Annotated in this window: 56 protein-coding genes, 3 tRNA genes and 1 rRNA gene; 32 read left to right on the forward strand and 28 right to left on the reverse strand. The window is 34.0% G+C overall.

Going from position 1 to position 54,970, the window contains the following annotated elements; translation table 11 throughout:
* The 4 genes from QXW15_RS05010 to purM all read right to left on the reverse strand — a co-directional run.
* Positions 1-2,608 (reverse strand): 23S ribosomal RNA (locus tag QXW15_RS05010); the annotation flags it as partial.
* 263 nt (positions 2,609-2,871) lie between these two features.
* Positions 2,872-3,657, reverse strand: a complete 786-nt coding sequence (locus QXW15_RS05015) for a hypothetical protein (protein WP_342790075.1) — start codon at positions 3,655-3,657, stop codon at positions 2,872-2,874.
* A 30-nt stretch (positions 3,658-3,687) separates the two neighbouring features.
* Positions 3,688-4,041 carry a hypothetical protein gene (locus QXW15_RS05020; RefSeq protein WP_048102078.1) on the reverse strand — a complete coding sequence of 118 codons (354 nt, stop codon included), beginning with the start codon at positions 4,039-4,041 and terminating at the stop codon, positions 3,688-3,690.
* Positions 4,042-4,099: 58 nt separating this feature from the next.
* Positions 4,100-5,107, reverse strand: a complete 1,008-nt coding sequence (gene purM, locus QXW15_RS05025) for a phosphoribosylformylglycinamidine cyclo-ligase (protein WP_048102077.1) — start codon at positions 5,105-5,107, stop codon at positions 4,100-4,102.
* A 141-nt stretch (positions 5,108-5,248) separates the two neighbouring features.
* Here purM and zfx point away from each other — a divergent pair, with 141 nt between their 5' ends.
* Entirely contained in the window at positions 5,249-5,686 is a 438-nt protein-coding gene (gene zfx / locus QXW15_RS05030) for a zinc-containing ferredoxin (protein ID WP_052656825.1), read from the forward strand.
* Positions 5,687-5,829: 143 nt separating this feature from the next.
* On the opposite strand, the gene QXW15_RS05035 is transcribed toward zfx, so the two are convergent.
* Positions 5,830-6,429: an ACT domain-containing protein gene (locus QXW15_RS05035; protein WP_048102076.1), complete on the reverse strand. Its 600-nt coding sequence runs from the start codon at positions 6,427-6,429 to the stop codon at positions 5,830-5,832.
* 122 nt (positions 6,430-6,551) lie between these two features.
* Here QXW15_RS05035 and QXW15_RS05040 point away from each other — a divergent pair, with 122 nt between their 5' ends.
* Positions 6,552-7,745, forward strand: a complete 1,194-nt coding sequence (locus QXW15_RS05040) for an argininosuccinate synthase (RefSeq protein ID WP_048102075.1) — start codon at positions 6,552-6,554, stop codon at positions 7,743-7,745.
* The gene (locus QXW15_RS05045; protein WP_048102074.1) at positions 7,742-9,055 is read left to right on the forward strand and encodes a lyase family protein; all 1,314 of its coding nucleotides are present in this window, start codon (positions 7,742-7,744) and stop codon (positions 9,053-9,055) included. The genes QXW15_RS05040 and QXW15_RS05045 overlap by 4 nt, the downstream gene beginning before the upstream one ends.
* A gap of 2 nt (positions 9,056-9,057) precedes the next feature.
* On the opposite strand, the gene QXW15_RS05050 is transcribed toward QXW15_RS05045, so the two are convergent.
* A complete protein-coding gene (locus tag QXW15_RS05050) occupies positions 9,058-9,381 on the reverse strand; it encodes a hypothetical protein (RefSeq protein WP_048102073.1) in 324 nt (107 codons plus the stop codon).
* A 147-nt stretch (positions 9,382-9,528) separates the two neighbouring features.
* Between QXW15_RS05050 and QXW15_RS05055 the strand changes: the two genes are divergently transcribed.
* Positions 9,529-11,847 (forward strand): valine--tRNA ligase, encoded by a 2,319-nt coding sequence (locus QXW15_RS05055; protein WP_048102072.1) that lies wholly within the window; start codon positions 9,529-9,531, stop codon positions 11,845-11,847.
* Here QXW15_RS05055 and glnA read toward each other — a convergent pair.
* Entirely contained in the window at positions 11,841-13,166 is a 1,326-nt protein-coding gene (glnA, locus tag QXW15_RS05060; protein ID WP_048102187.1) for a type I glutamate--ammonia ligase, read from the reverse strand. The genes QXW15_RS05055 and glnA overlap by 7 nt on opposite strands.
* 171 nt (positions 13,167-13,337) lie before the next feature.
* On the opposite strand from glnA, the gene QXW15_RS05065 reads away from it, so the two are divergent.
* Positions 13,338-13,673 carry a nascent polypeptide-associated complex protein gene (locus QXW15_RS05065; protein ID WP_048102071.1) on the forward strand — a complete coding sequence of 112 codons (336 nt, stop codon included), beginning with the start codon at positions 13,338-13,340 and terminating at the stop codon, positions 13,671-13,673.
* A gap of 2 nt (positions 13,674-13,675) precedes the next feature.
* Positions 13,676-14,974: a CCA tRNA nucleotidyltransferase gene (cca, locus tag QXW15_RS05070; protein ID WP_048102070.1), complete on the forward strand. Its 1,299-nt coding sequence runs from the start codon at positions 13,676-13,678 to the stop codon at positions 14,972-14,974.
* 1 nt (position 14,975) lies between these two features.
* Here cca and QXW15_RS05075 read toward each other — a convergent pair whose 3' ends face one another.
* From QXW15_RS05075 to QXW15_RS05110, 8 genes are all read right to left on the reverse strand, one after another.
* Positions 14,976-15,170, reverse strand: coding sequence for a MoaD/ThiS family protein (locus QXW15_RS05075; protein WP_055032412.1), 195 nt, complete (start codon positions 15,168-15,170; stop codon positions 14,976-14,978).
* A 3-nt stretch (positions 15,171-15,173) separates the two neighbouring features.
* Positions 15,174-15,246 (reverse strand) — tRNA-Gln (locus tag QXW15_RS05080).
* Positions 15,247-15,326: 80 nt separating this feature from the next.
* Positions 15,327-15,971, reverse strand: coding sequence for a DUF1641 domain-containing protein (locus tag QXW15_RS05085; protein WP_048102068.1), 645 nt, complete (start codon positions 15,969-15,971; stop codon positions 15,327-15,329).
* A 6-nt stretch (positions 15,972-15,977) separates the two neighbouring features.
* The gene (locus QXW15_RS05090) at positions 15,978-17,213 is read right to left on the reverse strand and encodes an NAD(P)/FAD-dependent oxidoreductase (protein WP_054963864.1); all 1,236 of its coding nucleotides are present in this window, start codon (positions 17,211-17,213) and stop codon (positions 15,978-15,980) included.
* Between the two features lie 254 nt (positions 17,214-17,467).
* Positions 17,468-18,535: an isocitrate/isopropylmalate family dehydrogenase gene (locus tag QXW15_RS05095; protein WP_048102066.1), complete on the reverse strand. Its 1,068-nt coding sequence runs from the start codon at positions 18,533-18,535 to the stop codon at positions 17,468-17,470.
* Entirely contained in the window at positions 18,529-19,011 is a 483-nt protein-coding gene (locus tag QXW15_RS05100; RefSeq protein WP_048102065.1) for a 3-isopropylmalate dehydratase small subunit, read from the reverse strand. The genes QXW15_RS05095 and QXW15_RS05100 overlap by 7 nt, the downstream gene beginning before the upstream one ends.
* Entirely contained in the window at positions 19,012-20,259 is a 1,248-nt protein-coding gene (locus QXW15_RS05105) for a 3-isopropylmalate dehydratase large subunit (RefSeq protein WP_048102064.1), read from the reverse strand.
* 2 nt (positions 20,260-20,261) lie between these two features.
* Complete coding sequence (locus tag QXW15_RS05110) at positions 20,262-21,467, reverse strand: homocitrate synthase family protein (RefSeq protein WP_236688980.1); 1,206 nt, start codon at positions 21,465-21,467, stop codon at positions 20,262-20,264.
* 217 nt (positions 21,468-21,684) lie between these two features.
* On the opposite strand from QXW15_RS05110, the gene QXW15_RS05115 reads away from it, so the two are divergent.
* Positions 21,685-21,757 (forward strand) — tRNA-Phe (locus tag QXW15_RS05115).
* A gap of 36 nt (positions 21,758-21,793) precedes the next feature.
* Here QXW15_RS05115 and QXW15_RS05120 read toward each other — a convergent pair.
* Genes QXW15_RS05120 through QXW15_RS05130 form a run of 3 tightly spaced genes read right to left on the reverse strand, consistent with a single transcriptional unit; the run spans position 21,794 to position 22,999 of the window.
* A complete protein-coding gene (locus QXW15_RS05120) occupies positions 21,794-22,057 on the reverse strand; it encodes a molybdopterin dinucleotide binding domain-containing protein (RefSeq protein ID WP_048102062.1) in 264 nt (87 codons plus the stop codon).
* Positions 22,027-22,464, reverse strand: a complete 438-nt coding sequence (locus QXW15_RS05125) for a hypothetical protein (protein WP_052656823.1) — start codon at positions 22,462-22,464, stop codon at positions 22,027-22,029. The genes QXW15_RS05120 and QXW15_RS05125 overlap by 31 nt, the downstream gene beginning before the upstream one ends.
* A 49-nt stretch (positions 22,465-22,513) precedes the next feature.
* Entirely contained in the window at positions 22,514-22,999 is a 486-nt protein-coding gene (locus QXW15_RS05130; protein WP_082180469.1) for a transposase, read from the reverse strand.
* A 240-nt stretch (positions 23,000-23,239) separates the two neighbouring features.
* On the opposite strand from QXW15_RS05130, the gene QXW15_RS05135 reads away from it, so the two are divergent.
* Positions 23,240-24,340 carry an ATP-binding protein gene (locus QXW15_RS05135; protein ID WP_054964244.1) on the forward strand — a complete coding sequence of 367 codons (1,101 nt, stop codon included), beginning with the start codon at positions 23,240-23,242 and terminating at the stop codon, positions 24,338-24,340.
* A 713-nt stretch (positions 24,341-25,053) separates the two neighbouring features.
* On the opposite strand, the gene QXW15_RS05140 is transcribed toward QXW15_RS05135, so the two are convergent.
* Entirely contained in the window at positions 25,054-26,253 is a 1,200-nt protein-coding gene (locus tag QXW15_RS05140; protein ID WP_048102060.1) for an MFS transporter, read from the reverse strand.
* Between the two features lie 174 nt (positions 26,254-26,427).
* Here QXW15_RS05140 and QXW15_RS05145 point away from each other — a divergent pair, with 174 nt between their 5' ends.
* From QXW15_RS05145 to QXW15_RS05155, 3 genes are all read left to right on the forward strand, one after another.
* Positions 26,428-26,652 (forward strand): hypothetical protein, encoded by a 225-nt coding sequence (locus QXW15_RS05145; RefSeq protein ID WP_048102186.1) that lies wholly within the window; start codon positions 26,428-26,430, stop codon positions 26,650-26,652.
* Between the two features lie 132 nt (positions 26,653-26,784).
* On the forward strand, positions 26,785-27,888 hold the full coding sequence (gcvT, locus tag QXW15_RS05150) for a glycine cleavage system aminomethyltransferase GcvT (protein WP_048102185.1): 1,104 nt from the start codon (positions 26,785-26,787) through the stop codon (positions 27,886-27,888).
* 268 nt (positions 27,889-28,156) lie between these two features.
* Positions 28,157-28,228, forward strand: a tRNA-Ala gene (locus QXW15_RS05155).
* A gap of 177 nt (positions 28,229-28,405) precedes the next feature.
* Here the strand turns inward: QXW15_RS05155 and QXW15_RS05160 are convergent.
* A complete protein-coding gene (locus tag QXW15_RS05160) occupies positions 28,406-28,840 on the reverse strand; it encodes a hypothetical protein (RefSeq protein WP_048102059.1) in 435 nt (144 codons plus the stop codon).
* Positions 28,841-29,793: 953 nt separating this feature from the next.
* On the opposite strand from QXW15_RS05160, the gene QXW15_RS05165 reads away from it, so the two are divergent.
* Together QXW15_RS05165 and QXW15_RS05170 are read left to right on the forward strand one after the other, a co-directional pair.
* Entirely contained in the window at positions 29,794-30,909 is a 1,116-nt protein-coding gene (locus tag QXW15_RS05165) for a radical SAM protein (protein ID WP_048102184.1), read from the forward strand.
* A 1-nt stretch (position 30,910) separates the two neighbouring features.
* Positions 30,911-31,636, forward strand: coding sequence for an MqnA/MqnD/SBP family protein (locus tag QXW15_RS05170; protein WP_054964153.1), 726 nt, complete (start codon positions 30,911-30,913; stop codon positions 31,634-31,636).
* Here QXW15_RS05170 and mqnC read toward each other — a convergent pair.
* Positions 31,630-32,721, reverse strand: a complete 1,092-nt coding sequence (gene mqnC / locus QXW15_RS05175) for a cyclic dehypoxanthinyl futalosine synthase (protein ID WP_055032542.1) — start codon at positions 32,719-32,721, stop codon at positions 31,630-31,632. The genes QXW15_RS05170 and mqnC overlap by 7 nt on opposite strands.
* Before the next feature lie 99 nt (positions 32,722-32,820).
* Between mqnC and QXW15_RS05180 the strand changes: the two genes are divergently transcribed.
* From QXW15_RS05180 to QXW15_RS05245, 14 genes are all read left to right on the forward strand, one after another.
* Positions 32,821-33,633 carry an MqnA/MqnD/SBP family protein gene (locus QXW15_RS05180; protein WP_054964151.1) on the forward strand — a complete coding sequence of 271 codons (813 nt, stop codon included), beginning with the start codon at positions 32,821-32,823 and terminating at the stop codon, positions 33,631-33,633.
* 68 nt (positions 33,634-33,701) lie between these two features.
* Positions 33,702-34,433 carry an isopentenyl phosphate kinase gene (locus QXW15_RS05185; RefSeq protein ID WP_054964150.1) on the forward strand — a complete coding sequence of 244 codons (732 nt, stop codon included), beginning with the start codon at positions 33,702-33,704 and terminating at the stop codon, positions 34,431-34,433.
* Positions 34,434-35,477 (forward strand): type 2 isopentenyl-diphosphate Delta-isomerase, encoded by a 1,044-nt coding sequence (gene fni, locus QXW15_RS05190; RefSeq protein WP_048102054.1) that lies wholly within the window; start codon positions 34,434-34,436, stop codon positions 35,475-35,477.
* 2 nt (positions 35,478-35,479) lie between these two features.
* Positions 35,480-35,983 (forward strand): ZPR1 zinc finger domain-containing protein, encoded by a 504-nt coding sequence (locus QXW15_RS05195; RefSeq protein ID WP_048102053.1) that lies wholly within the window; start codon positions 35,480-35,482, stop codon positions 35,981-35,983.
* 55 nt (positions 35,984-36,038) lie between these two features.
* Positions 36,039-36,266: an ATPase gene (locus QXW15_RS05200; protein WP_048102052.1), complete on the forward strand. Its 228-nt coding sequence runs from the start codon at positions 36,039-36,041 to the stop codon at positions 36,264-36,266.
* A 6-nt stretch (positions 36,267-36,272) separates the two neighbouring features.
* Positions 36,273-36,842 carry a hypothetical protein gene (locus QXW15_RS05205; RefSeq protein WP_048102051.1) on the forward strand — a complete coding sequence of 190 codons (570 nt, stop codon included), beginning with the start codon at positions 36,273-36,275 and terminating at the stop codon, positions 36,840-36,842.
* Between the two features lie 9 nt (positions 36,843-36,851).
* Positions 36,852-37,901, forward strand: coding sequence for a V-type ATPase subunit (locus QXW15_RS05210; protein ID WP_048102050.1), 1,050 nt, complete (start codon positions 36,852-36,854; stop codon positions 37,899-37,901).
* Positions 37,902-38,210 (forward strand): V-type ATP synthase subunit F, encoded by a 309-nt coding sequence (locus tag QXW15_RS05215; protein ID WP_048102049.1) that lies wholly within the window; start codon positions 37,902-37,904, stop codon positions 38,208-38,210.
* Positions 38,211-39,980: a V-type ATP synthase subunit A gene (locus QXW15_RS05220; RefSeq protein ID WP_055040856.1), complete on the forward strand. Its 1,770-nt coding sequence runs from the start codon at positions 38,211-38,213 to the stop codon at positions 39,978-39,980.
* Entirely contained in the window at positions 39,973-41,358 is a 1,386-nt protein-coding gene (locus QXW15_RS05225; RefSeq protein ID WP_054964146.1) for a V-type ATP synthase subunit B, read from the forward strand. Before QXW15_RS05220 ends, QXW15_RS05225 begins: the two co-directional genes overlap by 8 nt.
* A complete protein-coding gene (locus QXW15_RS05230; RefSeq protein WP_082180468.1) occupies positions 41,348-41,977 on the forward strand; it encodes a V-type ATP synthase subunit D in 630 nt (209 codons plus the stop codon). Before QXW15_RS05225 ends, QXW15_RS05230 begins: the two co-directional genes overlap by 11 nt.
* A 96-nt stretch (positions 41,978-42,073) precedes the next feature.
* The gene (locus QXW15_RS05235; RefSeq protein WP_055040855.1) at positions 42,074-42,394 is read left to right on the forward strand and encodes a hypothetical protein; all 321 of its coding nucleotides are present in this window, start codon (positions 42,074-42,076) and stop codon (positions 42,392-42,394) included.
* A 5-nt stretch (positions 42,395-42,399) separates the two neighbouring features.
* Positions 42,400-44,325: a V-type ATP synthase subunit I gene (locus QXW15_RS05240; RefSeq protein ID WP_048102044.1), complete on the forward strand. Its 1,926-nt coding sequence runs from the start codon at positions 42,400-42,402 to the stop codon at positions 44,323-44,325.
* A 36-nt stretch (positions 44,326-44,361) separates the two neighbouring features.
* Positions 44,362-45,540 (forward strand): mandelate racemase/muconate lactonizing enzyme family protein, encoded by a 1,179-nt coding sequence (locus tag QXW15_RS05245; protein ID WP_048102043.1) that lies wholly within the window; start codon positions 44,362-44,364, stop codon positions 45,538-45,540.
* Positions 45,541-45,600: 60 nt separating this feature from the next.
* Here QXW15_RS05245 and QXW15_RS05250 read toward each other — a convergent pair whose 3' ends face one another.
* Positions 45,601-46,155: an NADPH-dependent FMN reductase gene (locus tag QXW15_RS05250; RefSeq protein WP_048102183.1), complete on the reverse strand. Its 555-nt coding sequence runs from the start codon at positions 46,153-46,155 to the stop codon at positions 45,601-45,603.
* Positions 46,156-46,402: 247 nt separating this feature from the next.
* Here QXW15_RS05250 and QXW15_RS05255 point away from each other — a divergent pair, with 247 nt between their 5' ends.
* Entirely contained in the window at positions 46,403-47,821 is a 1,419-nt protein-coding gene (locus QXW15_RS05255) for a THUMP domain-containing protein (RefSeq protein ID WP_052656819.1), read from the forward strand.
* On the opposite strand, the gene QXW15_RS05260 is transcribed toward QXW15_RS05255, so the two are convergent.
* Genes QXW15_RS05260 through QXW15_RS05270 form a run of 3 tightly spaced genes read right to left on the reverse strand, consistent with a single transcriptional unit; the run spans position 47,818 to position 49,773 of the window.
* Positions 47,818-48,492 carry a hypothetical protein gene (locus QXW15_RS05260; RefSeq protein ID WP_048102042.1) on the reverse strand — a complete coding sequence of 225 codons (675 nt, stop codon included), beginning with the start codon at positions 48,490-48,492 and terminating at the stop codon, positions 47,818-47,820. The two genes, QXW15_RS05255 and QXW15_RS05260, sit on opposite strands and share 4 nt — an antisense overlap.
* A 13-nt stretch (positions 48,493-48,505) precedes the next feature.
* Positions 48,506-49,132 carry an N-glycosylase/DNA lyase gene (locus QXW15_RS05265; protein WP_342790084.1) on the reverse strand — a complete coding sequence of 209 codons (627 nt, stop codon included), beginning with the start codon at positions 49,130-49,132 and terminating at the stop codon, positions 48,506-48,508.
* A gap of 17 nt (positions 49,133-49,149) precedes the next feature.
* A complete protein-coding gene (locus tag QXW15_RS05270; RefSeq protein ID WP_048102040.1) occupies positions 49,150-49,773 on the reverse strand; it encodes a superoxide dismutase in 624 nt (207 codons plus the stop codon).
* Positions 49,774-50,005: 232 nt separating this feature from the next.
* Between QXW15_RS05270 and QXW15_RS05275 the strand changes: the two genes are divergently transcribed.
* Complete coding sequence (locus QXW15_RS05275; protein WP_048102039.1) at positions 50,006-50,602, forward strand: mevalonate-3-phosphate 5-kinase; 597 nt, start codon at positions 50,006-50,008, stop codon at positions 50,600-50,602.
* Here the strand turns inward: QXW15_RS05275 and QXW15_RS05280 are convergent.
* Positions 50,592-51,692, reverse strand: a complete 1,101-nt coding sequence (locus QXW15_RS05280; protein WP_048102038.1) for an aminotransferase class V-fold PLP-dependent enzyme — start codon at positions 51,690-51,692, stop codon at positions 50,592-50,594. The genes QXW15_RS05275 and QXW15_RS05280 overlap by 11 nt on opposite strands.
* Complete coding sequence (locus tag QXW15_RS05285) at positions 51,692-52,594, reverse strand: homoserine kinase (RefSeq protein ID WP_287950600.1); 903 nt, start codon at positions 52,592-52,594, stop codon at positions 51,692-51,694. The genes QXW15_RS05280 and QXW15_RS05285 overlap by 1 nt, the downstream gene beginning before the upstream one ends.
* A 127-nt stretch (positions 52,595-52,721) precedes the next feature.
* Here QXW15_RS05285 and QXW15_RS05290 point away from each other — a divergent pair, with 127 nt between their 5' ends.
* On the forward strand, positions 52,722-53,447 hold the full coding sequence (locus QXW15_RS05290; RefSeq protein ID WP_156150335.1) for a hypothetical protein: 726 nt from the start codon (positions 52,722-52,724) through the stop codon (positions 53,445-53,447).
* Here the strand turns inward: QXW15_RS05290 and QXW15_RS05295 are convergent.
* Positions 53,444-54,040, reverse strand: coding sequence for a thymidine kinase (locus QXW15_RS05295; RefSeq protein WP_287954975.1), 597 nt, complete (start codon positions 54,038-54,040; stop codon positions 53,444-53,446). The genes QXW15_RS05290 and QXW15_RS05295 overlap by 4 nt on opposite strands.
* A 283-nt stretch (positions 54,041-54,323) precedes the next feature.
* Between QXW15_RS05295 and QXW15_RS05300 the strand changes: the two genes are divergently transcribed.
* Together QXW15_RS05300 and QXW15_RS05305 are read left to right on the forward strand one after the other, a co-directional pair.
* Positions 54,324-54,623 (forward strand): Lrp/AsnC ligand binding domain-containing protein, encoded by a 300-nt coding sequence (locus tag QXW15_RS05300; RefSeq protein WP_048102034.1) that lies wholly within the window; start codon positions 54,324-54,326, stop codon positions 54,621-54,623.
* 4 nt (positions 54,624-54,627) lie between these two features.
* Entirely contained in the window at positions 54,628-54,885 is a 258-nt protein-coding gene (locus QXW15_RS05305) for a UPF0147 family protein (protein ID WP_082180466.1), read from the forward strand.
* The last annotated feature ends 85 nt before the right edge of the window (positions 54,886-54,970 follow it).

Below are 54,970 nucleotides of genomic sequence, written 5' to 3' on the forward strand. Positions count from 1 at the left end.
GACGTAGTGAACCCATCTCAGGATCCCTTTTAATGGGCGAACAGCCCCACCCTTGGTGTCTTATGCAGCACCAGGATAGGAACAGACGACATCGAAGTAGCAAACCCTCGGGTCGATGTGTACTCTTGCCGAGGACAACTCAGTTATCCCTGGGGTAACTTCTCTCTTATCACCTGCCCTCATAAAGAGGGGACAAGGTGGTTCGCTAAGCCCTGCTTTCGCATCTGCGTTCCCTATTGGCTGGAACACAGTCAAACTAGCTTTTGCCTTTATACTCTACGGAGGATTTCTGACCCTCCTGAGCTAATCTTTGGAGGCCTCTGTTATCTTGTTAGAGGCGTGGCGCCCCACCCAAACTGCCTACCAATAGTTGTCCCTTTTTTAAGGTTAGTGACGCAACTTTCAAAGGGAAGTGTTTCATCGTCGTCTCCATTCCGGCCACAACCGAAACTTCTAAGACTCCTTCCTACCCTACGCATTGAGAGTCGCGTCACAGCCACAGGCTGCAGTAAAGCTCCACGGGGACTTCGCTTTCATGTGGGAGAGACTGGATTGTGCACCAGTACATTAATTTCACGGGGCTGAATGTGGGGACAGTGGGACTCTCGTTGAACCTTCATGCGAGCCGCCAATTAAGCGGCTAGGTATTACGCTACCTTGAGAGGGTCATAGTTACCCCCGCCGTTTATTGGCCCTTCTTCTCCTTGAACGGAGCTTTCAGGTACCAACACTGGGCAGGTTTCGACCACTATACACATCCTTACGAACTAGCAGTGGTCTGTGTTTTTGGTAAACAGTCGGGGTCCCCTTGCCACTGCGACCTATCCTCTTTCTGGATAGGCATCCCTTCTACCTAAGATACGGGACTATTTGGCCGAGTTCCCTCACATCCATTATTCCCAAACGCCTTAGACTTCTCATCTAGGGGCACCTGTGTCGGTTCTTGGTACGAACTCAGGCTTGACCCATATAAGTTTTTCATGGACTCCGGGACTTGCAGAAATTCCCATAAGGGAACCGACATTTTTTCACGGACTTCTCGTCATTACAACTCTCCATCCGCTTATTAATGCCAATGTGTAGACAGGCACACTTCTGCTATCCCAAAGCTAACATATATGGCAAAACACCTGAGGCACTGGAATATTAACCAGTTTCCCTTTCGATCACTTCCTGTTAGGGGTGACCTTAGGATCGGCTAACCCTCGGCTGACGAACATTGCCAAGGAACCTTTGCCCTTTCGGCGGAGTGGATTTTCACCACTCTATTCTGCTACTTTTACCAGGATCCACGATACTGTACGGTCCATACCTCCTCTCGAAGATACTTCTATCCATACAGCACGCCCCCCTACCACATCACCTTTCGGTGGTCTAATGTATCGGTAATTGACTTTAGCCTCGTCCATCTTGGAGGCATATAACCTCGGTGAGTGAGCTGTTACGCACTCTTTAAAGGATAGCTGCTTCTAAGCTAACCTCCCCACTGTCTTGGGTCATAAACCTCTTTAAATCGCACTTAGTCAATTTTAGAGACCTTAACATTAGTCTCGGTTGTTTCCGTCACGTGCATAAAGCTTATCCCTATGCACTAGCACCCAGCATCTACGATTCTTGCAAGTTCGGAGTTTGACAAGGTGGCGCAACCTTTCGGTTGCTAACCACCCAATCGGTCGCTCTACCTCACAAGATATCTCCGCTGAGGTCTACCTGCGGGTAGTATTGGGGGGAACCCGCTATTGCCACTCTAGATTAGCCTTTAACCCCTATACCCAAGTCATCCAAACGATTTGCACATCAGAACTGGTTCGGTCCTCCACCTAGCTTTCGCTAAGCTTCAACCTGCTCAGGTATAGATCGAGCGGCTTCGGGTCTGCCACAGCTGACTAAACGCATTTGTTACGCTACTCCTCCCTTACGGTGCGAGTAATCGCTTTCGCTACGGTTTCTTCTTTTAGAATTAACCTTGCCAGCCATCGCAACTCCCTGGCCCGTTCTTCAACACGGACTATAGAACACTGGTCACTCTTTCGAGATCATTCCTTTTATGCCCTATAAAGTTTTCACTGCTTGGTTTCAGGCTCTTTTCACAGCCCTTCCGGGTTGCTTTTCAGTTTTCCCTCACGGTACTTCTTTGCTATCGGACTTGAGTTATATTTAGGGTTGGATGTTTATGCCACCCGCATTCCCACGCGAATAACGACGCATGGTACTCAGGATACCTTTCCTCATAGCTTCTCTAATTACTTTCACGGGGCTATCACCCTCTATGGCAAAGCTTTCCAGCTTTTTAAAATTCTTAGAGTAGGCATTGGGAAAGGTCCATACTCCACATCTCTTTCTCTTTTCAGAGAAGATTCGGTTTGCCCTTTACCGCTTTCGATCGCCTTTACTCACGGTATCTCGATTGATTTCTTTTCCTCCCGGTACTAAGATGTTTCAATTCCCGGGGTTCCCCCTCCTTTCGGAGTGAAAATACAGGAAGTCCCATTCGGAGATCCTTGGATCTATGGCTCCATGCGCCTCCCCAAGGCTTATCGCAGCTTGGCACGTCCTTCATCGGTACTCAAACCAAACCATCCCCCAAGCAGTTTTGATACACAATCTATCTTGCTTGTATTATCCGGTATCATTGGTTATAAAATAACCTCGCCCTTCCCTATTAATATTACATTAATAGGTGCATGTTTTATTGGTATACATCGTATTACTTTCAACGATATAAATATTTTGATAAAAAAGTAGGTGAAATTTATGGGGCCTGGGCGCTGTTATTTAACCATATAAAAAACAATAGGGCTAAAAACGACTTTTTTCTGACTTTACCTTAAAAAATTGGCATAAATTAATAAATAAAATATAAATATATAATTATTTATATAATTTATTCATTATTTCATTTGGCCTTATAAAGCCATATTCATATATATATCCAGTAATTAAAGTGCCGTATGTATAATCAAAAAACCTATTGATAAACCCCTTTATTTTTGTATGATTTTTAATCCGATGAAAATCAACTTCGTTAAAATTATTGCTTATTTTTTCTGAGGTGGTTAAAGAATATACAGGTTTATTAAAATAATTCATTGTAAGTGCAAGTGGAAAGGTTCCATTTTTATGTACAAGATCCCCATTAACAGTCACAAGGTCTGAACCCAGTAATAGAATGTCTGCTGATTTGCCGATCTCGTAATATGAATAATCTGTGGTTATGATGGTTTTAATTCCATGGCTGCTTAAATTGTCATAAAGTGATATACCCTCAAAAGCTGGACCGCTTTCCATAATATATACCTGTTTAATTTTATCCATGTTATTAATAATGGCATCTCTAACCATGGAGCTGTAGCTAATTGTTGCAACTGAAACTTTTCTGTTAAAAATTTGGGCTGAAAACCTTACAGAGGAATCTGTATCCTTTTTAATTAAATCATACAATTTACCTGCATACTCTATTTTTGAAATTTTTCCATTATAGCCTGATAAATAATTGCATGTGTACTCTATTATACCCATACCATAATAGTTTTCCCGGAATTTATTCAGATATAAATCATAATCATTGCCTTTATATTCAATAAACCATTTTATTATGTTGCCTGCGATAACTGTGGCAGATGAAATTTCATCATCAAGAATTTCTTCAGGGTTCATAAAAATAAATATTTTAAAAAAATATAAAAATTAATGCTCCCTGTATAGGATTGGCTCAAGCTCCGTAACTGCCTTTTCCTCAAGGGATTTTAAATTTTTTATCACATCTGATATCGGCTGTTCCTCGGTTACTATATACTTTACCTTTCCAAATGACATCTGATATGACCCAGGGCATAGAGAATTTTCTGTCACAATAAAGGCATCAGGATTTAATGACAGTATTCCGGCCATTGCTATTTCCCTGCCACCATGGGTTCTGCCATAACCAGGATTTTCATATTCCTCAATCTTTTTTGTTTCGTCATCTATTAAAAATATGGAACTGCCATATTCCAGTGGGCTCAACATATTATCCTCATCTACAACACACGCTACCTTCATAATAAACCATAATATATAACAAAATTTAAGCTAATTGTATTTAATAACGCTAAAAAAATTAATAATAACCGTGAAATTCAATAGAATATTTTGGTATTGATATTCCTGAACCGTTCTCAACATGACCTATTTCCTGAACTTCAACACGGTTCTTCATTATGCTCATAAAGTCGCGTTTACTTTCCTCATCTATTATTACGACATAGCCTATGCCCATATTAAATATTTCATACATTTGCCCATAGGTAAGATTTCCAATTTCCATTAATTTTATAAAAACGTTTTGTGGTTCTATGGGGTTATCTATAACATATTTCATGTCCTTCATTCTGGTTATATTTTTTATTCCCCCACCAGTTATATTTGCCATGCCCTTTATGTTAACTATGTTCAATGCATCTAAAATTTCCCTGACGTATATCCTTGTCGGTTCAAGTAATACATCTGCCACTGTTTTATTCTCTCCCGGAAAATTTTCATCGTATTTGAGTCCAGAGCTTTTGATAATATTTCTCACAGTGGTGAACCCGTTTGAATGAAGGCCACTGCTCTTTAATCCCATTATTATATCGCCGTCTGAGATTCTTTCCCCCGTAACCATCTGACTTTTTTGAAGTATTCCTATGGATGTGCCAGAAATATCTATATGATTAATAAGATCTGGCACTATTGCTGTTTCTCCGCCAACAATGTTAATATTTGCAATCTGAGCCCCAACATTAAAACCTACACCGAGCTGTTTTGCAACCTCATTATCTATATCCTTTAAGGAGATATAATCTAGCATGGCTATTGGTTCAGCTCCGGTTGTAATTGCATCGTTAACGTTCATTGCCACACAGTCAATGCCAAGTGTATTAAACTTACCACTTTCCTCAGCTATAATAGTTTTGGTACCAACACCGTCATTATTAAATGATAGGTAAAAATTGCCGAGATCAATAATAGATGTGAAACCACCTAGAGGGTTTACGGTTTTAAAATCTTCCCTTTTAAACTTTATTTGCCTTAAAAAGTTTGTAACAAACTCGCCCTGGGCTTTTCTATCTAAAATTTTACCCTGCATGATTAGATATTACATTATTAAATAAAGATTTTTATATTTTTACTATATTTAAATTTTTAATCTGCATGTAATTGTATATTAATTTGTTAAAAGGAAAAATATTTTAAGTAATATATGTATTATCGAATTAGGTGATAATGAGTGGTTAAGTTAGAAACCCTGGATTATAAGCCAAAGCCTATAGATCAAAACTATATAAACGATGAACAGAATTACCCTGTAACAGGAGAGCACAAAGGACATAAGGTTAGGGCTGAGGGCATACAGAGGATGGATGCTGATGGAAAGCCATACCCAACAAAGTTTGGTATCCATGGCAGCATTGTGGGTGTTGATTGGGAGGCATGTATAGCAGATGGCGCTTGCATGGATGTTTGTCCTGTATCCCTGTTTGAATGGGAATTAAATCCGGGCCAGTCAGGTACAGGAAACGATAAGCCCATCTCAAAGGATGATAAGGAGTTATGGGATAAATACAGAACAGATAAATGTGACCCTGTAAGGGAAAGCGAGTGCATATTTTGCATGGCATGTGAAAGCGTTTGCCCGACACTTGCAATTAAGGTAAATCCAGAATAAATTTTTATTATTTTTATTTAATAATAAAATGAAGTATAATTTCGATATTTATGTGAGTAGAAAATTGATTTAATATTAATTATCCTTGGGGTGGCACATTTTTAACGTCAGGTCTAAAATTCTATTGCATATATTTTGTTATTTTATTGAGATATTAAAGCCTCGTAAGCCTTTATTCCGTCTGACCTTTTTACTATTACTATGGTTTCATTTGAGCATGAAATTAACTGTAATATATTGATCTCTGCTGAAAATAATTTTTCGTTTATTTTCATGACAAAACCAGGAGTTTTAATTATCTCTGGTGAGGAGAATATATGTATTGAACTTACATCTTTTTCTATTATGGCATTTTTTGGTATTTCTGATAATTTATTTTTAGTTTCATCTATTATGTAAACTATTGAATCTGTTAGATATGTTGCAGATAAATAATTTAAATTTTCAAGCTTTCTGGTTGTGGTAATTACCATAATTTTATCCTGGAGCGTTATTTTGCTTTCTGATAATAATTTATTAATATGAGAGGTAAAATCGTCGCCTGTGTTTTCCATGGACATTTTATTTAGGGCAGATCTTATTGATATTATATTATAACCATTCATTTCATTGTATATCTTTCTTGCAAGCTTGCTGACATTAACAATGCCCATTCTCATTGATATTAATATTTCAGGATTCCTTTTAAGATAATTTCTAACAGCACTCTCAACGTTCCCCCTTCTTAATCTTTTTTCAACCATAATATATAATTTAATTCAATAATATAATTTTTTACATGATTTTATATTTTATAATACCAAATATGGTTATTTGATAATTTTTTACAAAAAATATAAAATATAAAAACAATATTTTTATTCCTATGGAGAAAGTATTATTATTATATTCAGGAGGATTAGATACATCTGTCATGGCAAAATGGATACAGGAAAATTTAAAAAAGGAGGTTGTGACATTAACATTGAACATAGGAAACAGTAACCTTGATGAGATAAAGGAAAAGGCAATTTCACTTGGTGTTTCAGATGCTATAGTCGAGGATGTTAAAAATGAATTTGCTGAAAAATACATTAAAAAAGAGATATATGCAGATGGCTTTTATGGCGATTACCCGCTTTCAACTGCAATTGCAAGGCCGCTAATGGCTGAGAAGGCCGTTAAATATGCAGAGGAATATGGCTGCAGTACAATAGCACACGGGTCAACCGGTAAGGGTAATGACCAGGTAAGGTTTGAGGTGACAATTAAAGCTTTAAATAATAATATTGATGTAATTGCACCGGTTAGGGACTGGAATATGAACAGGCCCGATGAAATAGCATATGCAAAATCACATGGCATAAATATTACATACGGTGGCAAGTATTCTGTTGATGAGAATCTCTGGGGTAGGTCAATAGAGGGCTCAAACCTTGAAAAACTTACCAATCCTGTTGAGGACGATGTTTATGAGTGGGTAACACCGCCGAAAAATGCGCCAGACATTGAAACAGAGCTATCTCTTGAGTTTAAAAATGGAATTCCGAGTGCAATAAACGGTGTACATTATAGTTTAAAGGAGATTACTGAGAGGTTAAACAAAATTGCCGGTGAGAATGGAATAGGTTTTATAAATCATATAGAGAACAGGGTAACAGGAATTAAAAGCCATGAGATATATGAGTGCCCCGCTGCTGTGTTAATATTAAAAGCGCATAAAATTTTTGAATCGCTAATATTAAATAAAAACGAGGCAGACATTAAAAATTATATGGATTTTCAGTGGTCAAACAATGTTTATAACGGTCTCTGGTATGATCCGGTTATGGAGCATATTAATGCATTTGAGCAGAGCATTAACAAATACATAGAGGGAGAAATCAAGCTTGGCCTGTATAAGGGCAATATATCATTAAAAACCATCGATAGTGAATATTCTCTATACGACTATGATACAGTCAGCTATGACAACAGCATATTTAAACAGGACTCTGCTAAGGGGTTCATAGATATTTATAAAAATAATACCGTGCTTGGGTCTGCTGCAAGGAAAAAAACCCTAAAAGTGATTGAATGAAGATATGGTCAGGAAGCGCTGCATCAGAGGGTGATAACAGCGCCTATGATTTTATGGTTAAAAAGGACATAAATGTAGATGCCTATCTGGTAAGGTATGAGGCACTGCATCTATTAATGTATAATTTTTATTTATACAATCATGGAATAATAAAAAAAGAGGATGCAAAGAAAATATTCATTGCACTCATAAAGGCCTATGAGGATGGCATAAAACTAAATGAATCCCTGGAGGATGTTCATGGCAATATGGAATATTATATAATTGAAAATGCTGGAGAGGCTGGCAGGAATCTTAGAATGTTTATGTCAAGAAATGAGCAGGTGCACACAGATTTTAATTTTTTTGCAATGGAAACTTTATTATCATTCCAGAAAAGCATTCTTGAAACTGTAAAGGTAATAAATAATATAAGGCAGGATGGGGTTTTACCGGGATACACACATTTTAGGCAGGCCATGCCCATAAGGTATTCAACATATCTTAATTATATATCAGAAATATTTACATCAGCATTTTACAGGCTTAATGATGTTTTTAATGATCTTCTGGAATTACCACTGGGATATGGTTCTGGATTTGGTTCTGTATCCGGTGTTGATTTTGGTGAGGTTGCATCATACATTGGCATGAAAAAAAATATTAGGAACCCGCTGTTTGAATCAACCAGGTATATTGATACATACATAAATATAATATCTGTATTAAATCAGTTTCTTATAGACATATCAAGAATTTTTCAGGATTTGATAATATTTTCAGGTGACGAGATGGGCATAATAAGGCTTCCACCGGGATATGTCACGGGCAGCTCATTAATGCCGAATAAGGTTAATCCAGACTTTCTTGAAATTTTTCAGGGCTATGTCTCCAGATCCATTTCTCTAGCATCATTGATTTATTCTACCACCATAAATAAAACGCCAGGATATCACAGGGATTTTCAAATAATTAAGGATGAATTCATCCCGTTTTTAATAGATTTAAAAATTATTTTAAATGGCATGCCCGCACTTTTTAATGGTATTGAATTTGATTCAGAAAAAGCAATTAATATGATTAAAAATACAACATATGCAACATATAATTCAAGACTGGAGTTCAATAAAACACAAAACTGGAAGGAGGCCTATAAAGATACTGGAAATAAGATAAGAAATGGCATTCAGCTACAGGATTATATACCAGAGGCAGAAACGGATCATTTGGATACCAAAAAAATGGATGATGTATTAAGGGAAAATGAAAAATTTATTTACAGTAATATAAATGATTTTATTAAAAAAATTAAAAAAATAGTTGAAAGTTAGTTTTAATTTCCAAATACATCAATTTTTCTGGAGTTTTTTATTCTGTAAAGGTAGTCCAGAACTGATGGCCTGAAGTATGTGTCAATATATTCTAGTATTTCATTATCCGTTTCTCCAGACTGGTTAAATATTTCAGCCATTAAGTATGGCATAAATCCCTTAACATCCCCGATGGTAAATCCATGGGATTTCCATGTCATGCTTATTTCTTTGGCTATGCCCTTAAGATTCTGCATGGTATATGTTTCAACATCCTTTTCCTCTATACCATAGCCGGCGTCCTTTTTGGCAGATGCTTTCTTTTCCATAATTACATCATCAACCATAGAGAACACCTCCAAAAAGTTAATTACAAAGTTTTATTTAAATATTTCTATAAGACTTTATAGAAGTTTATATTTATATTATATTTTTGCCACCCTTCATTGGTATTCGTTAAAAAGATATTTAATTAAGATAATGATTTAGTTTATATGCTTGACATAGTATCCATGGAAAATAAATGGAGGGATTACTGGAAAAAAAATAATGTTTTTAAATTTACAAAGGGCGATAAAAATTTTTCAATAGATACACCACCACCAACGGTCTCGGGTAAAATGCACCTTGGACATGCTTATTCCTATCCACACCAGGATTTCATAGCCAGATATAAAAGAATGAAGGGTTACAATGTATTTTATCCATGGGGATTTGATGACAATGGTTTACCAACAGAAAGATACGTGGAGAAAACAAGGAATGTTACAATAGAAAATACACCATTAGGTGATTATATAGAAATATGCAAGGAGGAGAGCAAAAAGGCAGAGCTTGAACTTGCAGATGCATGGTACTCAATAGGCCTCAGTGCATCATTTAACGATTATATAGACACATCATCTGATTTTTCAATGAAAATGTCCCAGAAGTTATTTCTGGATCTTGCCAGATCTGGAAGGGCTTACAGGGCTGAGGCGCCGTATATAAGATGTCCAACATGTAAAACTGCCATTTCACAGATAGAGATGAAGGATGCAATTATAGATACGGACCTTGTTTACGTTAATTTTGATGGGATAGAAATTGCAACAACAAGGCCGGAAATGCTTGGTGCCTGTGTGGCTGTGTTTGTTAATCCCGGTGATGAAAGGTATAAGAATATAATTGGAAAAAAAATAAAGGTGCCGCTCTATGGCAATGAGGTTCCGGTAATGTCAGATGAATCAATAGACATGAATTTCGGTACTGGTGCAGAAATGCTTTGTACCTTTGGTGATCAGAATGATCTTGAACTCTGGAGGAAGTATAATCTGGATTCACGCATAATATTAAAGAACGATAAACTTAATGATTCAAGGTATTTAGATAATATTGGGATTAAAGAAGCAAGAAAGAGAATTATTGAAGAGCTGAAAAAAAATAATTATATAATAAAAATAGAAAAAATTAAACATTCAGTAAATACGCATGAAAGATGTGGAACCCCAATAGAAATAGGTATAAGCAAACAATGGTACATAAAAGACCTGGATATAAAAAAGGAGTTATTAGAATTTGGAGATAAAATAGAATGGATACCGGAATACATGAAAACCAGGTATGATAACTGGGTAAATGGACTTAGATGGGACTGGTGCATCTCAAGGCAGAGGTATTTTGGCATACCATTTCCTGTATGGTACTGCAATAAATGCGGAACAATAATTTATGCAGATGAAAAGGATCTGCCTGTGGACCCCAGGCTTGTAAATAAAAATATTAAATGCCCCGCCTGCGGTTCTGATGATGTTCAGCCTGAAAGGGATGTTATGGATACCTGGGCCACATCTTCAATAAGCCCAACGTTATATTTAACGCATATAAATTCCATGGATATGTATCCAATGGATGTCAGGTTTCAGGGGCATGACATTATTACATCATGGGCATTTACAACCATATTAAGATCCTACCTGCATTACAATAAAATACCGTGGAAAAAAATTGCAATAAGCGGCAATGTTTATGACCCTTTTGGACAGAAAATGAGTAAAAGCAAGGGAAATATAGTGGAGCCAAAGGATATAATAGAGAAATATGGTGCTGATGCGCTCAGATTCTGGGGTTCAACCACAATGCCTGGTGAAAATATAAAATTAAGGGAGCAGGATCTTGTAAGGGGCAAAAAAACTGTTATCAAGCTTTATAATTCATTAAATCTTCTAAAAATAATATCAGGTGGAAAAATACAGGGAGATATTAATATAATAAAATCTCCGGTAAATAAGTGGATAATGTCCAAATATGAAAAAACTGTCAGGGAAGTAACAGGATACATGGATGCATATGAGGTTATGAAGGCAAGAAGCGCACTCGATAAATTCTTCTGGAGCAACTACTGTGACAATTACCTTGAAATTATCAAAAATGATAATGAGGAATACAGAAATGAGAATATTGCAGTTTCTTACCTTATAATGGAAAATGTTTTAAAAATGTACTCACCAATTATGCCATTTATAACAGAGGAATTATATCACGAAATACATCCTGATTCGATAAGCATAGCCCTTGAAAAATATCCGGAATATGATGATAAATACCTATTTAATGAGGAAAATGATATAGATTACATAATTTCTGTTATAAATAGTATCAGGGCACTAAAAAGCAGCCTAAAAATATCAATGGCAGCACCGATAGATTCATTAAATATTACTGGAGATTCAGAAAAAATAGGCAGATATGGTTACATAATAAAAAATTTAATGCATATAAATAACATAAAAATAACCAGCGGTGAAAATATAAATATAAATGTAATTCAATAAAGATCTAAATATTTTTTAATTTCCCAGTCTGTAACGTGTGATCTGAAATCCTCCCATTCCTTCTCCTTTGCCTTCAGAAACTCATCATACATGAAATCCCCAAGGATCTTTTTCATAAGTGTGCTTTCCCTGAATGCATCCAGTGCCTGACCAAGAGACCCTGGCATCGACTTTATACCGTTTTTAATTCTTTCCTCACGGCTCATTTCAAAGATATTCTTTTCAACGGGTTCTGGTGGTTCTATCTTATTCTCTATTCCCTCAAGGCCCATGCCAAGGATTACTGCAAATTGCAGGTACTGATTTCCTGCAGAATCCGGGAATCTTAATTCCATTCTCTTGCCCTTGGGGCTTGCATGCGGTACCCTTATAAGTGCGCTCCTATTTTTATTTGCCCATGCAATATATACAGGCGCCTCAAATCCAGGTATTAACCTTTTATATGAGTTTACTGTTGATGCCAGTACCGGTGCTGCACCTGGTACATACTGGAGAATTCCACCAAGGTAGTGCATTGCATACTCACTGAGACCATATTTATTTCTTTCATCGTAAAACAGGTTTTCATCACCTGAAAATATGCTCTGATGTACATGCATTCCATTGCCGTTTATTCCCTTGATGGGCTTTGGCATGAAAGTGGCATGGTATCCATAGGCATTGGCTGTTTCTTTGACTATGCTTTTTATTATAATTATCCTGTCGGCCATTTCAACTGCTGTGGAATATTTAACATCAATCTCGTGCTGACCGTATGCCACCTCATGGTGTGATGCCTCTGGATAATAATTTACAGCCTCAAGTTTTTGAAGTATTTCCTGTTTTACAGTAAAGGATTTATCAAGGGGTTCGCGGTCAAAATATCCACCAAGGTCGCTTGGATATACTGTTGGATTTCCATCCTCGTCCTGTTCAAAAATAAAATATTCAAGCTCAGGACCAACATAATATGTTTTATTTTCCTTTGCCAGTCTTTCAACCTGCCTTTCAAGTATATACCTTGGGTCCCCCTCAAATCTTGTTCCATCTGGATTAAAAATCTTGCAAACAAATCTTACAGTTTTACCTGCATAATTTTCATTGCTTAAAAGTATATAAGATGAGAGTTCAGGTACTGCCTTCATATCTGAATTCTGAATTTCTTTAAATCCAAGAATTGAACTGCCATCAAACATTATGCCATTATATATTACGTCCTCAAACCTATTTTTTGGGACAGTTAGTGATTTAACATTGCCCATAAGATCAGTAAACTGCAGCTGCAAAAATTCAATACCTTCCTTTTTAAGCCTTTCTAAAACGGCCTCTTCATCCTGCATATAGCCATATACACTTATGTGATATATATTTTTATGATTATTTATTAGCATTTTGGCAAAATAAATAATGATTCCTAAAAAAATAAAATTATATATATAATTAATAAAATAAATATAACGATGCAATACAAAAACATAAAAATTAATTAAAGTAATTATTATTTAATATTTATGAACCCAAGAGAGCTTAAAAGGATGATGTCCCAAATGGGAATAAAATCCACGGAAATGAATGACGTAAAGGAGGTTGTTTTTAGAGGAACAGATAAGGATTATGTAATTGAGAATGCAAGGGTTACAATGATAGAGGCCCAGGGCCAGAGAACATTTCAGGTTCTTGGCACGATGAAGGAGGTTGAAAAAACAAAAACTGAAAGTCAGGGATTTAACGAGGATGATATAAAACTTGTTATGGAACAGGCCAAGGTTTCAAGGGAAAAGGCAATTGAGGCTTTAAAAAAGGCTGATGGAGAACCTGCACAGGCCATTATTGATCTTCAGAACTAGATATGCTGGATTTAAAAAAATTGCTTGATCAGTACAGTCCCTCAGACGAGGAAAATAAAAAACTTAAATTGGTAGCCAGTAATATAATTAAAAGTTTAAATGATGAGTGCAGTAAATTAAAAATTGATGCAGAGGCTGTGGAGGTTGGATCTGTATCCAAGGATACAAATTTAAAGTGCAGTGATATAGACATTTTCATACTTTTTAACAAGAAATATGATAAGGAATTCATGGAGAATACCGGCCTTAAACTGGGCCATAAAATTCTTCAGGATGGAATTGAAAAATATGCTGAACACCCATATGTATCAGGGCATATTGATAATATAAAGGTGGATATTGTTCCTGCATATAAGATGAACCCAGGAGAAAGAATAGAATCCACTGTTGATAGAACACCACTGCACACAAAGTTTGTAAATGAAAATTCAAATGAAAACATAAGGAATGACATAAGAAAATTAAAAATTTTTATGAAGCAGGTTAATGTATATGGTTCAGAAATTTCAAAATCGGGTTTCTCAGGATATTTATGTGAAATAATGGTTATTAATCTTGGATCGTTTATAAATGTTTTAAAAAAATTTGCAGAAAATAAGGGCAGATTTTTAATTCCTGATGATAAATCGCTTGAAAAAAAATTCCCTGAACCGGTTATAATAATAGACCCTGTTGATACAACAAGGAACGCCGCTGCAGCTGTAAGCCTGGAAAATCTGGCACGTATGGAGATTGCTTCAAAACTTTATCTTGAAACTCCAGAGAATTTACCATTAGGCAGTTTAAATAACAATAACATAAAGGATCGCGGCACATATATGAAAATTTTTACCATGGAAAGACCTGATGTTATTGATGATATAATATATCCACAGGCAGTTAGATTTAAGAATAAACTTTTTGGAATATTTGACAAATATGGATACAGGCCTGTATCATCAGAGATCCTTGTTAATAATAAAATAGAGATATTAATTGAATATGAGAGGGAAAAACCTCCTGATATGCTTATACATTCAGGTCCTCCTGCTGATTCTAATGAGGTTATAAAGTTTATTAAAATATGGATGAATAATGACCGCCTTCTAAGGGGCCCATATATTAATGGAAACAGGCTATATGTCGATATAAAAAATGAGAATACCGATTTTTCAAAAATTTTTGAAACAGAGTTGAAAAAAATTGATATAGGCCGGCATTTAAATCCATTAAAAAATAAAATACATGTAATTGACGTGGATAAAAATACACAGTATGATGTTCTTAAAAAGTTTTATAAAAAAAATATTTTCTTTGATTAACTTATCCACCAGAAAAAACCTCAAGCAAAACAACGTTATCGTCTGGCTTTATAATTTCATCGTCAGTTACCGGATCCCCATTTACAAGAACAACATACTCATCCGGATTTATTTTAAACATACTATAAAGTTCCCTTACAACGCATGGTGATGAAATACTTTCCTCAATTTTATTTCTTCCGATAACCCTTATCATAAACAGCTCCGGGCAGATTTGAACTGCCGTCATCGGATCCAAAGTCCGGTATGCTTGGCCGCTACACCACGGAGCTATAAAACATAATATTTTTAAAATATATAAGAAATTTGAATTGTAGAATAAATATATAAACAAATTTAAAAAAAATTAAAGTTATTTTTTGGCGCAGTTAAACTCGTTAGAGCAGGTTTTACCCAAACTTTTGAGAATTGAGAACACAATTCCAAGACCCTTCTGGGTATCCTCGTCCTTCATGGCATGCAGTGTTCCCATCATGCCACCAACGGGTGTTACAGTTTCATTCTTAATTGCGTTTTCTATTGCCTTTATCATATTTACATAGTGTGGTGTTACGCTGAGGTCAAGTGTTCCAAGGGAGTTTAATATTAATTTATTGTTCATTATTAAATTCATTGTGAAGTCGTTTGATATTAATCCCATAACTGCACCCATTGATTCATCGTCATTCAGTATGCCCATAATCGGGTCTAATAATCCCTTGCCCTGCATTACAGTGATGATTTCAAGCAGGTTTGAAAGTGCCTTAATGTTTTTCTGTTCTGAAATGATCTTTAACATTGCCATTATTGAATCAGATTTTGTTGTCAATGATAGAACATCATCGCTGGTTATAAGGCCAAAGATTGTTTTCATTGTATCTTCATCGCTGAGTATTCCGGATATAACATCCAGGAAACCCATGTTGTCCAGTTTTTTAACCAGCTCTATCAGCCTTGTCAGGCTGGATATATATTCTGGTTTCATCAATTTTTCCAGCTGCTCATCCTCAGTCATCATGTCTTATCACCAGCTTGCGAGATATTTATCCAATGCCATATCTCCATTTGTCCACATAAAGTATTTGGTAAATAATTCCTTCTTTATATGGTTTGTGGGTGAGGGCTGTGCTATCTTTTCATCCCCGCCATAGAATGTTGTATCATTTACTGCTATGGCAAAGCCCTCCAGCGGGTTATCTGCTATACATACCACCTCAGGTGCATATTCCTCCTGCTTTGTTGGCACACCAAGCCTGTTTGCAAGATCTTCCATTGCAATCCTGGATGTCTGCACTGCAAGGAATCCCAGCTTGGGAACTGTGACCTGGTTTGCATCACCACATGCATATACATTGGGGTATGTTACTGACCTCATGTGCTCATCGGTTGGTATGAACCCGCCGTCATCAAATAAATCAGGTGTTGAGTTTGCAACGGCGTCGTTCTTTTCATATGGTGGCAGTATTATTGCAAGATCGGCTTTTATTGTCTTTCCGCTCTCATCCACTATTTCATCCTTCTTAATTTCCTTTAACTTGAAGTTCCATACCATATCAAATCCAGCCTGGGCAAATAGGCTTTTTACGACGCTCCTTGATTCCTTTGCTATATCTGTAAGTATCTCCTCTCCCGGTGAGAATATTGTTATGTGTGTTTTGTCTAAAAGTCCCTTCTTTTTAAGGAATGCCGGAACCATTAAGGAGAGCTCAAATATTGGGCCCTCACATGCTGAGTCTGCCACTGATGCCCAGTTCTTTGGATACTTACCCCTTGGTGTTAATGTGCCCTGATAAAATACTCCGGATCCAATTGCTATGTTTCCTCCCTTCCAGTTTTCAAGCTTCTCATGTAATGCTGTTGCATACTGTGGCTCACATACGCTGTTTCCATATTCTTCCCAGCCCTTGATGTGTTCTATTCCAAGCTTTGCTCCAAAGGCAACAACAAGGTAATCATAGGATGCTTCCTTCTTTTCCTTGCTTGGAAGTTCATATTCTACCTTATTCTTTTTAGCATCAATTTTTGTAACCGTACCAAGTATGAATTTAATTCCCTTTGCCGGTAATGCTGTTGCCAGATCAACCTCAAGCTCTTCAGCTGTTGATACACCTATGGCCACATGTGGCATCCCGGGCCTGAAGGCCGCATATGGTGTGTTATTTATCAATGTAACATCTATTTTATCTCCTAAAAGCCTCTTTGCGGTATAAGCAGCTGTTAACCCTGCAAATCTTCCACCCAAAACTAGTAATTTAGTCATGTTAACTCACTTATTATAATATAATATCATAATATATTAACCTTTTTGTCACAAATATGAATTAAATAACGTAATTATGTAATAATTTTTAAACTCCTGTGAAGGATGGTGTGAATAAAAAGCAATTTTTCATATATGTGATTAAATGGGACGTTTTGTTTCATTAAATGTCGTTTTTGATACATGTTGTTTTGTATATGATAGAAATTGGGTTAAATCCTTAATATTTTTTAAACAGATATGTAAATAAAAATTTAATTATTTATTTCATATTTTTCATTTAATATATATTTTATGATGTCATGTGTTCCGGCATTTCCTCCAGATTCCACTGGAATTATTTTATTTTGAAGCATTTGGTTAATGATGTTCTTAATTCTTTGTGCATCCTTTTTATATCCAAGATAATCCAGAAGCATTGACCCTGATAATACTCCGGCAATGGGATTTGCTATTCCCTTCCCGGCAATATCAGGTGCGCTACCATGAACAGGTTCAAACATTGCATTTTTATCGCCAATATTTCCACTGGCAGCATATCCCAAACTTCCTGCAAGTGCAGATGTCATGTCTGAGAGAATGTCGCCATAAAGATTTGGTGCAATAATGTGCTTATATTTTTCAGGATGTAAGATAATATTGTACGCAAGTGAATCGGCATATTCGAATTTTATATTTTTATTAAATTTTGATGATTCATTTTTTGCAATTTCCCTCCAGAAAAGATACATTGATATTGCGTTTGCCTTATCTGTTATCACAATGTTATCATCTTCAATTAATTCATATGCCTTCCTGAAGAATCTTGTTATATTTTTTTCTGTAAGTATTCCAAGATTATAATTAAGTTTATCATTAGATGTTCCAGATATTTTAATATCATAATTATTTAGTGCATCAGAGTGCCTAAATTCCATATCATTATCAAGGGTGCCGTTTATTAATGAGTAAAAATCCTCCTTATTTTCGCGGTATATTGTTATGTTTAGATTATTATATTTAGACACATTTGGCATTGACATAACAGGCCTAATGTTCATATAAAGGTCCAGATCTTTTCTAAGTCTCAATATAACCTCCTGCTCCATTATACCAGGCTTAATTCTAAAATCGCCAATGGCCCCAAAAAGAATTGCCCTGTATGATTTTAATTCTGAGATTTCATTATCTGTTACTGTAATACCCTTATTTAAGTATCTCTCAGATGATATATCATAATATATAAAATTGATTTCATCGTTTATATTATTTATAACCCGGCAAACCTCAGGTATAATTTCCTTACCTATACCATCTCCTGGAATAACCGCAACGTCTACCATTTATATTCCCTCACATAATTTATTAACCCACCAGCATTTATTATATTTTTTAGAAAATCTGGATATTTTTTAAATGTATATTTTTTATTATTAATTAATATAACGCTATCATTGAAATCTATCGATATTTTATCACCGGAATTTGCATTGATTTTTGCCTCTATTAATGGCATTCCAAGGTTTATTGCATTTCTAAAAAATATCCTGGCAAAGCTCTCAGCTATTACACATGATATGCCAAGGCCCTTTATGGTTAAAACCGCATGTTCCCTGCTTGAACCTGACCCAAAATTTTTGCCTGCGATAATTACATCCCCTGGCTTTATTTTTCCGGCAAGTTCGGGGTCTGTGTATTCCATAAAGTGCTTGGCAAGTTCTTTCTCATCAGATGTAACCAGATACCTGGCCGGTATAATCTGATCAGTATCTATATCGTCTCCAAGAACCCATACATTTCCTGTTATCCTGTCATTCATTTAAATCTCCTCCGGCGATGCTATTCTGCCTAATATTGCCGAGGCAGCCACAACACTGGGGTTAGCTAAATAAACCTTTGAGGTTTTATCGCCCATTCTGCCTATAAAATTGCGGTTTGTGCTTGAAATGCAAACCTCCCCGGGTCCAAGAACACCCATATAACCACCAAGGCATGCACCGCATGTTGTGCCTGAAAAATAACCTCCGGCATTTACTATTATATCTATTAATCCCTCCCTTAGGGCCTGATTATAGACCTCCTGGCTTGCTGGAACCACCATTAGTCTAACCCTTTTGTTAATTTTTCTACCCTTTAAAATTTCTGCAGCCTTTCTAATATCCTCTATTCTGCCATTTGTGCACGACCCTATGTATGCCTGGTCTATTTCAACCCTAACCTCCGATAATGGTTTAACATTTGCCGGAGAGTTTGGTACTGCAACTGAGGGCTCGATATCATCTGCGTCGATATTAATTATGGATTCATAATGTGCGTCGGCGTCAGATTTAACTATTTCATAATCACCGCGAACCCGTTTATTAAGGTATTCTATTGTTTTATCATCTGTATCGAAGAATGAACATTTTGCCCCCGCCTCGGTTGTCATATTTGCTATTGTCATGCGTTCATTAACAGGTAATGAAGAAATTGCAGTACCGGAAAATTCCATGCATTTGTATGTTGCACCATCATGACCTGTAATTGATAAAACCTTTAATGCAACATCCTTACCCTCAACTCCCTTTTTTAGTTTTCCATTAATGTTTATTTTTATTGTTTCAGGAACCTTAAACCACATTTTTCCTGTGGCAAAAATTACACCTGCCTCAGTGCTGCCTATTCCAACAGATATTGAGGATAATGCACCGTATGTATTTGTATGTGAATCTGCACCGGCAATAAGCCTTCCGGGTGCTGCAAAGCCCTTTTCCATCATAACCTGATGGCATACCCCGCCATTGCCTATGTCAAAAAAATTCTCAATTCCATTATTTAGCGCAAAATCCTTTACCTTTCTGTACTGTATTGCAGATTTAATATCCTTGGGTGGTACAAAATGATCCGGGATAATCACTATTTTATCCCTGACGGGTGCATTTCCTATGGAATTAAAAGCATCCACTGCAATGGGCCCGGTAATATCATTAACCATAACATAATCAACATCTGCAACAACATAGTCCCCGGCATAAGAATCCGTGTGGGATTTTTTGCTGAAAACCTTTTCAACCGCAGTTTTACCCATAATTAATCACCCCTAATTTTTATAATATTTCTGGCAAGATTTATAACCCTGTCCTCATCAAATGCCTCCTTGCCATTGTATGATTTTATTTCTTCAAGTATGTATTTAACCTCATCCTCAGAACATTTTATTCCATTTTTGTTTAAAATCCATTCTATGGATGATCTGCCAGAATGCTTTCCAATAACTATTGTCCTCTGCCTGCCTACAAATTCTGGATTTATGGCCTCATAGGTTGCAGGAGAATTTATTATTCCATTCACGTGTATTCCTGCCTCATGCGAGAATGCATTTTCACCGACTATTGCCTTATTTTTTTGTATTTCCATGCCACTAAATCTTGATACTGCCTGGGATATATTATAAATCTTAGAAAAATCTATGTTTGTTTTTGCATTCATGAAGGCGGCTAATCCTGTTACTACTTCCTCAAGGGAGGCATTTCCTGCCCTCTCACCAATGCCATTTACTGTCACCTGCACCTGACTTGCACCACCCTCCACACCGAATATGGTGTTTGCCGTTGCAAGTCCAAAATCGTTATGGCAGTGGACGCTTACAGGTATATCTATATTTTGCTTGATCCTTGAAACAATATTTCTCATGGAAATTGGATTCATTATGCCCACAGTATCTGGTATGTTTACCTTATTGGCACCACTTACTTCTGCTGTTTTAAATGCTCTTATAAGAAAGTCCATATCAGTTCTGGTTGCATCCTCTGCAGAAAATTCAACATATAAACCGGCATCCTTTGCTATATTAATTGAATGTTCAATTTTTTTTAATGCTTCCTCCCTGGAAATCTTTAGTTTGTTTTTTAAATGAATATCTGACGTCGCTATAAATATATGTATATAATTAACACCTGAATTTATTGCAGAATATATGTCTCCATCGTTGCATCTTGAAAGGGCACATATTTTTGCCCTGTTTGCTGTGGAGTTTATGGATTTTATTATATTAAACTCCTCTGATGAAACAGCAGGGAATCCTGCCTCAATAATGTCAACACCCATATCCTCAAGCATGTATGCAATTTTATGTTTTTCTTCTGGAGAGAATTTAATGCCAGGGCTCTGCTCTCCATCCCTTAATGTGGTATCAAAAACGGTGATTTTCCTGCCAGTGCTGGAAAAACCTTCCCTGCTGTACATACCAATATTAAAAATCGCGTTAGAATCCATACTATCTATGTCATAGCCCATAAAAACACCACCTTAAAAATTAACTAATGTTTTAAGGTTAGTGTCCGCTCTGCAAACCCAAAAAGAACAACATGGTTGCAGCATTAGACACTTTACCAAACATTAGATGTGTATTATAATTATAATATATAAACATTTACATTGCAAAAAATATTGGCTATAAATGAAAACAAAAACCTTTTAATAAAAATAAGTCATACCTTTCTTACACTTTTAGGCCGTGATAGCTCAGTTGGGAGAGCGCCAGACTGAAGATCTGGAGGTCGCTGGTTCAATCCCGGCTCACGGCATTGTATTAACGGTTTAATGAGTTAAACAATTTTTCTTTATATACTCAAGAAATTTATATTCCATAAAGTTCCTTTTTTCATAGAATTTCTTTGCAGGCCCGTAGTTACAGTTATTCTATGGTTTATTTTTGGATTATGCATGTGTGCGAATACAACGCCTGGAAGAACATCCTCTGTAATTTTTGCCACCATGTCAATTTCACCAGTTTTTGATTTAAGCTTTACAATGTTTTCATATTCTATTCCAGGATTCTTTGCATCCACAGGGTTTATCCATAATTTTGGATTGCATTCCTGCATGCAGGATTGATATGGTGCTTTGCATAAATTATATTATTGTCATAATAATTCTTTAATGATTTTCTTAAAACAATAGGGGATGGTAATTCATTATTATTGGATTTTGCCATTGAATATGCACTTATTATAGCCCTATTTATTAAATCCCTCATATCATTTAGATATTTTAGAATGGTGTCACTTGGTTTGTATTCGAACACTATGGTTCTTTTATCACCGATAGATTTCCATAAATGAGTCATTCCTTTACAGCCTCCAATATATCCTTTATCCTTCATTTTCTGTGATCTTAATCCATATAATTTGGATGAGAATAATGTTATTATTGTTATCAAATCATTTTTTAATTCCTCATTGGCTGATAATATCTCTTCTCCATCTGTTTCTATTATTTTTGTATTATGCATCCTGCATATATTCTCTATTAAATCAAAGCCAAACCTTGCCAGTCTGTCCTTATGTGTAATATATATTGTTTATCCTATTGTCCTCTATCATATTTAATAATTCAATGAATCCCTTTCTGTTGAATTTTAATCCGGATTTAATATCACTGAATATTTGTGCATTTGGGTATAATGATTTTAATCTGTTTATTTGATTATATAAATCATTCTTATTATTGGATGATACACGTGCATATATTGCATCTATTCTATTATTTTTTATTCCCAAGTCTGTCTTCTTGTAATTATTATATATTTCAGGAACCTTTGCAGGATTAATCAGATGTATCTTATAGTTTAGTTTTAATAATTCCCTGGAAAGATACTTACCGGATGTTGATGATTCTATTACAATATCATGATCCTTATAAACTGATAAAAACTCATTAACTATCTCCATATTATTTTCCATATTTTTCTGGGAAATAATAGTACCATTATCCTCCATTACCGTAGCATATACGGAACGTTTATGTACATCCAAGCCTATAACCATTTAATCACCTCTAATGATTCTGTGAGATTCAGAATCGAAGACTCGACAAACTCCTATTCACCTTATAATTATAAGGTATGAAATCGAGTCGAAGGGCGGCTATTCTTACTAACGGCCTCAAGGGTCAAGTTGCATAACAACCGCCTCCGATTCTCACTATATTTAGATAAAAATAATTTAATACATTTTAATGAACTTTAAATAATAGGGAGTATTACTTAATAATAGGGGGTATTACTAATGCTATTTAACATAAAACCAAAAGATAATATTAAAGACCTTTTCGGTAGAGAAAAGGAAATATTATTACTAAAAAGATGTGTTACAGAACCGTTAACAGTAATATACGGAATTAGAAGAACAGGAAAAACTAGCCTGTTAAAAAGTGTATTAAATTCTCTTGAAATACCATACATAATAATAGATATAAGGGAATTATTCAACGAATCCGGAACTATCAGAGAAAATGAAATATCTTTAAAAATATTGCATGAATTAAAAAAGGATATAGGGATTTCTCAAAAACTGAGATTTTTGATTTCTGATATTTTATCCAAAATAAATGGTATTGAAATAAATCATTTAAAAATAGATATAGACGCATCCAAAAAATATCAATTAAATAATATTCTTGAGGTAATTAATGAAATCTCAGAAAAGAATAATGATGTATTCATCCTGGCTATAGATGAGGCACAGTATCTAAAATACAGTGGAAAAAGATATAACAATATACTGGCATGGGCATATGATAATTTGAAAAATATACATATAATAATAACAGGAAGTGAAATTGGAATTTTAGAGGAGTTTATTGATATAGATAATACTGAAAGTCCGCTATTTGGAAGAATGATAAATGAAATTAAAATTGGGCATTTCGATAATGAAACGTCCTACAATTTCTTAAAATCCGGCTTTGAAGAGGCTAAAATAAACGTAAATGACAATGATATAAATTCTGCCATAGATATTCTGGACGGAATCGCGGGATGGCTGACATACTACGGATATAACCGGGCTATTCGAAAATTAAATAATTACGATTCAATAAATAATGTCATAGAATATAGCAAAAGGTTAATAGATAGCGAGATAAATAAATTAATCAATAATTCTAAGGACAGGTATATGGCTATAATGGAGTCAATAGCAGCAGGATTAAACAACTGGTCTGCAATAAAAGCATATGTTACAACAAAAACTGGTTACATATCCTCAACGATTTTAAACAATCACATAACAAAGCTTCTAAAATATGGATTTATAAAAAAATCTGAAAATAAATATTATATTGAAGACCCGTTAATTAAATTAAAATTTATTAACAAAAATAGATAAAGGAAATATTACAGAGGTTTTTAAAAAAATATTATTATAAGAGGTTGATAATAAATATATCGTGAAATGGAAAAATTTTTGTTTAAGAATCACCATCCAACATCAATTGATATACTCTTCATCTGTAAGCATTATATTATATAAGACATGATTTTACATAATTTTTATGTCATATATGACATAAAATATAAAGATTAAATAATGATAAAACCCGTGACCATAAATTGCAGTAAATAAAATTATCATAATTACATGAAATTTATATAAAAATAGGATGATCATTAACATTATATCTAAAGCATTGAGCACAGTCTCAATGGAAATAAAAAATAATATAAACACAATATGATCCGTAAAAGCACTGATAAAAATATTTCAGATAATATTGTGTATAATATTAAAAATTATAAATCAATAGATGGGTATTATATATGATAAATATAAATCAGAATTTATGTATAGGTATGCTCACATCTGGAAACTGGATGACGCTATTATTCCTCTAGTCCGGGATTTTCAGGGAAAAGCAATTTTATGGCCTTAGCTTTATGTCCGCAATCTTTATCTAATCGATAAACCATTATTTTGTTCATTCATTTTCAGGTATTTTTATACAGTCTTATATACATAGGGCCGGAGACCCCTATCTAGGGATATACATCCATAATGATTTATTGTCTGGAATGGTATTAAACCTTTAGGCTCATTTCGGCCTACGGCGCTTTATGGGCTTTATACAGGATTAATGTAATTATTAATGCTGTTAAATTTAAGAGAATTATTATAAATATAACATGATTAAGATTTAACAGCAATTTTGAGCCTATACCAAGACCAATTGCATTTGTTACTATTCCCTGTAATGACCTTATTCCTGATCCTGTTATTCTGTCATTTTTATTTAAGGAATTCATTGTATATGCGGTATTTGATGTTGTTGCAATTCCTGTGGAAGTTCCAAGAAATATTTCAGGAATTATAAAATTAAAAAATAATAATAATGAGAATAAGCTCATTGATAAAAATCCAATAGATGCTATTTTTAATCCGTATTTATCATGCAATTTTCCGGAAACAAAGGATGTAAAAGTGAAAAATATAGGATATATTAAAACAAGCAAACCTATGATTAATGGTGTGTAATTTAATGAATACAATAAAAATACAAAATATGCTGCAAGCATATTTCTTGTTATTGAATGCAAAAATCCTGAAAATGATGATAATGCAAATTTCTTATTTAATCTAATTTTAAATGAAAATATTAAACCTATCACTGCAATAATTATAAATGGAATATAATATATTGATAATATTAACCCAGAAAATAATAATGTAATATAAAATGATGATTTTCCTATTTCGGATTTTCCCCTTATTTCATCTATATTTATTATTAATATAATGGATAACAATGATAAAAATGCTGTAAATAGGAATAGATATTTATAATTTATAGATGCCATCAGGCCGCCTAATGGAAGTCCAATAACATATCCAAGACTTATTATTGTATGGTTTAATCCTATTGATTTCCCCCTGTTTACATCAGGGCTCATTAAGGATGCATATGATAATGATGTTAGTATTACCATTGACCCCCCAAGTCCCTGAAAAGCCCTTAATAATAGCATTACAATAAAATTATTTGAAAGAAAAATTAATATTGATGCCATTAGCATTATAAATGAACCTATTATCATTATTTTTTTAATTCCATATTTATCTGCTATTAATGAAAAGGGAACAACAAATAATGTTTCTATTATTACAAATATTATTATTAATAATGTTGATTCTGAATATGATACACCAAATTCTTTTGATATTTCAGGTATTGCAAGCAAAATCATTGTTGCCTCCAATGCAGCAGTGAATCCAGGTAATGATGTAAAAGCAATATTTTTATTCATTTTAATCTTAAAATGGCGTTTAAATATAAATTTTTTTTAAGAATTTATGTTTCTCTATTTTGCAATATATCGCAATATAAAATTTCACATTGATTATATAGATTCATTGATACATTTATATTTATCTTTTTATTTCAAAAACTTTTTATGCAACTTTTATATATTAAAAATGAAATGGTTAATCGTGAAAAAATTTTCAATATGACAGGTATATACATTATCGTTGGAATAATACTAATTTTAATCGGTGGAGTTTTTTATTTGTTTTGGGGAATAAGATATGATGGCTGGGGAGATGTTGGCCTAATTTCCTTTGTTTCACCTGTAATAGCATTTGGACTTTTAACAATCTGGCTTGGGGAAATAAAAGGTAAACAGACCCAGATAGTTAAAAAATAATTTTTTTAAATTATCTAAAGTTTAAATCCATCCTTAATATTACATTATTATGAGGTATTGTTTGATTAATGCATATTTTTTATACAATAGTCAGCAAAAAAGATGTTTAAGGGGGAGGGGGGTGCATTTCCGATGGAACTAAAAAAGGGTATACCCCTAAGAACAGCACTTTATAATGAACACTTAAAATTAAATGCAAGAATGACAAATTTTCATGGATGGGAAATGCCTCTTGAATATACAAAAATAGTCGAGGAGCACATGGCTGTAAGAAGAAACGTTGGGATATTTGATGTATCACATATGGGCGATGTTATTATAGAGGGAAATGATGCTAACAAATTTGTTGATTATATATTTCCAACAAAAATTTCAGATTTAAATATTGGTGAATGCACATACACCGCTTTTTTGGATACAGATGGGAAAATGATAGATGATACAATAATATATAAATTATGGGATGATAAATACTTTTTAATACCAAATGCAGCAAATATAGAGAGAATTATAAACTGGTTAAATAAAAATTCCACAGGTTATAGCATTAAAATAATCAACCATTCTGATGAAATATCACATATAGCAGTTCAGGGTCCAAAAACGCCGGAAGTTTTAGGGGAAATGAAAATAGAAATGCCAGAAAACTTTCATTTTTTATTAAATAATATACAATTTTTAAATCCGTTATTAAATGAAAATTTTATGATGGTTTCAGGTACAGGTTATACAGGAGAGAGGGGCGTTGAACTGATAATACCGAATGAAATTGCACCTTCATTATGGGAAAAGCTGCTTGATATAATAAAAAATTATGATGGCAGACCGTGTGGGCTGGGTGCAAGGGATACATTAAGGATGGAAAAGGGAATGCTTTTATCAGGCCAGGATTTTAATGAGGATAAAACTCCTTACGAGGCGTCAGTATCATTTATTGTAAATTTAAACCATGAATTTATAGGAAGGGAAAAATTAATTGAAAACAAAAATAATTTTAAAATTATATTCAGAGGATTTATACTTGAAAATAAGAATATACCAAGACCAGGATTTAAAATATATCATAATGATGATGAAATAGGTTACATTACAAGCGGGTCAGTATCACCAATACTTAACACTGGAATTGGCCTGGGCTATATTAATAAAGATTTTATGAAAAGCAATGAACCAGTTTACATAAAAATTAGGGATAAATATGTAAAAGCACAGATATCAAAACCAAAACTTTTTTAATTTTTTATTTTTTGATTTTTACGAAAGGTAATGATGTTAATATAATTATTAATAAATTTTTCGTATATTATATATAATAATATATAGTTATATATAATTTAATGACTTTATATTTATTTTTATATCTAATGGTATCATATACCTTTTTTTAGTTCCATCGGAAATGCACCCCCCTCCCCCTTCATATAACATTATAATAAATAGAGAATGCATGGAAGACGAAAGATTTAATAATTTTATTAAAATCCAGTGTATTATAATTATAACTGGGCCGATAGATCAGCGGTAGATCGCCTGCTTTGCAAGCAGGAGGGCTCGGGTTCAAATCCCGATCGGTCCATTCTTAAGTTTTTACTTAAAAATATAAAATAAATATCCGTTTAATTCAAAAACTTCTGCGCATGAAAGATTAACTATAAATGAAAAACAAAATTTAACCATATTTTTAAAAAAATCCTCATTAGATAACTTACCAACCCGATTATATAATGTAAATTAGTCAAATGAACGGTATTTATCAATGATGCTGGTCCATTATGTAGGTTCTTCCAGAAGATCTGGAAATAAATCCCAGCCAGATCATATAAACTATATAAGCTATGAGTGAAATTGCGAAACCGTAGATGAACACATCAGAACTTATGTTTTTAGAGGCCACATAATAAAGCACAATTGTTACAATAACCAACGCAACCAAACCCGCAAATGCCTCTGAGAGGAATGAGGAAAGAGGCATGTCAATAATCAGCGGCAAACCTTCCTCCTCACCCTTTTTTAAGAGAAAACTCTGTTTAGTCTTGCAATTTGGACAGATGAACACCCAATTTGATCCAACCCTTACCGCACTTACTGAACCCCATTTGGAATGCCTAAAATTGAATCTGTAATGGCAATTGGGACATTCAGTGTGTGATGTAACCCATGACTTATAATCCCTAATTTTTTTAGCCATAATCTTCTCCCAATATCAATGGTTTTATAATCTAGAGACATTAATAAATATTCTGTTTATTGATAGTTCATAAAAGGTATAATCTGGACGGTTCATGCAATTATTGTTCATTGAATTCCATGAGAAACTATGAGCCAGGGCAAGCCAATTACCTCAAAGATCAAATCTATAATAGGAATACAAAATAAATGTAATTATCCACGATGAATTACATACATCCAAAGGCTCATTTATTGATAATTAAACTATGGAAAAGCATGAAGTGTATTTAGGCAGTAGAATCAAAAGGGCAATCTTTAGATCATTAAACGGTATATTAATACATACAGAGTTACATGTATCATATAATAAAAAAGCAATACCTGAATCATTTCGCAGACTCGAGGGTACTGGCTTGTAACCAGGAAGTTTAAGCATCAAAGATATGATAACCTCTAAAGGTGTTTGTTAACATGGTTAACAAAAACCATAACCTAATTTTTCAAACATTATGAGGTGCCTATCAAGATATTAAATGAATTTAATCTTCTGGAGGTTAATTTTTTTATGCTTGAAGGCAAAATGGTTGGTGTGCAATTGTAACCCTTGCTGGTAAATCAAGATATTGAATATATAATATTTTTTTAAATTCAACAAATAACACACTAAAAAAGATCTTAAGCAATATATTAAGTATTGTATAATAAATTTAGAATAAAAATACTCATAGAAAATAGTTACAAAAAATAACAAATATCTTTAAAAAAATGTCCAAATCATTAATAGTATAACTTATAAAAATAAAAAATTTTTACAATGTTAATCATTTTTAGGCAATAAATTATAATTCTAGGCAATTAAAACTTTTATTTCTTTTTATTCCATTTAAATTATTTTTAAAGTATTTGTAATAAACATAACAAATGAATAATTTAATAGTTAAGTATTTATTTCTTTTAGATATACAATTTTATATGATGAAATATGAGGAAGAATACTGGATAGATTATATTAAAAACAATGAGTTAAATAAAAAAGAAGCCTCTGAACTTTTAAATCTTGATATATATTCCCTGATGAAAATTGGAGATTCATTGAGATCATTTGATACAGGTGATACTGTATCATATGCAGTATCGTATAATATAAACTATACAAATTATTGTACTGCATCATGCCCAATATGCGCATTTTATACACCATATAAGATTAAAAAATATGAAATTAATAAACCAAATAAAAAGGGATATGAGCTCTCTCTTGACGATATTAAAAAAGATATAGAAAAGGCAAAGGCTCTTAACGTTACAGAAATACATATAGTTGGAGGATTTAATCCAGATTTATCAATAGAATATTACGAATCGCTTTTTAAGGAGGTTAAAAAATACCTTCCTGATGTTACCCTAAAGGCATTTACCATTCCGGAAATTGATTTTATATCAAGAACCCATGGTGTATCAATTAAGGACCTTATTCAAAGGTTAAAGGAGGCTGGAATGGATGCGCATACAGGCGGTGGGGCGGAAATTTTTAACGAAAATGTCAGAAAATTAATAACCACACCTGAAAAGATATCCGGTGAGAAATGGCTGGAGGATGCAAAATTAATACACAGCCTTGGAATTTACGGAAATTCCACAATGACATACGGGCATCTTGAAAATTTTGATGATATTATAGATCATATGATAAGGTTAAGAGATAATCAGATTGACACACCCGGATTTCTATCATTTATACCATTGAAATTTAGCATTGAAAACACACCATTATACAAAATGGGGAAGGTTAGGTATCCATCTTCTGGCGATAAGGATATTAAGGTTTATGCACTTGCACGTGCAATTCTTGGCAAGTCGATACGGAATATAAGCGTTTACTGGGTGGCCCTTGGAAAGGAAATGGCACAAATTGCACTTTTGTCTGGTGGAAGTGATCTGGTGGGCACCGCATTTAGTGAAAAGGTCTTCGGTGCCACAAACAGGAAAACATCAACATCCATTGAAGAATTAAACCATCTTATTAATGAAATAGGCAGGATTCCGGCTCTTAGGGATACATTTTATAACTTAAAGGAGTACTACTGAAATGTATGGAATAATAAATTTAATTCACTCAGACCCTTTATTTTATGCACTTAATAATAAGATTGAAATTAAAAGGGATACTGCGTTTAATATTTTAGGGATGATAGAAAAAGACGAACTTGATGCCGGCATGGTATCACTGGTTCAATTTTTAAATTCTGATCTAAAATTAATCGAGACCGCAAACATACACACATTATCAAATACAATGTCAACACTTTTAATATCCAGAAATAAACACATAGAAAATAATATTGAAATAGCTGTTACATCCTTAACGGCAACAACGTCATTTTATCTAAGCCTAATTTTAAATAAAATGGGAATAAAATATGAACTTATTAAATCAAAATATACTGATGCCCAACATCTTTTGAATAATAATGATTATGCACTGGTAATTGGTGATGACGCACTCCTTGCATATAAATCAAATTATAATATAATTTTTGATATAGGTTATGAATTTTCAAGGCTTTTCAATTTAATGCCGGTATATGCAGTAACAGCCTCAAAAAGGGACTTTGACCATAAAATCATTGATAATGCAATTGCTGCATCAAAAAATTATGTGGAAAAATCAATAATAAAAAACCAGGCAAAGGTTAAAAAAGAGATTTTAAAATTCTATTATAACACAATAAAATATGATTATAACTTTGAGGTTAATGAAACGGTAAATTTTTTAAAAAACATTATTTTAAAAAATGAATATATAAATCAATAAATTTTTACTGTTCTGTAAAGATTATCACGTTCCACTGGAACCATACCAAGCTGTTTAATTGAATTTATTATCATCTCGCTTCTTAAATTTCCAACATTTTTTCCTGTAGCAGGTATCACCTTTTCATCGTATATGGTTCCTCCCCAGTCATTGGCACCAAATAATATTGCCATCTGCGCCATGTTTATCCCATTTGTTAACCAGGAACTTTGAATAACAGGCAGATAATTGTTAAATACTATCCTGGATATTGCTATATTCCTGAGAACATCAGCACCACCTGACCTGTATTTTATTTGGTTTCCAAGCTCTGTGTTTCCCGGCTCAAAATTCCATGGTGTAAATGATAAAAAGCCATGATATTTCTTTTGTAAATTAAGTATTGATAATAAATGATTTGCCTTATCCTCAGACGTTTCAATATGCCCAAACATCATGGTGGCAGAGGTTTTTATCCCCAGTTTATGCGCCTCCTCCATAATTTCAAGCCATTCCTTTCCACTATTTTTGGGCCTTCCCATTCTGACCCTGACATTATCATCAAGTATTTCTGCTCCTGCCCCGGGTATTGTTTCAAGTCCACTATCTCTCAATTTTATTAACAGATCCCTTACACTAATATGGGATTTAATTGATATAAAATGAAGTTCCGCTGTTGAAAGTCCATGTATGCCGATTTCCGGGAATTCCCTTTTTATTCTTGAAAATAATGATGTATAATAATCAAGATTTAAATGCGGGTTAACACCGCCCTGAATAAGCAGCTGCCTTATTCCATATGGCCTGTATTTTCCTATTTCATTAATTACCTCATCCTCTGATAAAGTGTATTTATCATTATCCGAATCTGTTCTGTAAAATGCACAGAATTTACATCTTACATTGCATATATTTGTATAATTTAATATTAAATTTGAAACAAAAGAAACCCTGTTTCCAGAAATTTTATCGGTTATTTTCCTTGCCATTTTTCCAAGATCCCTTAGATCAGCCTCATCATACATGTATATTATATCATTAATATCGGGGTCCTCACCGTTATCAACCTTTTTTTCTATAGATTCAAGCTTATTAAATGAAAGCATGAGATTAACATTATTATTTTTTATAAATAGTTTATTGCTATTAAATATTTATTAATAAATCAATAAATAGTTTTTTTAAGAATGATACAATAACAATACATGGAAATGATAATTGCGCATACTCCAGATCCCGATGATGCTTTTATGTTTTATGCAATGTTTGAGCATAAAATAAAGACATCATTTGAATACAGGCAGGTTGTTAAGGACATAGAGACATTAAACAAGGAGGCTATTAACAATCTTTATGATGTTACAGCAATATCCGCAAATGGATATATAAGGGTATCAGATAAATACGATCTTACCGCCTCTGGTGCAAGCTTTGGAATAAACTATGGTCCAATAGTGGTTGCAAAGAAGCAAATAGATCTAAAGAATGCAGTAATAGGCCAGCCCGGAACATATACTTCTTCATTTATGCTGTACAGAATGTTCAACGATTCCAGGGAATATAAGGAAATAAGATTTGACCAGATTACCAATGAAATATTAAAAGGTACAATAGATGCCGGGATACTGATACATGATGAACAGCTTAAATTCCAGGACAAGGGTTTAATTAAAATTCTTGATCTTTATGATCAGTGGAGGGCATATGCCGGTGATCTTCCTGTGCCCCTGGGATTTAATGCTATTAGAAAATCACTATCTTTGGAGGATAAACTAAAATATAGAGAAGACTTCGAAAATTCAATAAAATATGCATTTGATCATGAGGATGATGCTGTTAAATACGCCATGAAATATTCCAGATATAATGACTTTGAGCTGGAAAGAAAATTTATTAAAATGTATGTGAACGAACTATCCATAGACTTTGGTGAGAGAGGAAAGAAGGCACTTGAAATGTACTATAAAAAGGCAGCAGAAAGAAATCTCATAAGTCCATTCACACCTGTAATAGTTTAAAATTTTTAAAATTCAATTATAATAAACAATTTAATAATGTTTAATAAATTATTATCAATTTAGCTTGTATGATAATATTAAAGCTTGGTGGCAGTATAATTACAGACAAAAAAACATACAGAAAATTTGAGGAGGATAGGACAAGAAAAATTATTGCTGAAATATCAAAAATTAAAGATAAATTTATTATTATACATGGAGGCGGATCTTTTGGCCACATAATGGCCAAGGAATATAACATACCGGGCAGGCTTAATAAAAGGTCATTATATTACATGAGCCTTATACATTATGATATGTCAGATCTCAATATGAGGGTTTCAAAAATTCTTTCAGAGTACGGCATGGGAAATATACCGGTGCCACCATCAGCATATATTTATGGCAAAAAAAAGAATTATGACATCTTTAGGTATTATGTAAAAAATAATATTATGCCTGTGAGTTATGGAGATGTTTACATAAAAAATAGAAATTACATTGGCATATATTCTGGAGATGATATAATTTATGATCTATCAAGAATATTCATGCCGGAAAAGGTTATATTTTTTAGTGATGTTGATGGTATATTTGATAAAAATCCAAAAATACATAAGGATGCAAAACTGCTAAAAACAGTGAATAAAGATTTTAATTTTGAAAATGATTCAATAGATGTTACTGGTGGAATTATTAATAAGTACAATTCAATGGTTAAAATTTCAAAACTTGGCATAAAAGTTTATTTAATAAATGGATTATATCCAGAGAGAATAAAAGATATAGGAAAAGATAATTTTTATGGAACGGTGGTATAATTGATTGAAAATAGAAAGGAGGAGCACATAAACATAGCAGAAAACGAAAATGTAACTTCCGAGCATAATTACTGGGATGATATAAGAATAATACACAGGGCATTGCCGGAAATAAATTATGATGAAATAGATACCAGGGTAAGGTTTTTAAACTCGGATTTTGCATATCCATTTATAATATCTTCCATGACAGGCGGTACTGAAAAGGCAAAAAAAATAAACGGGAACCTTGCAAGGGCCGCAGAGGAATTTAATATTGGCATGGGCGTAGGTAGCATGCGGGCTGTTATAGAGAATAGAAATCTGGAGGATACATTTTCTGTAATAAATGATTATAAAATACCCGCAAAGTTTGCAAATATTGGTGCACCACAGTTAATAGACCAATCATCAAGGGCGCTTACATCAAGGGATATAGACTATATTTTTAACTTAATAAACGCAAGCTATTTGATTGTTCATTTTAATTTTCTACAGGAAATGGTTCAGCCCGAGGGAGATAGAAACGCAAGAGGCGTTATCAATAGAATTAAGGAGCTTGCAGGGTCTTATCCTGTTATTGCCAAGGAGACCGGAAATGGATTTTCCCATGAGGATGCACTGGCCCTGAAGGATGCAGGTGTTAAGGCCATTGATGTTGGGGGTCTTGGTGGGACCTCATTCGCGGCAATAGAATATTACCGCGCATTAAAAATAAAGGACGAGGAAAAAATGCACTCTGGAAAAACATTCTGGAACTGGGGCATACCATCGCCAGCATCAATTAAATACTGTAATGTGGGTTTACCAATTATCGGTAGTGGTGGCCTCAGAAACGGACAGGATATAGCAAAATCAATAATTATGGGCGCCACAATGGCTGGCATGGCCAGAAATTTCCTGAAGGACGCAGATACATCATATGATGAATTGAAAAATCATATAAATAATATAATCAGGGACATAAAAATAACAATGTTTCTTACATCATCGCCCAATATTGAATCATTAAAAAAGGCAAAGTTTATATTATTAGAACCTTTATTATCATGGTTTGAGGTGTAAATATGAATGAAACATTAACAGATAAGCAATGCCCAAACTGTAACAGTTATCTGTATTACATAGAATATGATACCGAAATTCCTTATGAGGGTAAAATTACAATAAAAACATATACATGCAAAACATGCTATTATAAAAACGTATCAATACAGAGGCATGAAAGGGAAAAACCCAAGGTCATGCTATTAAGGATAACCGGCAAGAATGATCTTAAAACAATAATATACAGGTCCCCTGATGCATATATAAAAATACCAGAAATAGATGCAGAAATATCCCCGGGAATAGCATCCAATGGTTATATTACAACAGCCGAGGGAATAATAACAAGTATTAAGGAAAAATTATCATTAATGGGCAATAATAAGGAAACTAAAGTTCTTGAGGAACGCATAAATAATATACTAAAAAGTAACAGTGAGGAAATCACAATAATTATAGACGATGACAGCGGTAAAAGCAAAATAAACAGCAGCAAGGCAAAAGTTATCGAAAAGCCTATATAAATTCGCAAAAATAAATAATTTTATATAAAGCATTTTAATATTCACTTGGATATTTATGGTTACAACTGTAGATGCTTTGTTAGCAATAGCTGCGTCAATAGCAATAGCAGGGGGTCTTATCGGTACTGGTATGGCTCAGCAGGGTATTGGTGCGGCCGGTATGGGTATAATAGCAGAAAAGCCAGAAAAGTTTGGTCAGGTTCTGTTCTTCTTTGTTATTCCGGAAACCCTCTGGATTATAGGTTTTGTGCTCGGTATAATACTGCTTCTGCATGTAATATGATGCTCTATGTCCCTTGAAAGCATATTAAATGAAATAGACAGGTCCCGGGAGGATGAAATTCAAAAAATCAATCAGTACTATGAAGAGCAAATTAAGAACGTAAGGGAAGCATGCAATAAAAAAATAAAGGAACTGCAGGAATATTATGCGCTAAAACAAAAAGATGATTCAAAATTAATCATAAAGCAGTATGAGGACCAGATTAAAATTCAGATCAAGCAGATAATAGATAATAAGAAAAAGGAAATAATTAATTCAGCACTTGATAAGGCCAAATCATATATAACCTCACTAAATAAATCCTCAAGATATCCGGAATTGCTAGAAATTATGGTTGATACATCAATTAAGAAGCTCGGTAAGGACATTATTGTTGAATGCTCAGAATCTGATATGGAAAAAATTAAGGCCATGAATAAGGTAAATCCAAAAAATGTAGAGGCAAATTCAGGAATAAAATCGGGAATCATAGCATATTCTCCAGACCGCCTAAAAATGCTGGATTTAACCTTAAATACAATATTTAAAGAAATTTCTGATGACATACTTGCTTACTTCTATGAAAATGTAAAATAGGTGTGATAAATGAACACTGCATATTCTGGAAGTTTTGGAAGGCTAAAGGTTCATTATAATGATTTCCTAGGCAATGAATTTATAAAATCACTTCTTGACCTTGAAATAAAAGATATTAAATTGCGGCTTTATGAAACATCCTATAAGGATGATATTGATAAATCATCAGTAATAAATTCATCAGAGCTTGATATTCTAATAGCTGCCATAAACAGGCATATAATAAATAATTCCAGAATTGCAATATTTGCAGTGCCTCCTGAAATTAAGAATTATATAAAAACATATATATCAAAATGGGACATTGAATCTATCAAGGCGATTTTAATATCAAAGATAATAAAGCATGAAATTAAATATAACGATAGTTTTATCATAAGTTTCAGGGATATTCCACTTGGTATTTTTGCCGGTAACTTAAGTTATGAGGATTTTAGGTCAATGCTCTCCAGGCCTGATGTGGAATCCCTTGTAAATTACCTAGTTTCATATGGGTATAATTATCTGCTGCAGTATATAGACGAGTTCAAAAAAACCGGAGATATTTATCCGCTGCTTTCCTCCCTTGATTCTCATTATTATAATGAACTGGCAGATCAGGCAAAATTTTTTAACGGTGATGAGGGAATATTAATAAATTATACAAAGGAGTATATAGATATAAAAAATATTTTAACTGTTATTAAAGGCATAGAGTTAAAGGTATCATATGACAGCATTGAAAGGTACTTAATAGACAATGGAAACTTAACAAAAAATATATTATCAGATCTTTTCAGGTCAAATAACACCGTTGATGTACTTAAAGTCTTTAAGGACTATGACCTTGAGGATGCCATAGAATATTACCAAAAATATGGAAGCCTGTCAATGTTTGAAATATCAATGAGAAAGGCACTTCTTGAAAAATATCTTCCATTAATGATGAGAACCACTGGAGCCCCATTTATACTTGGATATATACTAACAGCAGAAAGGGAGAGAGATAATTTAAGGACAATACTGATCGGGAAATCATACAACCTTGACAGGAAGCTAATAGAAAGGATGCTGATGTAAATGGATAATATCTGTGTAATTGGAGAAAGAGAGGTTGCGATGGGCTTTAAGCTCATAGGAATTAATGATACATTCATAGTTGATATTAATGAGGCAGCCCTTAAACTGAGGGAGATATTTTCGTCAGGAAAGTATAATGTTATTCTTGCCTCACAGTCAATTCAAAAGTATTTAAAGGAGGATGAATTAAATCTGTATAATACCTCAATAAATCCTCTTGTGGTATTTATCCCTGTTCCAGGCGTAACAGAAGAGGAATCGGTATATGAACTTGCCAAAAGAATACTGGGAATAGATATAGGTGATTAAATGGAGAATAAAGGTATAATTTATAGTGTTTCTGGTCCGGTTGTTGTTGCAACAGATGTTAATGGAAAGATGTTTGATGTTGTCCGGGTTGGCAACCTCGGACTTGTGGGTGAAATAATCAAAATTGTGGATAATAAATCAACAATACAGGTATATGAGGATACAAGCGGGTTAAAACCCGGTGAGCCTGTATATTCCACTGGAAAGCCCCTTTCAGTTGAGCTCGGTCCAGGGCTCCTTAAATCAATTTATGATGGTATTCAAAGGCCACTGGATGTAATTAAATCGGAAACAGGGGATTTTATTGTGAGGGGAGCCTCAGCACCACCACTTGATGAAAATAAGGAATGGGATTTCAAACCTATTTTAAAGGAGGGTGATGAGGTTAACCAGGGTTATATTATAGGAGAGGTTCAGGAAACAGAACTGATAGTTCATAAGATAATGGTGCCTGAGGGTGTTAAGGGCATAATAAAGGAAATTAAGGAGGGCAAGTTTAAGGTTTCTGATACAGTATGCATAATAGAAAATGAAAAAAACGACTATGAAATTAAGCTTAAACAGATATGGCCCGTAAGGAAGGCCAGAAGGGTATTTTTAAAATTCGCACCTGAAATACCATTAATTACAGGTCAGAGAGTAATAGATTCATTCTTTCCTGTTGCAAAGGGTGGAACCGTTGCCGTCCCGGGGCCTTTTGGGTCTGGAAAAACTGTAATTCAGCATCAGCTATCAAAATGGTCTGACGCAGATATAACTGTTTACGTTGGCTGTGGTGAGCGTGGCAATGAAATGACAGAAATTTTAACAACGTTCCCGGAACTTCAGGACCCAAAGAGTGGAAAGCCACTTATGGAAAAAACAATATTAATTGCAAATACATCAAATATGCCGGTAGCAGCAAGAGAGGCAAGCATATACACCGGTGTTACCATTGCGGAATATTACCGTGATATGGGATATGATGTCGCATTAATGGCAGATTCAACAAGCCGCTGGGCTGAGGCTTTAAGGGAAATATCCGGAAGGCTGGAGGAGATGCCTGGTGAGGAGGGCTATCCGGCATATCTTGGCAGAAGGATATCTGAATTTTATGAGAGATCTGGAAATGCCCAGATAATACCTGAAGATGACAGGGTCGGATCTGTTACATTAATAGGTGCGGTATCACCTCCAGGCGGTGATCTTTCTGATCCTGTGGTCCAGAACACATTAAGGGTAACAAGGGTATTCTGGGCACTGGATGCATCACTTGCATCAAGGAGGCACTTCCCATCAATCAACTGGCTCAACAGTTACTCATTGTATCTCGATTCATTATCAGGATGGTTTAAGAACAATGTTGATCCAAAATGGATGGACGTTCATTCATTAATGATGAGCACACTTCAGAAGGAGGCAGAGCTTCAGGAGATAGTACAGCTTGTTGGTTATGATTCTCTTCCAGAAAAGCAGAAAAATATACTTGATATTGCCCGGGTAATAAGAGAGGATTTCCTGCAGCAGAATGCATTTGATGACATTGATACCTACTGTTCAATTAAAAAACAGTACGAAATGTTAATGATTATTAAAACATTAAATGATTATCAGGAAAAGGCAATAGATTCAGGCAGAAAGGTATCCCAGACCTCAGCACTGCCAGTCAGGGCAAAAATATCAAGAATGAAGGAAGTAAAGGAGGAGGATTTCGAGAAATTTTATAATGATATAATTAAGGAAATAGCCGATGAATACGGCACAATCATAGAGGGTGTTCAAAATGTCTGAAATTATTTATAAATCAATTAGCCAGATTAATGGGCCGCTTCTATTTGTAAACGATGTGAAAAATGCATCATACAACGAAATAGTGGATGTTATTCTGGACAGTGGTGAGAGGGTTAAGGGCCAGGTTCTTGAAACAAGAAACGGTGTGGCTGTCGTTCAGGTATATGGTTCCACAACAAGCATGAGCCCCCAGGGCACCGGTGTAAAATTAACTGGAAGCACATTTAAGCTTCCAGTATCAGATGATATGCTTGGCAGAATTTTTAATGGCTTTGGAGAACCCATAGATAACGGGCCAAAAATATATTCCAAGGAAAAGGTGGATATAACAGGTGCTGCAATAAATCCATATTCAAGGGAGGAACCAAGTGAATTTATACAGACTGGTATATCAACAATAGACGGCATGAATACCCTTGTCATGGGACAGAAGCTGCCAATATTTTCAGGTGCAGGGCTATCACATAACAGGCTGGCAACGCAGATAGCCAGGCAGGCAACCACACTTAACGGCAGTGAAAAATTTGGTGTGGTCTTTGGAGCAATAGGCATAACCAGTGAGGAGGCCAATTATTTCATGAGGCAGTTCCAGAATTCTGGGGCATTATCAGACTCGGTTATATTCCTGAATCTTGCCTCTGACCCATCAATGGACAGGATTATTCTGCCAAGGGTTGCATTAACAACAGCAGAATATCTTGCATATGAGAAGGATATGAACGTCCTTGTTATTTTAACAGATATGACAAATTACTGTGAGGCACTGAGGGAAATTTCATCCTCCAGGGATGAAATACCGGGAAGAAGGGGATATCCAGGATACATGTATACAGATTTAAGCACGATATATGAAAGGGCTGGAAAAATAAAAGGCAGGAAGGGCTCAATAACACAGATACCAATATTAACAATGCCCGGGGATGATATAACAAATCCTGTTCCAGATCTCACCGGTTATATAACAGAGGGGCAGATAACACTATCAAGAGATCTTAACAGGAAAAATATTTACCCTGAGGTCGATGTGCTTTTATCCCTTTCAAGATTGATGAATCAGGGTATAGGTGCAGACCATACAAGGGAGGATCACCGTGGTTTGGCAGACCAGCTATATGCATCCTATGCCAAGGGTAAGGACGCCAGATCACTGAGTGAAATAGTCGGTGAGGAGGCACTGAGTGAAACCGATAAATTATACCTTAAATTTGGCGATGATTTCGAAAATAGATATGTTAATCAGGGTGATGCAAACAGGTCAATAGAGGAAACATTAAACCTGGGCTGGGACCTTCTTTCAGTGCTGCCTGTTGAGGAAATGAAAAAGGTTAAATCAGCTCATATATCAAAATATGGCAAATGGGATAGTAATGGCAAATAATGTTAGATTAACAAGAATAGAATTAATGAATACCAAAAAAAGGATCAAGGTTGCATCCAGAGGACTTGATCTTTTGAAAATGAAAAGGGCAGCACTTGTCATGGAATTTATGAAGATTAACAGTGAAATAAAGGGATTAAGGGAAAATGTAAGAAATGATATTGAACTTGGGATAAATGAAATTAAAATGTCAGAGATTATAGACGGTACCCTTGAAATTGAAAGGGTATCATACATGTCATCAAATCCTGAGGTGTTAATAAATACAAAAAACATTATGGGTGTAAAAATACCAGATTTAAATGTAAATATAAGCAAAAATACACTTAGCAATGAATATCTCGTTTCATCTGTACCGGTGTCTGTTTATGATGCAATATTAACATTTAAAAAAATTTTCAGTGAATTGCTTGTAATTGCACAAAAAGAAAGTTCAATGAGAAAATTATTGTATGAAATAGATAAAACCAACAGAAGGTCAAATGCCATAGAAAATATAATGATACCCAGATTAAACTTAAATTTAAAGATAATAAAGGAACATCTGGATGAAAGGGAAAGAGATTCATTCTCAACATTAAAATTTGTTAAAAGTCACGTGGTTGAAAATGAAGAATAATTTAGAAAAATTTAGAACCATAAAAAAGACTTTATTCGTTATTAATATAATGGCAACAGTGGTATTTATAATTATAATGGCGGTGGTGTTATTTAAATGACAGAAATAGATCAGCTAAAGGTTATTAAGGATAAGGAGGAAGAAAATAAAAAAATAATTGAGAAGTTAAAATCGGAAAAGGAGGCAGAACTAAACGAGATCAAAAATACATGCAACGATAGGGCTAAGAATATGGAAAATGAAATAATCAATAATTATAATAAGGCAATGCAGGAAATAAAGGATGAAGAAAAGAAAAAACTTGCAGACGCAACGGATCGTGTTAAGGCAAAATCAGAAGTAATGAAATTAGATCTCTCAAATAAAGAAATAGAGGATTATGTATTTAAGAAACTTGTAGATTATATAAAAGAGTGAGCTTTATGCTAAGGCCAGAAAAAATGGTAAAAATCCGCGTGGTTGGTACACTAGAAAAAAAGGATGTTATTATAGATGACCTTCACGACCTTGGCGTGATGCAAATTGAAAATGTTGATCCATCAGTAATAAAAATATTTGACAGGCAGGTAAATGAGGAGGATTATAAAACAATATCAGATTATCTTGCTGAATTCAGGGGATATATATCCATACTTCCAAAAAAACCTATTAAAAATAAGGTTTATTTTAATTCATACAATGATTTAATATCAGAAATATCAAAAATAAACATTAAGGATGAATTAAATGACCTAAAATCAAAAGAGGATGCATATCTTGGAGATATAAGGGAAAATGAGAATTTTATAAGAATATTCACCATAATTAAGGATTTTAATATAGATGTATCAGCATTGAATAATTCATACGTTGAAAGCTTTTTAATAGAGGTAAATGATAAAATTGAAAAATTATCGGCAGACTACATGAATAAAATACGAACCGGTAATTATTATCTTGTTACCATAAATAGAAAATATGAGGATAAATTTTTACCATCATTATCGGGTTTATCATCTCAAATATTACACATACCCGAATTTAATGGCACACCAAGCAAGATAATTAATGATTGCAATAAAAAAATTGAGGAGGATAGGAAAAATCTTGAGATTATAAGCAACGAATTAAACAAAATTTCAGATACATATTATGAGAAAATAGTCCAGATAGAGGAACAGCTTGAGGTTGAATACAAGGAGGCAGAGATTTCAGGTCAGATAGCAGCCACAGGAAATGTATTTGCACTTGAGGGCTGGATAGCACAGAAGGATTTTGATAAAACCATGTATATAATAGAAAAAGATACAGATAATCAGGTAATTATACAGAAGATAAAAACAAAGGAGGACCCACCAACACAGCTTTCAAATCCAAAGCATTTAAAAATATTTGAGTTTTTCATCAGGTTTTATTCATTACCAAAGGAATATGAAATAGACCCAACATTGATATTTGCCATAATATTTCCAATATTCTTTGGTGTTATGGTTGGTGATGCAGGTTACGGCCTTGTTATATTATTATTCTCACTTTTTATAATTCACAGACTTAACCATCCACCGGCAGTTAGCCATATACCAAAAAAATTAACGAATTTTGTTTTTATGATAATGGGTAAAAACGCATTAATGAATCTGGCCAAGGCACTTATTCCAGGGTCCATAATTGCAATCGCTGTTGGACTTTACTTTAACGCCTTCTTTGGCTTCACAATTTACCCACCATTTCATGTGGCACAGAGGCCGATTCCGGTTATTTATATAGGAAAATTGCTTTTAATTTCAGGATATATTGGTCTTGGACTGGTTACATTTGGTTTTATACTTGGCATTATTAATAATATTTATATAAATCATAAAAAAGAATCAGTTGCAAAGTTTGGCTGGATACTTCTTGCCTGGGCTCTTGCCATACTTGGTCTTAATTTAATACACAGGATATCACTGTCGCCTACAAATTTCTCATCATTATTGGGTTACATAATGTTTGCAGTGGGCTTTGTCCTGATTATTGCCTTTGAGGGGACTCAGAGCCTCATGGAAATTCCATCCATAATAAGTCATATACTATCATATACAAGGATTGTGGGTATACTCCTGGCATCTGTTGTATTGGCCCTTGTCATAAACACTGTATTTGTGTCAACACTTTCGGGACCAATTTACTTTGTGGTTCTTGGTTTAATAATACTTATATTTGGACAGTTATTCAATTTAATCATAGCTGTTTTTGAACCAGGCATACAGGGGGCAAGGCTTTTATACGTTGAATTTTTCTCAAAGTTTTACTTCGGAAACGGAAGACAGTTCCATCCATTTAAAACAGACAGAAAATATACATTAAGAAAATTTGACAGGACAAAATAAAGAAATATTAATATTATATGAAAATATTTTAATAATATGGAAAAAATAACAAATATAGATATTCTGGAGCTGGGGTCTCCCGAAGAAAAATCATCCCCATGGAGCTCAACCATACTCATTTTAAGGCTAACATCGTCAAACGGAAATGTCGGCTATGGAGAGGCACCAACAACATTAATGACACATCCGGTGCTTGAAAGCATGAAGGAGGTTTCAAGGATTTTTCAGGATAAGGATTATTACAATATAGAGGCAAACAACAGGGAATATTACAAAAATGCTTTTTATATATCCAAATCTATAGAGGAAACAGCAGCATTAAGTGCATTTGAAATAGCCTCATGGGATCTTATTGGAAAGGATCTTGGAACACCAGTTTATAAGATGCTTGGTGGCGTTTTTAATGATAAAATTAAGGCCTATGCAAACGGATGGTATTCTGACTGTGTGGAACCAGAAGATTTTGTCTCAAAGGCCAAAAAACTGGTAAATAAAGGATATAAAGCATTTAAATTTGATCCATTTGGAAATAATTATGATAAACTATCCACAGAGGGATTAAAACATTCAGTTAGCATAGTTTCAAAGATGCGTGAGGAACTTGGTGATGATATAGATTTATTAATAGAATGCCATGGCAGGTTTTCAACAAAATACGCCATAATGGCAGGGGAGGCGCTGGATCCATACAATCCACTTTTCATTGAGGAACCGGTGCATCCGGAACTTGAATTCGGGCTTTATGATTTTAAAAAATATGTAAACACGCCGGTGGCCCTTGGTGAGAGGCTTTTAAACAAGGAGGATTTTGCCAGATTTATTTCATCTGGCATGGTGGACATCATACAGCCAGATATAACAAATTCAAAGGGAATACTTGAGGGCAAAAAAATAGCTGCTGTTGCTGATGCCTTTGGCGTTCCTGTGGCATTTCATAATGCCTTTGGACCTGTGCAGACAGCGGCCACGCTTAATGTTGATTACACAATTCCAAATTTCCTTATACAGGAAAGTTTTGAGGAATCATGGCCCGAGTGGAAAAAATCCTTATTTACGGGATACACCATAGAAAATGGTTTTTTCAGGCTATCTGGGAAACCAGGTCTTGGAATAGAGGTTAATGAAAAAATATTAAATGAGAGCAGAACCGAAGCCATGGAACCACTAAACCCTAATGAACCACCATGGGTTGTTTCAGGCACATTTAAGCAATAATTAATTATTTAAAAATTTTATAAATATTATTTATATACTGGCGTTTTTTATAAAACCTTATTACTTTTTTAGCTGTCTGCTTAAATCCACAAGATTTTGCAATAGTTCACGCATAAATTTGATTGCAGTTTCATCATTTAATTTTCCGTTTTCATCAAATTTCTGCTGTGCAAATGGTACCATAACCTCAGGTTTGTTTACCGGTATCATGTTAAGAAAAACGCAGCTCTGTCTTAGATGGTACTGTGCTCTTGCACCACCTATCATACCTATTGAGGCACTCATTATTGCCACAGGTTTTCCATCAAAAGAATTATCACCGTATGGTCTTGATGCAAGATCAATTGCATTTTTCAAAAAGCCCGGAACAGAGTAATTATATTCAGGTGTTACTATTAGAATGCCATCTGCATTTTTGATTTTATTTTTAAAATTTTTAACATTTTCAGGGTAATTATTCTCCATGTCCTGATTAAAGAATGGGAGATTTGATATATCTGCTATTTCAAGTTCAGATCCATCTGGCATTAGCTCCGTGCAAGCTTTTAACAAATATGTATTATAGGATTGCCTTCTAAGGCTACCACCAAATCCAAGTATGTGTGTATTTTCCATGCAGTTAAGATATAAGTATAAATTATAAACATTTGCTATATAGAAGTAAAGTGAATTTATATTATTCAACTTGAATCTTCTGACATGATTAATAAAATATTCTATCATATCCTGTTTGGAATAATTTTATAGTAACATAATTCTTGATGAACCTTTTGTGAGTGGTTTCAAATATCTTCTGGCTACAGTACCTGTTATGGGTTCAAAATTCATAATTAATAAATACAAATATAAAATGTGTAATCAAATGTTCATTATAAGATATTCTGAAATAGGGTTAAAGGGTGAAAAATCCAGAAGACAGATGGAAAATATATTAATACAGAATATAAAATCCGAACTGGAACGTTATAATATATTTCCAGAATTTAAAAAAAGTGACGGAAGAATATATATATTTACTGATTCTAAATTATTATACGACATACTTCCAAGAATTTTTGGAATAAAATCATTCTCACATGCCGAGGAATTTAAATTTAGAACCATTGAGGAAATTGTAAGCATTACAGTTTCAAAATTTTCTGGCATGATTTCAGGGAAAAAATTTGCAGTGTCTGCTAAAAGAAGTGGATCACACAGTTTTACATCAATGGATATAGAAAAAATTCTTGGGGATGCGCTGTATAAATACTCTGCAGGTGTCGATCTTGAACATCCAGATATAAGGATATACATAGAAATAAGGGATAATAGATTTTATTTATTTACCGAAAAGATAGAAGGTCCAGGGGGTCTTCCATTAAAATCTGAGGGTAAATTATTATCGCTTTTTTCTGGAGGTATAGATTCACCGGTGGCCACATATATGGTTATGAAACGTGGTTCTGCCACAGACTTATTATTTTGCAGCCTTGCGCATCCAGTGGATACCGTTCAGATGCTCATGGCGGCCAAAAATCTTTTGGATAAATATTCAATAGGTTATAATGCAAAAATATTCATAATTGATGGGTCAAAACTGGTTACTGCCATATCTGAGCATCCAGATCAAATGTATACAAATATAATTTTTAAAAAACTATTGTATGAATACGCTGAATATTTATGCGAGAAATACGGATATAATGGTATGGTTACTGGGGAATCAATAGGGCAGGTTTCATCTCAAACCCCACAGAATCTTATGCTTATATCCGAGGGGATAAAATATCCAGTTTACAGGCCTTTAATAGGTTTTGATAAGGAGGAAACCATTAATTATTCAAAATCAAAATCCTTATTTATGAATCAATCATCAGCAGAATTCTGTTCTCTTTTTTCAAAAAATCCGGGAATAATAGTTAACCATAAGGATTTTTACAATGAAATTAAAAAATTCAATGTCAAAGATTATATGCAGGAGCTTGTTGAAATTGATAAAAATACAATAGATGATTATATAAAATCAATAAAAAATAAAAGATTCAGGGGCGAACTTGATAATGTTGAATTCATTGATCTTAGATCAGGATCTGATTATGAAAACTGGCATGAACCCGGAGCCATAAATTTAAACCTCGGTGAGCTTAGAAATTTTATTGAACATGCAGACAGGTTTAAAAATTATGTATTTTACTGTAAGAAGGGACTGAACAGTGCATATGCTGCTTCCATTATGTCAAAACATGGTTTTAATGCATACTATGTCTCAGAAAGGGATTTGAAATCCATGCAAAAAAATTAATCAAGTTTATATTTAATATATTTCTTGTTTCCAATGGCAGTGAACATATCCATATCCCTCCCATTTTGCATTGTGAAATTATATATTTCCCTTAAAAGCCTGTTTTTTGTAACATCCTTATACTCCCTTAATTTAATGTTCTGCACCTTTATGTAATCCTGATCCCGTGGAAAGGCAATAAGCACAGTTTTGAAATCTGGATATGCAAGCTGGAAGACTCTTGCCTGCAGCCTGACATATTCAGGTAGGGGTTTTAGTGAAAAGCTTTTCATTTCATATATGGTTTTATTTTCGTAATCCACAAAATCTGGCTGTGCATATATTCCGGCCTCATCATTTATTATAATTATTCTAGTTCTATCCCTTAACAGTGAATTTTCATATATTACGCTTTTTTTAAATGCGTTTATAAATTTCCATCCCATGGCATAATAATACCTTAAATCAGAATTTTCCAGAGATATGCAGTTTTTATGCAGTTCATCCTTTAAAAGTGCAGTATAACTTCTCAGGGCCTTTATTGTTATATCCCTGTTTATTATATGCCTGTTTTTGAAATACACCATCTTTGAAACGGTATCATCAAGGCATTTGCCAATAACCATGGGTAATTTATCCCCTGTATGCTTTATAAAATTTTTAACATATTCGTGTGTTGCTATAACCCTCAATTTTTATCACTGCCTATTTAAGAATTTTACCTGTAGCCATCTTCCATAAATACAGATCAAAAATTCCCGGTTCCATTCCAAAATCATATGCAATGGAATTAAAAATTTCCTCATATTTTTTGTAATCCTTTCCTGATTTTATCTTTATATCATTGAAAAATCCGAAATTATGCAGTAATTTCATTATGTGCTTGTCAAGTATTGCAAAATCAAAAATACCAACATTTCTCAGAAAATGTGAAGCCTCCTTATATCCAACACCCTTGATATTTTCAACAAGATATTCCCGCACGTAATATCTGTCCCTGTTCCTTAATAATTTTTTTAAATCCGGTATAATGAATCTGGCGTTTACTATATACTCTGATCTTTTATTGTAAAATCTATATTTTATCTTCCTGAGTTCTGATCTTAAAGTCTCCAAATCATAGTCTATAAACCCCTCATTTATATACCTCTGTGTTCTTATGCCCATCTCGGCTGATGTATTTGCAGTCAGTATGCAGAAGCTTAATTCAATAAAAAGCGATCTGTTTCTGGATTTTCCCATATTTTTAAAATCTGCAACACGTTCCTCAATACTGTTAAAATAATTATCCCTTATTTCATTTACCTTATCGATAAATAAATTGCTATACATAAAAAAAATTAAAATTTTTATTCTTTCTTAAAAGCTTCGTAAACTCTTTTTGCCCTTTCAAGTCTTTTTTCAACAACCTTCCAGTTTACGTTCTTCATGAAGGCATCAAGATATGGGGCCCTCTTTGCGCCGTAATCCACGTAATATGCATGCTCATAAACATCCAGTGGAAGTATCATAAGTGCGTTCCATATTGCTGCAGCGCTGTGTATATCTGCACCAACAACCCTTAATTTGCCGTAGTTTAAATCAAATATTAAATGTGCCCAGCCCCTGAAAGCTGTTCCTGTGGCCTTGAAAAGTGCAACAAAGTTCTCATAGCTACCAAAATCCTTCTCTATCTGTTCTTTTACAGAAGCTGGCATCTCAACATGATCCTTTGTTAGTGATTCAAAGTAATATTCGTGTAGCATTGAACCATCATAGTTAAAGGTTTCCTCAAGCTTCATCTCCCTAAGGTCACTGTAGTTCTGGTTTGCCTTTGAAAGGTCCACAGAAGGTAATTTTGACCATATTTCATTCAACTTTGCAACATATCCTTTATAATGGGCGTCAAAATGGTAGTCTATCTGTGTGTCTGAAATGCCGTCCAATCCTCTTGGTCTTAATTTTTCCTTAACTTCCCATGTTTCTGTTGCCATAATTATCCTTTTAGTATTATTTTATCATTTAAAAATTTATTGATAAAATTACAGCTTAAAATATAATATATACAATTTTTATGTATATAAATATTTAAAATAATGAATATAGTTATATAAATCTTATAATTTTGTATAATTATTTTAAAACATATTAATATTTTTTAATTTATATAATTATGAGCATCAAAAAATTTTGTAAACTTTATTAATAAATGTATATTATACGGTCATGTTTCCAGTGATATTAATTGGCGGCATACCGGGTGTTGGAAAAACTAGCATGGCAGGTTATGTGGCCAGAGAATTTAATATAAATATTATTCTTTCTGGGGATTATTTAAGGGAATTTTTAAGGCCCTATGCTGGTGAAATACTATCAAAAAGTGTATATGAATCATGGCAGTTTTTTGGAGAGAAAACTGAGGATAATATCATTAAAGGATATTATGAACAGTCAAAAATAATGTATAGCGGTATAAATGCTGTCCTTGCCCGTGCGATTAGGAATGGTGAGCCGTTAATACTTGAGACACTTTATTATATACCAGAACTTATTGATAAAAATATAATTGATGATATAATAAAAATATATATTTATGTCTCTGATCATAATGTTCATGAGGAAATGCTGAACAGCAGGGAAAAATTTACACATATTAATTCCCCCGGATACCGCCTTGTGCAGCAGCTTCCTGTATATGAGGTTATGGAGAAATATACACTTAATTTATTAAAAAAATACGATGTTTTTACCGTTGACTCAACAAATTATCAGCTTGCAAGGAAAAAGATAATAAAATATATAGAAGATAAAATCAATCAGTAGCTGAGGCTGCATTTAATAAATCTTTGATGATAATGTCAGGGTTCTCTATTCCAACTGATAATCTCATAAATTTTTTGTTTACATTTAATATTTTTAACTCACTTTCATTGAGCGACCTGTGTGACATTGTGAATGGATTTGATATGATTGTGTTTATTCCCCCAAGGGTATTTGCGGGCACAACATTTTTTAAATTTTTAAAAAATTTTTCCACATCACCCTGTATTTCAAAATCAACTACCCCTGAGAATCCGTTCATATATTTTAATGCTATTTCATGATCCGGATGATTATCAAGACCGGGATATATAACGTTTTTAACATTGCCTGAATCCTGAAGTTCATGCGCAATTATATTCGCATTTTTATTTATCCTCTCCATGCGAAGTTCAAGTGTTTTAATTCCCTGGTTTACAAGAAATGCAGTGTTCGGATCCATTGATGTTCCAAGGGTTCTTCTCATGTTGTCTATTTTTTCTATAAGATCCTCCCTGCCCGCAGCAAAACCTGCTATTGCATCATTATGACCGGATATAAATTTTGATGCACTGTGTATAACTATATCCGCACCAAGGTCCAGCGGGTGTATGTTTACCGGTGTGGAAAATGTTGCATCAACAATAAGCAATGAACCCGTTTCCCTGCATTTTTCTGATATGGCCTTAATATCATTAACCCTTAATATTGGGTTTGAAAGGCTCTCAATAAATACAAGCTTTGTATCGTTTTTTATGGACTTAATTATATTATCTGTTCCCGGATCTGCGACATCAATTTTAACCCCCCATGATCTTAAATATTCTGTGAAAAAGTGGTAACTCCTTGCAAAGGTATCAAGGTGTATCAACGCCCTATCTCCAGGATGTATTAATGATAACACCGTGGTTGTGATAGCACCCATGCCCGATGAAAACGCGTTATATGCCTCAGCATGTTCCATTGCCTTAATTTTTAGTCCCACATTTTCAACTGTCGGATTATATTCCCTTGAATACCGGTATTTTTCACCACCCGGGACAACATAGGAACTTGTCTGGTAAATGGGAAATGTAAGGGGTTTTGCAAAAATACCATCACTAATATCGTTCATTAATATCCCTCCACAATTTCAGTTTCCACAATCTTATAATTTAAACCATATTTACCTAATATTTCATCAGTGCCACTGATAATGCCATTTTTATTTGTTCTTTCATCAGTAAAAATAAGTATTGTTGGACCCGCACCACTAATACATGCAGAAACCGCATTCTCATCTATGGCCATTGATTTTATCTCACCATAAAATGGGAATAAACCATTTCTGGATTTTTCAACTATCTCATCATTCATGCCGTCTCTTATTGCCTGCCGTTCACCATTTAAAAACCCGAGAAGCATCAATGAAAGTCTTGAGGTTTGGCGTACCATATCTTTAATATCTATATTTTTGGGCACCATTGATCTAGCCAGTTTTGTTTTTTCCTCTATTTTAATATCTGGTATAACAAGCATTAGATGCGGTTTATACTTAATATCTATTTTTCTGACCCTGACTGGTTCAGTTGATGTTATTAGCGTCATTCCACCATATATGCCAGAAGAAACATTATCTGGGTGGGCAGACCCGCAGGCCGCAATTTCACCATACATTGAATAATATACCATTTCATCATTTGTTAAATTTAAATCAAACATTTTATTAAAAGCCTTTACAGCAGCTGATGAGGAGGCACCGCTGCTGCCCAGGCCAAGTCCAACGGGAACGCCCTTATTTATTGTTATATCTATGCCTGATTTAATTTTTCTATCCTTCATAATCTGTATAAGACTAAGACCCGCCGTATTTTTCATGGGGTCTTCAGGTGTATTATCCGAAAAGATTCTTATTTTTCCGGTATTATTTTCCTCTATTTCTACCTCGTCCTTAAAGGCACGATGGCTTAGGGATAAAATATCATAACCTGGACCGAGATTGGCGGATGATGAATAACTTAACTCCTTAATCTTCATACTTTGCTATGTTTTCATTTAATAAATTTATTATTCAACTTTATATTACTATCAGTAATATCATGTGCAGAAATATTAAACAATGCATTATTTTATATCTTTTCTGGATATGTTCCAGCGTGATAATTTGGAAAGGAGGTTAATTTATTTAGATCTGGATTCAGCGATTAAAAACACGGATGTAAATATTAATAATCTAACTGGGGCAATAGAAAGGATACTTTTACAGATATTTCAGAACATACCGGATGACGAATTAATATTTACAATACAGTATTCACAGGGCATTAATTATGTAACCGGTAAAAATCATTCATTAAATAATTATGAATATTCATCAATGCTGCAGGGCTATCTTGGGAACATTATTCAAAATACATATGAAAAAATAAAATACGAGCTTGGTCTATCAAGGGAAATGGTCTCCATAAATACCAGGATTATTTATGACAGATCCTCAATGTCAATTTTGGATATACCGGAAAGAAATGCCATAGGATCCCTTGCCTCCGATGGCTACATACCTGTTGCCATGGCTGGAACTGCAGTTTCAATGTTTCCACATTTACAGTATTTTGAATATGCAGGTATAAATCCAGATATTGATGCAGCATCATCCTTTCTCTCCACGCTTTTGGATGCAGATGAATATTTGATTTTATATGATTTTAATAATTTAATCAACAGAAATCTTGGTTCAAAAATTAATAACATAAATAATTATCTGGTTAACAGGGGGGACAAAAACACACTTAATAAACTAATATCAATTAAAGGTTTTTTAGACCGTGGCGGTAAAAAGGCAAGCATACATATGCCAGATAATTTTAATGATTGCCTACAGTTTTTTTAGGCCCCATTTAATTTTTTTATATCCTCCACAGAAGGAAAAACAAAGCAGTTTCTGCATCTGGGTTCGTAGCTCTCCATCCCACCAATTTTGATGGCCTCACCAAATACCTCCCTGCCATTCATAACCCTTTGTGTAAATGTTGCATCCTCACCGCATTTAGCACATACAGCTGTGAGGGAATAAACCTGATCGGCCCTCGCTATAATCTCCTGTGAAGTTTTAAACGGGATTCCAAGGTGGTTCTTATTTAATGCTGCTATATAAACAATTTTTTTCATGGAGGCGATGGAATCGACAACCTCTGGAAGTATGGAATCGTGATCCCAGAACTGTGCCTCATCAATGCCTATTACGTCAACACCCTCAGACAACGTTTTAATTTTTTTAACGCCATCATTATCAACGCTTACAACTATTGCAGGAAGCCTTATGCCCTTATGTGTTGTTACATATGTTGTATCATATCTCTTGTCTATTTCAGGTTTAAAAAGAAGGGTATTTCTCCCTGCAAGCATTTCACGCTCCAATAATTCTATGAGCCTCGAAGTTTTGCCAGAAAACATGGGCCCTGTGATGACAGTTAATTTTCCCATGATGATATTTTTCATATACGTGTATATTTTAATTTAATAAATTACTTATGTTTGGTTGCATAATTTTATGGATAATGCTGGAATAATTATAAGAAATTATCGCATACATATGTAAAAATAATGAATTTACATTTAAGTTTTTATTATCTCCATAATTTTTGGTTATCGATTTGATAATTATATAAATGAATATTAATTCCGTGGGAAAATAATGAGATTTAAAACTTATTAGAAAATATTATGTGTTTAAATAGCATTAAGAATTAAAATATCGGGTGAATAAATGGAGGCAGAGATAACAAATTTCAAGGAGTACTATGATAACAAAATAGTTACAGCTATGATAGGCATTGAGGCCGATATAAACATGGTTGAGGATATCGGTGAAAAAATTGCCGAAAATAAGAACGTTGAGGAGATCATGGTTGTTACAGGAGATTATGACCTGCTCATCAAGGTAAGATTCCCCGATTACCAGACCCTGGAAAAATTTATAGTTAGGGAGTTAAATAATATTCAGGGGATAAAAAAATCAAAAACAATGATGGTGTTATCCATCATTAAGGACGTGTATATGAGGTGATATAATGGATGAAAAATTGTATAACGAAATTTTGGAACTAATGGATGAACTAGCAGAGGACACTTCTATACCCAGAAATGTCAGAAAAACTTCATCTGATTCAAAGGAAAAATTACAAAATGGTAAGGAAAGCCTTGATTTAAAGTGTGCAACAATAATATCAAAACTTGATGATATCTCTAATGATCCAAATGTACCGTCTCATGGAAGGGCAGCAATATATACATTAATAAGCAAGTTAGAATCACTTTCAAAATCATAATTAATAAACCATTTAATTTTATATAAATTATGAATAGATTTTTTTGTAAATAATATAAGCGATGCAGACATTTGAAAATATTATA

Source organism: Acidiplasma sp., assembly GCF_038728925.1.
GTDB lineage: Archaea > Thermoplasmatota > Thermoplasmata > Thermoplasmatales > Thermoplasmataceae > Acidiplasma > Acidiplasma aeolicum.

What these genes read in the sequence shown, in the direction of transcription:
- QXW15_RS05295 (WP_287954975.1), bottom strand. Translation starts at nt 54,040, where the DNA reads ATGGGAAAATTAACTGTCATCACAGGGCCCATGTTTTCTGGCAAAACT.
- QXW15_RS05280 (WP_048102038.1), bottom strand. Translation starts at nt 51,692, where the DNA reads ATGAACGATATTAGTGATGGTATTTTTGCAAAACCCCTTACATTTCCC.
- QXW15_RS05245 (WP_048102043.1), top strand. Translation starts at nt 44,362, where the DNA reads ATGGAAAAAATAACAAATATAGATATTCTGGAGCTGGGGTCTCCCGAA.
- QXW15_RS05285 (WP_287950600.1), bottom strand. Translation starts at nt 52,594, where the DNA reads ATGAAGATTAAGGAGTTAAGTTATTCATCATCCGCCAATCTCGGTCCA.
- QXW15_RS05105 (WP_048102064.1), bottom strand. Translation starts at nt 20,259, where the DNA reads ATGGGTAAAACTGCGGTTGAAAAGGTTTTCAGCAAAAAATCCCACACG.
- QXW15_RS05120 (WP_048102062.1), bottom strand. Translation starts at nt 22,057, where the DNA reads ATGCAGGAATGCAATCCAAAATTATGGATAAACCCTGTGGATGCAAAG.
- QXW15_RS05185 (WP_054964150.1), top strand. Translation starts at nt 33,702, where the DNA reads ATGATAATATTAAAGCTTGGTGGCAGTATAATTACAGACAAAAAAACA.
- QXW15_RS05050 (WP_048102073.1), bottom strand. Translation starts at nt 9,381, where the DNA reads ATGGTTGATGATGTAATTATGGAAAAGAAAGCATCTGCCAAAAAGGAC.
- QXW15_RS05235 (WP_055040855.1), top strand. Translation starts at nt 42,074, where the DNA reads ATGACAGAAATAGATCAGCTAAAGGTTATTAAGGATAAGGAGGAAGAA.
- QXW15_RS05035 (WP_048102076.1), bottom strand. Translation starts at nt 6,429, where the DNA reads ATGGTTGAAAAAAGATTAAGAAGGGGGAACGTTGAGAGTGCTGTTAGA.
- QXW15_RS05170 (WP_054964153.1), top strand. Translation starts at nt 30,911, where the DNA reads ATGTATGGAATAATAAATTTAATTCACTCAGACCCTTTATTTTATGCA.
- QXW15_RS05255 (WP_052656819.1), top strand. Translation starts at nt 46,403, where the DNA reads ATGTTCATTATAAGATATTCTGAAATAGGGTTAAAGGGTGAAAAATCC.
- QXW15_RS05240 (WP_048102044.1), top strand. Translation starts at nt 42,400, where the DNA reads ATGCTAAGGCCAGAAAAAATGGTAAAAATCCGCGTGGTTGGTACACTA.
- QXW15_RS05065 (WP_048102071.1), top strand. Translation starts at nt 13,338, where the DNA reads ATGAACCCAAGAGAGCTTAAAAGGATGATGTCCCAAATGGGAATAAAA.
- QXW15_RS05015 (WP_342790075.1), bottom strand. Translation starts at nt 3,657, where the DNA reads ATGAACCCTGAAGAAATTCTTGATGATGAAATTTCATCTGCCACAGTT.
- QXW15_RS05045 (WP_048102074.1), top strand. Translation starts at nt 7,742, where the DNA reads ATGAAGATATGGTCAGGAAGCGCTGCATCAGAGGGTGATAACAGCGCC.
- QXW15_RS05195 (WP_048102053.1), top strand. Translation starts at nt 35,480, where the DNA reads ATGAATGAAACATTAACAGATAAGCAATGCCCAAACTGTAACAGTTAT.
- QXW15_RS05225 (WP_054964146.1), top strand. Translation starts at nt 39,973, where the DNA reads ATGTCTGAAATTATTTATAAATCAATTAGCCAGATTAATGGGCCGCTT.
- mqnC (WP_055032542.1), bottom strand. Translation starts at nt 32,721, where the DNA reads ATGCTTTCATTTAATAAGCTTGAATCTATAGAAAAAAAGGTTGATAAC.
- QXW15_RS05135 (WP_054964244.1), top strand. Translation starts at nt 23,240, where the DNA reads ATGCTATTTAACATAAAACCAAAAGATAATATTAAAGACCTTTTCGGT.
- QXW15_RS05200 (WP_048102052.1), top strand. Translation starts at nt 36,039, where the DNA reads ATGGTTACAACTGTAGATGCTTTGTTAGCAATAGCTGCGTCAATAGCA.
- cca (WP_048102070.1), top strand. Translation starts at nt 13,676, where the DNA reads ATGCTGGATTTAAAAAAATTGCTTGATCAGTACAGTCCCTCAGACGAG.
- QXW15_RS05020 (WP_048102078.1), bottom strand. Translation starts at nt 4,041, where the DNA reads ATGAAGGTAGCGTGTGTTGTAGATGAGGATAATATGTTGAGCCCACTG.
- QXW15_RS05265 (WP_342790084.1), bottom strand. Translation starts at nt 49,132, where the DNA reads ATGTATAGCAATTTATTTATCGATAAGGTAAATGAAATAAGGGATAAT.
- QXW15_RS05165 (WP_048102184.1), top strand. Translation starts at nt 29,794, where the DNA reads ATGATGAAATATGAGGAAGAATACTGGATAGATTATATTAAAAACAAT.
- QXW15_RS05250 (WP_048102183.1), bottom strand. Translation starts at nt 46,155, where the DNA reads ATGGAAAATACACACATACTTGGATTTGGTGGTAGCCTTAGAAGGCAA.
- purM (WP_048102077.1), bottom strand. Translation starts at nt 5,107, where the DNA reads ATGCAGGGTAAAATTTTAGATAGAAAAGCCCAGGGCGAGTTTGTTACA.
- QXW15_RS05140 (WP_048102060.1), bottom strand. Translation starts at nt 26,253, where the DNA reads ATGAATAAAAATATTGCTTTTACATCATTACCTGGATTCACTGCTGCA.
- QXW15_RS05300 (WP_048102034.1), top strand. Translation starts at nt 54,324, where the DNA reads ATGGAGGCAGAGATAACAAATTTCAAGGAGTACTATGATAACAAAATA.
- QXW15_RS05215 (WP_048102049.1), top strand. Translation starts at nt 37,902, where the DNA reads ATGGATAATATCTGTGTAATTGGAGAAAGAGAGGTTGCGATGGGCTTT.
- QXW15_RS05085 (WP_048102068.1), bottom strand. Translation starts at nt 15,971, where the DNA reads ATGATGACTGAGGATGAGCAGCTGGAAAAATTGATGAAACCAGAATAT.
- QXW15_RS05095 (WP_048102066.1), bottom strand. Translation starts at nt 18,535, where the DNA reads ATGGTAGACGTTGCGGTTATTCCAGGAGATGGTATAGGTAAGGAAATT.
- QXW15_RS05305 (WP_082180466.1), top strand. Translation starts at nt 54,628, where the DNA reads ATGGATGAAAAATTGTATAACGAAATTTTGGAACTAATGGATGAACTA.
- QXW15_RS05055 (WP_048102072.1), top strand. Translation starts at nt 9,529, where the DNA reads ATGCTTGACATAGTATCCATGGAAAATAAATGGAGGGATTACTGGAAA.
- QXW15_RS05270 (WP_048102040.1), bottom strand. Translation starts at nt 49,773, where the DNA reads ATGGCAACAGAAACATGGGAAGTTAAGGAAAAATTAAGACCAAGAGGA.
- QXW15_RS05110 (WP_236688980.1), bottom strand. Translation starts at nt 21,467, where the DNA reads ATGGGCTATGACATAGATAGTATGGATTCTAACGCGATTTTTAATATT.
- QXW15_RS05130 (WP_082180469.1), bottom strand. Translation starts at nt 22,999, where the DNA reads ATGGTTATAGGCTTGGATGTACATAAACGTTCCGTATATGCTACGGTA.
- QXW15_RS05040 (WP_048102075.1), top strand. Translation starts at nt 6,552, where the DNA reads ATGGAGAAAGTATTATTATTATATTCAGGAGGATTAGATACATCTGTC.
- QXW15_RS05160 (WP_048102059.1), bottom strand. Translation starts at nt 28,840, where the DNA reads ATGGCTAAAAAAATTAGGGATTATAAGTCATGGGTTACATCACACACT.
- QXW15_RS05205 (WP_048102051.1), top strand. Translation starts at nt 36,273, where the DNA reads ATGTCCCTTGAAAGCATATTAAATGAAATAGACAGGTCCCGGGAGGAT.
- QXW15_RS05100 (WP_048102065.1), bottom strand. Translation starts at nt 19,011, where the DNA reads ATGAATGACAGGATAACAGGAAATGTATGGGTTCTTGGAGACGATATA.
- QXW15_RS05125 (WP_052656823.1), bottom strand. Translation starts at nt 22,464, where the DNA reads ATGCATAATACAAAAATAATAGAAACAGATGGAGAAGAGATATTATCA.
- QXW15_RS05210 (WP_048102050.1), top strand. Translation starts at nt 36,852, where the DNA reads ATGAACACTGCATATTCTGGAAGTTTTGGAAGGCTAAAGGTTCATTAT.
- QXW15_RS05145 (WP_048102186.1), top strand. Translation starts at nt 26,428, where the DNA reads ATGGTTAATCGTGAAAAAATTTTCAATATGACAGGTATATACATTATC.
- QXW15_RS05230 (WP_082180468.1), top strand. Translation starts at nt 41,348, where the DNA reads ATGGCAAATAATGTTAGATTAACAAGAATAGAATTAATGAATACCAAA.
- QXW15_RS05220 (WP_055040856.1), top strand. Translation starts at nt 38,211, where the DNA reads ATGGAGAATAAAGGTATAATTTATAGTGTTTCTGGTCCGGTTGTTGTT.
- QXW15_RS05075 (WP_055032412.1), bottom strand. Translation starts at nt 15,170, where the DNA reads ATGATAAGGGTTATCGGAAGAAATAAAATTGAGGAAAGTATTTCATCA.
- glnA (WP_048102187.1), bottom strand. Translation starts at nt 13,166, where the DNA reads ATGCAGGATGAAGAGGCCGTTTTAGAAAGGCTTAAAAAGGAAGGTATT.
- QXW15_RS05180 (WP_054964151.1), top strand. Translation starts at nt 32,821, where the DNA reads ATGGAAATGATAATTGCGCATACTCCAGATCCCGATGATGCTTTTATG.
- QXW15_RS05275 (WP_048102039.1), top strand. Translation starts at nt 50,006, where the DNA reads ATGTTTCCAGTGATATTAATTGGCGGCATACCGGGTGTTGGAAAAACT.
- gcvT (WP_048102185.1), top strand. Translation starts at nt 26,785, where the DNA reads ATGGAACTAAAAAAGGGTATACCCCTAAGAACAGCACTTTATAATGAA.
- QXW15_RS05090 (WP_054963864.1), bottom strand. Translation starts at nt 17,213, where the DNA reads ATGACTAAATTACTAGTTTTGGGTGGAAGATTTGCAGGGTTAACAGCT.